This is a genomic window from Streptomyces sp. V3I7 (genome assembly GCF_030817495.1).
In the GTDB taxonomy this organism is placed as follows: domain Bacteria; phylum Actinomycetota; class Actinomycetes; order Streptomycetales; family Streptomycetaceae; genus Streptomyces.
In genome coordinates, this window is record NZ_JAUSZK010000001.1 from 5,790,001 (window position 1) to 5,847,131 (window position 57,131).

Sequence of the window (57,131 nt, forward strand, 5' to 3'; positions counted from 1 at the left end):
GGTGCTGGAACGTTAAGGGGACCGGTTAGTGCGCTTTCGGGCGTGCGAAGCTGAGAACTTAAGCGCCAGTAAACGGCGGTGGTAACTATAACCATCCTAAGGTAGCGAAATTCCTTGTCGGGTAAGTTCCGACCTGCACGAATGGCGTAACGACTTCTCGACTGTCTCAACCATAGGCCCGGTGAAATTGCACTACGAGTAAAGATGCTCGTTTCGCGCAGCAGGACGGAAAGACCCCGGGACCTTTACTACAGTTTGATATTGGTGTTCGGTTCGGCTTGTGTAGGATAGCTGGGAGACTTTGAGCACGGCACGCCAGTGTCGTGGGAGTCGTCGTTGAAATACCAGTCTGGTCGTGCTGGATGTCTAACCTGGGTCCGTGATCCGGATCAGGGACAGTGTCTGATGGGTAGTTTAACTGGGGCGGTTGCCTCCTAAAGAGTAACGGAGGCGCCCAAAGGTTCCCTCAGCCTGGTTGGTAATCAGGTGTTGAGTGTAAGTGCACAAGGGAGCTTGACTGTGAGACCGACGGGTCGAGCAGGGACGAAAGTCGGGACTAGTGATCCGGCGGTGGCTTGTGGAAGCGCCGTCGCTCAACGGATAAAAGGTACCCCGGGGATAACAGGCTGATCTTCCCCAAGAGTCCATATCGACGGGATGGTTTGGCACCTCGATGTCGGCTCGTCGCATCCTGGGGCTGGAGTCGGTCCCAAGGGTTGGGCTGTTCGCCCATTAAAGCGGTACGCGAGCTGGGTTTAGAACGTCGTGAGACAGTTCGGTCCCTATCCGCTGTGCGCGTAGGAATATTGAGAAGGGCTGTCCCTAGTACGAGAGGACCGGGACGGACGAACCTCTGGTGTGCCAGTTGTCCTGCCAAGGGCATGGCTGGTTGGCTACGTTCGGGAGGGATAACCGCTGAAAGCATCTAAGCGGGAAGCCTGCTTCGAGATGAGTATTCCCACCTCCTTGAGAGGGTAAGGCTCCCAGTAGACGACTGGGTTGATAGGCCAGATATGGAAGCCCGGTAACGGGTGGAGTTGACTGGTACTAATAGGCCGAGGGCTTGTCCTCAGTTGCTCGCGTCCACTGTGTTGGTTCTGAAACCACGAACAGCCCCACGTTTCACAGAGCGTGGTCTGGTTGTCAGTTTCATAGTGTTTCGGTGGTCATAGCGTGAGGGAAACGCCCGGTTACATTCCGAACCCGGAAGCTAAGCCTCACAGCGCCGATGGTACTGCAGGGGGGACCCTGTGGGAGAGTAGGACGCCGCCGAACTATTGTTGAGAAAACCCCCGTGCCGGGATATCGGTACGGGGGTTTTCTGCGTTTGCGGGGTCATCTGCTTTTCGGGGTCAGTCGATGAAAGTGTTCACTGCCTTCCCGCCCGGGCCAGGGCCTCGTCGGCCTGGGCGGCCAGCGTTGCGACGAGGTCGGCCGCGGCCGGTCGGTCGGTGACGAGGTCGACCGCCTCGCCGGCCCAGACGGGCATGGAGGGGATGGCGCCCCGTGCCACGTCGTCCTGGTAGGCCTGTTGTGTCGCCTCCGGCGCCGCGGCCAACTCCTGTTCCCGGCCCCGCCATTGGTCGAGGTAGGCGTGGCCGAGGCTGCGGGCCGTGTATCGCGACGGCCACCGGGAGGACCGGGCGATGTCGAGGACGCGGTTGCGCTCGGTGTCCTCTCCGCGGCCCTGGACGATCGCCTCGGTGATGAAGGGGGCGACGACGGCCTCAGCCGTGGCCTGGAAGCGGGTGCCGATGAGGGCCCCGGCCGCACCGAGCGCCAGCACGGCGCCCACGCCGCGTCCGTCGGCGATCCCGCCGGCCGCCAACACCGGGACCGGGTCCGCCAGATCCACGACGACCGGCACGAACGGCAGCGTGGACCGCCCCTGCCGGGCGCCGTGGCCGCCGCTCTCGGTGCCCTGCGCCACGATGACTTCGGCGCCCAAGTCCACGGCCTGCCTGGCCTCTTCGAGGTCGGTGACCTGAACGATCACCGCCGCACCGGCCGCGCGGACACGCTCCACGAACCGGCTCGGATCTCCGAAGGAGAACATCACGGCCGCGGGCTCGTACTCCAGCACCTGCTCGACCGCGCCGACGTCGATCGCCCAGCTCAGGAACCCGACCCCCCACGGCTTGTCGCACGTCGCCATGATCGCCAACTCGCGGGCCAGCCAGTCAGGATCGTCCCCGTAGCCACCGCCGAGCAGGCCGAGGCCGCCGCCGCGGGAGACCGCCGTCGCCAGCGCGCTGCCGGCCGAACCGCCCATGGGAGCCAGTGCGATCGGATGCCGCACTCCGAACAACTTGGTGAACGCCGTCGTCAACGCCATGGCGGACATCATTCCCCGTACCGGCGCCCGGAGACATTCCCCCGAGCACCCCTGGCGGCAGCGGTCAGCCTGCCGACGGTGCGAAGACCACCCATACCTGGCCCGGTGCGAAGTTCAGCTGGGCACCGTCAGGGGTGGTGAACTTCGTACCGTCGTCGGCCTTCTGGCGGGACCAGGTGGCGTCGTAGGAGCGGCCGTCCCGCAGGACCTCCGCCTTGCCGGTGCCCACCGTCTCGGTGTACGGCGTGTTGTTGCCGTTGACGTCGTGGAACTCGGACTCGCGCACCTTCACGTGCTGGACGACGACGGTGGCGGGAGCCACCCGCTTGCCGTCGGTCGTCGTCGTGGCCGAGCCGTCCATGGAGACCAGCCAGCGGTGCTGGGCGGCGGACCAGGTGAAGGTGAAGCTGGCCATCGGGTAGCGCACGGTGCGGGACGTCATGGGGCTGCCGCCCTGCGGAGCGGCTCCGTACTCGTAACCGGTCGTGAGCGCCGCCGCGCCCGGTGCCGAGGACATCAGGCGGTCGGGGCGCAGGTAGAGGTTGTGCGGGGAGGGCCGGTCGGGGGCGCGGAAGTAGGCGTCGGCGGCGACGTCCGGGGTCTTCGGGTGCAGAGGGGCCTTGTCGATCAGCGGCAGCAGCTTGTGCTGGGCACCGGAGAAGGCGAGCGTCGGCTCGTCGAACTGGCGCAGCAGCTCCAGGTCCGACTCACGGGCGCTGCGGACCGGCCCGACGACCGAGGGCAGCTGGGAGGCGTACACCGCCATGAGGCGGCTCAGGCCGCCCTCGACCTGCTCGGTGTAGATGACGTCCGCCGAGTTGAGCCCCGTCTGGGGACGGGCCGCGCCGACGTTGTCGATCTTTACCGCGAGCACCGAGCCGGTGGCGGACTTCTCGGTCGGTACCGGGGTGTGGTACGGCAGTTGCTGCGGTACGTGCTTCGGGGCCGGGCCGTCGGCCTCGGCGCGGCTGCGGCCGCGGTTGTCCTCGGACGGGGTGGCGCTGTGCGTCGTACAGCCCGCCGCGAGCGAGGTCGTGATCGTGGCGGCGAGTACGGCCGCTGCCGTCGTCGCGCGCCGCCTGAGGTCCCGTCTCGCCTCGGCGCCCGTACCCATGCCCATGTCCCTGGCCCTGTCCGTACCGTTGCCCACCGTTGCCACCCAGTCTGCTTCGTCGATGGTGTGCTTTTCAGGTCATCGATGGCCATACCCGATTGATTCTGATCGTGCGCGGTGAATACACCGATCGGCTCAGGTCACAGGGTCCAGACGGGTGGCGCAGGCCCGCAGCGTCTCAGTCCCGCGGGCCCAGGATCTCCGCCAGGTCGTAGCTCACCGGCTCCTCCAGCTGGGTGTACGTGCAGCTCTCCGGGGTGCGGTCGGGGCGCCAGCGGCGGAAGCGGGCCGTGTGCCGGAAGCGGGCGCCGTTCTCCATGTGGTCGTACGCCACCTCGGCGACCCGCTCCGGCCGCAGCGGCACCCACGACAGGTCCTTCTTGCCGGACCAGCGGCTGGGCGCGCCGGGCAGCCGGGCCGTCTCGTGCGCGGCCTCGTCCGACCAGGCCGCCCACGGATGGCCGGACGTGTCGTCCAGGCGCAGGGGCTCGAGTTCCTCGATGAGCTCGGCGCGGCGCTTCATGCTGAAGGCGGCGGCCACGCCGACGTGCTGGAGGACGCCCCGGTCGTCGTACAGACCGAGGAGCAGGGAGCCGACCACCGGGCCGCTCTTGTGGAAGCGGTAGCCCGCGACGACGACGTCCGCCGTGCGCTCGTGCTTGATCTTGAACATGGCGCGTTCGTCCGGCAGATAGGGCAGGCCCGGTGGTTTGGCGATGACGCCGTCCAGGCCGGCCCCCTCGTACTGCTCGAACCACTGCCGGGCCACCTCGATGTCGGTGGTCGCCGGGGCCAGGTGCACGGGGGCCGTCACGCCGTCCAGCATCCTGGTGAGCAGGGCGCGCCGGTCCGTCAGCGGGGTGTGCATGAGGGACTCGTCGTCCAGGGCGAGCAGGTCGAAGGCGACGAAGGAGGCGGGGGTCCGATCGGCCAGCATCCGCACCCGCGAGTCCGCCGGGTGGATGCGCTCGGTCAGCGCGTCGAAGTCGAGCCGCCCCTCCCGGGCGATCACGATCTCGCCGTCCAGCACACAGCGCTCGGGCAGCCGCTCCTTCAGCGCTGCCACCAGCTCGGGGAAATACCTGGACAGCGACTTTCCGGTACGGCTGCCGAGCTCCACCTCGTCGCCGTCGCGGAACACGATCGCCCGGAAGCCGTCCCACTTCGCCTCGTAGTGCATGTCCGGCGGGATCCTCGCCACCGACTTGGCGAGCATCGGCTTCACGGGCGGCATCACCGGGAGATCCATGCTCCGATTCTGTACGCCCTCGCCGCCTCGCGCCCGGGGTGCGTGCCAGGGCGGTACGCCTAGCGTGGCCGCATGGGTGACGCGGTGGAACTGGAGGCGGGCGGCCGGACCGTACGGCTGTCCAGCCCCGACAAGGTCTTCTTCCCGGAGCGCGGTTTCACCAAGCTGGACCTCGCCCGGTACTACGTCGCGGTCGGCACGCCCTCGCCGCCTCGCGCCCGGGGTGCGTGCCAGGGGCGGTACGCCTAGCGTGGCCGCATGGGTGACGCGGTGGAACTGGAGGCGGGCGGCCGGACCGTACGGCTGTCCAGCCCCGACAAGGTCTTCTTCCCGGAGCGCGGTTTCACCAAGCTGGACCTCGCCCGGTACTACGTCGCGGTCGGCCCCGGCATCCTGCGCGCCCTGCGCGACCGGCCCACCACCCTGGAGCGCTACCCGGACGGGGTCACCGGCGAGTCCTTCTTCCAGAAGCGGGCGCCGAAGAACATGCCCGGCTGGATCCCCACCGCCCACATCACCTTCCCCAGCGGGCGCAGCGCGGACGAGATGTGCCCCACCGAGGAGGCCGCCGTGCTGTGGGCCGCTCAGTTCGGCACGCTCACCTTCCACCCCTGGCCGGTGCGCCGCGACGACGTCGACCACCCCGACGAACTGCGCATCGACCTCGATCCGCAGCCCGGCACCGACTACGACGACGCCGTGCGCGCCGCCCATGAACTGCGGGCTGTTCTGGATGAGTTCGGCGGTTTGCGCGGCTGGCCCAAGACCTCCGGCGGGCGGGGGCTGCACGTCTTCGTGCCCATCGAGGCGCGCTGGACCTTCACCCAGGTACGGCGCGCCGCCATCGCCGCCGGCCGGGAGCTGGAGCGGCGGATGCCGGACCAGGTGACGACCAAGTGGTGGAAGGAGGAGCGCGGGGAGCGGATCTTCGTCGACTACAACCAGACGGCGCGGGATCGCACCATCGCGTCCGCCTATTCCGTACGGCCCCGGCCCTGGGCGCCCGTCTCCGCGCCGCTGCGCTGGGACGAGGTCGGCACCGCGCACCCCCGCGACTTCGACATCGCGACGATGCCCGCGCGCTTCGCCGAACTCGGCGACGTGCACGCGGACATGGACGATCACGCCTACTCCCTCGATAGCCTGCTGGAGCTCGCCCGTCAGGACGAGCACGAGCACGGGCTCGGCGACCTGCCGTACCCGCCCGAGTATCCGAAGATGCCGGGGGAACCCAAGCGGGTACAGCCGAGCCGGGCCAAGGGGGAGAAGCCGCCTACAGCTCCTTGATCCTGATGTCACGGTACGAGATCACGTCCGTCGTGCTGTGCACCTGGAGCCCGACGTAACCGGAGGCGAACCGCCGCCCGTCCGTGCCCGGGTCGTCCGAGCGGGGCGGGTAGAACTCCTGGCCGCCGGTGTTGTCGAACTCGTTGAGCAGCACTCCGTTGCGGTAGACCGAGTAGTGCTGGTCGACCACGCGGATCTCGTAGTCGTTCCACGTGCCCTTCTGCGTGACCCCGGCGCCGGCGAGGCCGACCCGGTCGAACCCGTAGATCGAGCCCGTCTTGTACATGTCGCCGTCGGGCCGGTCGAGCACCTGCACCTCGTGGCCGTACTTGATGGCGACCCACTCGGGCCGCGGCTCCTCCGGATGGTCGTGGACCCACGGGAAGCGGACGAACACGCCAGAGTTGGCGTTGCCGGTCCCTGGGGCGTCGTCACGCCACTGGAGCTTGAGCGAGAAGTCGCCGTACTTGCGCTGCGGGAACCACAGCATGCCGAGGCCGTCGCGGGTGGTGCCGCTGGTGATCGAGCCGTCGGAGTTCAGCCCGAACGAACCGCCGCCCACGTGCTCCCACTTGGCGAGGGACGCCGAGGTGCCGTCGAAGATCTTCTGGTAGCCGGTGGTCTGGCCGGGCTTGCCGATCCCCGACTGCCGGGCGGCCTTCTGGATCGCCGAGTACTCGCGCTTGTCGACGACCCCCTGCTTCAGCAGGCCGTCCAGGACCGTCTTGACGTGCTTCAGGAACAGGGCCTGGGAGGTCCACTCCTTCTCGTCCTCGATCAACTCGTTGATACGGCACCGGTTGTCGGTGACCCGGTTCGGCACGCCCGAGTCGACCGTGCCGACGATGACCGTCAACCGCTCGTCGAACTCCGGGCAGTTGGGTGCGGGGACGCCGCCGCCGGAGACGACCGTGAAGCTCACCGTCCGCGGCTCGGAGGTGTTCCCGGCCTTGTCGGTGGCCCGGTAGGCGAGAGTGTGCGCGCCCACGCGGTCCACGACCACCGGCGCGGAGTACGCCAGGTAGGGGCCGCCGTCGAGCGAGTACTCGACGGTCGCGACGCCCGAACCGCCCTCGTCGGCCGCGCTCACGCTCACCTTGGCGCTGCCGACGTACGCCCCGTCGGAGTTCCGCGTGCCGTCGACGCTCACGCCCGTCACCGGGGGAGTGGTGTCCTGCGCCGGCGGTGCGACCACCGTGAACGTGACGCTCTTCTCGGCGGCGGTGTTGCCCGCCTTGTCCGTCGCCCGGTAGCGCACGGTGTGCGCACCGGCCTGGTGCACCATCACGGGGGCGGTGTACGGCTGCCAGCCGCCCGAGTCCACCGCGTACTCGATGGAGTTGACGCCGGAGCCGGTGTCGGACGCGGAGACCGTCACCGTCGCCATGTCGAGGTACGCGCCGTCGGCGTCGCGCTCGCCGCTGACCGTCGCCGAGGTGTCCGGCGCCGTCGTGTCGTTTGACGGGAGAGCGACGACGGTGAACGTGACGCTCTTCTCGGCCGCGGTGTTGCCCGCCTTGTCGGTGGCGCGGTAGCGGATCGTGTGGTCGCCCACCTGGTCGATCACCACGGGCGTGGTATACGGCTGCCAGGTCCCGGTCTCGCCGATCGCGTACTCGATCCGGTCCACGCCCGAGCCGCCGTCGTCGCTCGCGGCGACCGAGACGCTCGCCGAACCGACGTACTGGCCCTGCCCGTTGCGCGAGCCCTCGACGGTCGCCGACGTCTCGGGCGCCGTCGTGTCCGTACCGCCGCCCTCGGACACCACCAGGATGCCCTGCATCTGGCCGTGGCCGGGGATCGTGCAGTGGTAGAAGTAGCGGCCCGGGGTGAGGGTGACCTCGGCGGTGTGCCGCCCGCCCATGTCGTCGTTCGGGTTGGCGAGGATGTTGAGCTGGACGTCGTTGTTGTACTCGGGGTCGGACGTCTCGAAGGTCAGCGTGTGCGGCATGCCCATGGTGTTGCCGGTCGCCGCGCTGTTCTCGAAGACGATGGTCGCCGCGCCCGCCACCGCGGTCGTCGGCGCCGAGGCGTACTTGGTGATGTCGTCGCCCGCGGTCCAGGTCAGGACCTGGGCGGCGGCCGCTCCCGGGGGATCCTCGGGACGCGCCGCGGCGGGCGTGACGTGCAGCCCGAGCAGCATCAGCAGGGCCGCCAACAGGGCGGTGCGGACTCTTCGTCGACGTGCACGGTGGATCACTGTGCCCCCCTCGCCAGCTGGTCGGCGGCCGGCGTCGGGCCGCCTCCGGTGTAGGTGACGCGCCACAGCGCCGACTTGGAGTCCGAGGTGAAGAAGCCCCGGCCGTAGTCGAGGACGTACAGCGCGCCGTCCGGACCGAACTTCCAGTCCATGAGGTTCTTGATGCCGTCGTTGCCGACCGGAACGATCTTCTTCAGCGACTCCGAGTGCACGGGCAGACCACCGTCGCCCTGCGTCTTCGGGTCCATCAGCACGGCGTTGCGCGGCTGGCCGGCGTCGTAGAAGTCGCCGACGAACCACTTGCCGTCCCAGTACGCGGGCCACTTCACGTCGCTCGCGCTCGCCGCGTCGTACCGGTAGACCGGCCCGTTCATCGCGGCCTGCCCGCCGCCGGTGAGCCAGGGCAGCCGGTAGGTGGCCTCCTCCTTCTTGTACGAGGGGATGCCGCTCGCGTCGCGCGGGTAGTCCGGTGCGCCGCCCTGGGGCGAGTACCAGATGTTGTTGCCGGTGACCGGCGGGAGGCTGACGAGACCGTCGTTGTTCGGCGACTCGTTCTTCGGGTGGTCGCAGTCGTACCAGCCCAGCGGCTGCGACGGATCGGGCAGGTTGCGGTCCCGGTAGGGCTGCTTGTTGCCCATGCAGTAGGGCCAACCCCGGTTGCCCGCCCTGGTGATGGCGGCGAACGTGTCGTACTTGGCCGGGCCCCAGACCGTCGACGGCTCGCCCGCGTCCGGGCCGACCCAGCCCGCGTACAGGATGTCGGTGGTCCTGTCGACGAAGATGCGCGCCGGGTTGCGGACGCCCATCACATAGATCTCGCCGCGTGTCCTGCCGCCGCCCTCGTCGGTCTCCCTGCCGGTGAAGAGGTTGCCCTCCGGGAGGGTGTACGTCCCGTCCGGCTCGGGGTGGATGCGCAGGATCTTGCCGTTGAGGTTGTTGGTGTTGCCGGCGGTGCGGCGCGCGTCGGCGAAGGACACGCCCTTGTAGGCGGGCTGCGGGTTGTTGCCCGAGTAACCGCCGCTGAAGCCGCTGGAGTTGTTGTCACCCGTGGCGATGTACAGGTTGCCCCGGGAGTCCCAGGTCATCCCGCCGCCCGCGTGGCAGCAACTGTGCACCTGCACCGGCCACTTGAGCAGCACCTTCTCGCTGCCCAGGTCCAGCTTGTTCGTGGCGAGGTCGAGCGTGAAGCGGGAGACGCGGCGCTCGGCCGTCTGCGTCTCCCGGTTGAGCCGCGAGTGCGGGGTGTAGTGCAGGTACACCCAGCCGTTCTGCTCGAAGCGCGGGTCGAGCTCGATGCCGAGCAGGCCCTCCTCGACCTTGACCAGCTCGTCGCCACCGCCCTTGTTGCCGAAGACAGTCAACTCGCCCGCGAGGGTCACCTGCTTGGTCTTCGGGTCGTAGACGTGGATCTGGCCCTTGCCCTTGCCGACGTCCGGGTCGTTCCAGTCGGTGACCACCGGTTGGGAGGAGTCGGCGCCGCCGCGGCCGATGTAGAGCACGCGGCTGTCTGGTGCGGTGACCAGGCCGTGCGGCTCGCCGATCTGGTCGTTCTGGCCCGGCTGGTTGGGCCGGGTGAGGCGCTCGGCCTTGTAGTTGGCGGTGATCGTCGCCTTGCAGTCGGCGCGCACCAGACGGTTCGTCCACAGCAGGGCGCCGCGCAGATGATCGCGGAAGTCCGTCTCGTCGTACGACGACACCGTGCCGCCCATGCCGGTGTAGAAGGAGCGGCCGCCGTCGTAGTCGCGGCACCAACTCACCGGATGGTCCCAGCCGTTGGCGCTCGCGCCCGGCTGGTACGTCGACTCGCGCACCCGGGCCACCGTGTGCACGTCGCCGGAGGGGTTCTTCGTCCAGTTGAACCACTGGTCGGGACGCTTCCACTGGAGAGGAAGGTCCTGGGTGGCCGGATTCCGGCGGTCGCCGACCTCGACGGTGGCCCGCTGCACGGAGCCCGGGCTGCTCGCGGCCGGGCGGGCGCCGATCAGACCGGTGAACCAGTCCGAGTACGGCTCGGCGCGGGCCGCGTCATGGATGCCGACGAAGCCGCCGCCCGCCTCCATGTAGGCCTCCAGGCCCGCCTCCTGGTCCGGATCGAGGACGTCGCCGCCGCCGGTCAGGAAGACCACCGAGTTGTAGCGGCCGAGCTTCGTCGCGTCGGTGAAGACCGAGGCGTCGTCGGTGGCCTCGACCTTGAAGCGCTCCCTCGCCGGGGCGGACAGCCCGATCTTCTCCAGCGCCTCGATCCCGGCGTTCACCACGGGCGACTCGTCACCGGCCGCGGCGGAACCGTGGAAGACCAGCACCCGGACGTTCGCGCCGCCCGGCGGCGACTTGATCGACATCGTTGTCAGAGGCGGCTCCGGCGCCGGGCGCGCCTGCGCGGCCGGGCCCGAGAGCAGCCCTGCCACGATGATCCCGGCGGTCACGCCGGCCACCCGGACGCGTCTCCTCGTGCTTCTCGCGCTCAACCCTCGTAAGTGCATGGGCACCTCCTCGGTCATGGCAGCAGCGCCAAGAAAAATAGGCCCCTTTGCGTGAGTCGCCAATACCTATGACCGCAGTGGCACGAACTTTGTCCTGACTGTGGAGAAACGGGCGGCGGGCCGGTACCGTCGCACGGGTTCATCACAGGTACGTCTCCGCAAGTTCCGTGATCCGGTGGGGAGTTCCGCATGGACCGACGCGCGTTCAACCGCAGGGTGCTGCTCGGAGGCGCCGCCGTCGCCACCTCGATGTCCGTGACCTCGATGGCTCCCGAGGCCGCCGGCGCCGAGGATCCGGCGCGGACCGCCCCGGCAGGCGGCGAGATCAGACACATCAGGCTCTACGCCGAGAAGCTCGCCGACGGGCGGATGGCATACGGCCTGGAGAAGGGCAAGGCCTCCGTCCCCGGCCCGCTCATCGAGCTCGACGAGGGTGACACGCTGCACATCGAGTTCGAGAACACCATGGACGTGGCCGCGAGCCTGCACGTCCACGGACTCGACTACGAAGTCTCCAGCGACGGCACGAAGATGAACCACGGCGATGTCGAGCCCGGCGGCGCCCGCACCTACACCTGGCGCACCCACGCCCCCGGCCGCCGCAAGGACGGCACCTGGCGGGCCGGCAGCGCGGGCTACTGGCACTACCACGACCATGTCGTCGGCACCGAGCACGGCACCGGCGGCATCCGCAAGGGCCTGTACGGACCGGTGATCGTGCGGCGCAAGGGAGACATCCTGCCCGACCGCACGCACACGATCGTCTTCAACGACATGACCATCAACAACCGCCCGCCGCACACCGGTCCGGACTTCGAGGCCACGGTCGGCGACCGCGTCGAGTTCGTGATGATCACGCACGGCGAGTACTACCACACGTTCCATCTGCACGGTCACCGCTGGGCCGACAACCGCACCGGCCTGCTCACCGGCCCCGACGACCCCAGCCAGGTGATCGACAACAAGATCGTGGGCCCGGCGGACTCCTTCGGCTTCCAGGTGATCGCGGGGGAGGGCGTCGGCGCGGGCGCCTGGATGTACCACTGCCACGTCCAGAGCCACTCCGACATGGGGATGGTGGGCCTGTTCCTGGTGAAGAAACCGGACGGCACGATCCCGGGATACGAGCACCATGAGCACCACGAGTCCCACGCCCCATAGCGGTTGGGACCCCGGCGCTATCCTGATCCGCAACTGCGGTGAGGAGTCCCGAAGTGACCGAGGCAGTGTCCCGTCCGACCCTGGAGGCCGTGGCCGCGCGGGCGGGGGTGTCGCGGGCCACCGTGTCCCGGGTCGTGAACGGCGCGGGCGGGGTCAGAGAGAGTGTCGTCGAGCGGGTGCGGCAGGCCGTGGACGAACTCGGCTACGTGCCCAACCAGGCGGCCCGCAGCCTCGTCACCAAGCGGCACGACGCCGTCGCCGTCGTCATCGCCGAGCCAGAGACCCGGGTCTTCGCCGACCCCTTCTTCGCACTCCAACTGCGCGGCATCAGCAAGGAGCTGACGGCCCACGACAACCAGCTCGTCCTGCTGCTGACCGAGGGGCGCGACGACCACGCGCGCGTGGCCCGCTATCTCGCCGGCGGCCATGTCGACGGCGCGCTCGTCTTCTCACTGCACCTCCATGACCCGCTGCCCGGACTGATCCAGGGCGCCGGGGTGCCCACCGTGTTCGGCGGGCGGCCCGGGTGGAGCGACGGCGGACCGACCGACGAGGGGCGCGGCACGGGACGTACCGGCGGCGAGCCGGGTGTCGTGTTCGTCGACAGCGACAACCGGGGCGGCGCCCGTACGGCCGTACGCCATCTCGTGGACCTCGGCCGCAGCCGCATCGCGCACATCACCGGCGCCCTCGACCAGACGTCGGCGGTGGACCGGCTCGACGGGTACCGGGACGTGATGCGGGACGGCGACCCGCGGCTGATCGTCGAGAGCGACTTCACGCCGGCCGGCGGTGAGCGGGCCATGCGGGAACTCCTCGGCCGGCGCCCCGATCTGGACGCCGTGTTCGCCGCCAACGACCTCACCGCCTCCGGCGCCCTGCGCGTGCTGCGCGAGAGCGGACGCCGGGTGCCCGAGGACGTCGCCGTGGTCGGCTTCGACGACATGCTGCCCATCGCCGAACAGACTGACCCGCCCCTGACGACGGTCCGTCAGGACATCGAGGAGATGGGCCGGCTGATGGCCCGCCTGCTGCTGAGCGGGCTGGACCGGCGCGGCCCGCGGGAGGGCGCGCCGGGTGAGCCGTCGGCCAGTGTCGTCCTGCCGACGACGCTGATACGGCGCGCCTCCGCGTGAGCCGGGACCACTCGCGCCCTACTCCTGCGGCGGTTCGCTCCTGATCACGGCGAAGCGGGCCCCGTACGGGTCGGCCAGTTCGGCCATGCGGCCCACGCCCTCCACGGTCGTGGCCGGCGTGGTCACCGTGCCGCCCAGTTCCCGGGCCCGCGTCACCACGGCGTCCGTGTCCTCGACATCGAAGTAGGGCAGCCAGTAGGCGCCGCGCCCGGTCCCCACCACCTCGTCGGACGGCCGGACGATCCCGCCGAACATGGCCTCCTCGCCGCCCTCGGCGGGGTTGACGCACGTGTACGTGCCGCCGGGGAAGGGCACGGCCGAGGTCTCCAGGCCCAGGGTGCGGTGGTAGAAGGCGGCGGACGCCGCGACGTCCGGCGTGTACAGCTCGACCCAGGTCAGCGAACCGGGACGGCCGGCCAGGTCCACGCCCTTGCGCCGGCCGGGCTGCCAGATTCCGAACACCGCGCCCGCCGGGTCGGCGAGGACCGCCATCCGGCCCTTGTCCATCACGTCCGTCGGCTGGACCAGGACGCTGCCGTGCGTCTGCTCGGCGGCCTCCGCCGTGGCCTGGGCGTCCTCGCTCTGGAAGTACACGGTCCAGGCCGGCGGGGCCTGTTCGGCCGCCGTCTCCACGCCCCCGGCGACCACGCGGCCGTCCCGCTGGAAGAAGCCGTACCCGCCGGCGTCCGGCCCCGCGGACCGGAACTCCCAGCCGAACAGCCCGCCGTAGAAGGCGACGGCGCCCTCCAGGTCGGGTGCGCCGACGTCGATCCAGTTCGGAGCACCGGTGACGAAATGGGTGGTGAGCATCATCGCCCTCCTCGGAAGAGCCCGTCCATGGCACTGCCGAGTCTTGCACCGCCCACTGACAATCACGGTGCGGGCGTCGCCCGCAGGCCCCGAAGATGATGTTGACCCGGCGTTGATCGAACGTTTTGCTCCGGTCGGCAGGCTCGTTGCCATGCACATCCTGGCGACCCGTCCCGACCCGATCACCGCGCCCGACCTGTCCTGGCAGGAGGACGCGTTGTGCGCGCAGACCGGGGCGGACTTCTTCTTCCCCGAGCCCGGCAGCTCCGTACGCGAGGCGAAGCGGATCTGCGCGCTGTGCCCGATCCGCACCGCCTGTCTGGAGTACGCGCTGGACTCCGACGAGCGCTTCGGTGTCTGGGGCGGCCTGTCGGAGAAGGAACGGCTGGCCCTCAGGCGCGCGCCGCGCTGACCATCGCGCAGTTACGCCGTAGCCTGCGCCGCTCCCGCTCCCGCTCCCGCTCCCGCTCCCGCTCCCGTTCCCTCTCCCGCTCCCGTTCCCTCTCCCGCTCCGGGTTCCGCGTCACGCCCCCGCGCGTGCCGCCATCCGCGCCTTGCGCGCGGCCAGCTTCTCGTCGAACTTGAGTGCCTCGGCGTCCAGACCGCCCATGTACAGGCCGAGTTCCTCCTGCGCCTGCCGGCCCTCCGGGCCGAGCCCGTCGATCTCCATGACCTTGAGGAAGCGCAGCACGGGCTGCAGCACGTCGTCGTGGTGGATGCGAAGGTTGTAGACCTCACCGATCGCCATCTGGGCGGCGGCGCGCTCGAAGCCGGGGATGCTGTGGCCGGGCATGCGGAAGTTCACGACGACGTCCCGGACCGCCTGCATCGTCAGGTCGGGCGCGAGCTCGAAGGCCGACTGCAGCAGGTTCCGGTAGAAGACCATGTGCAGGTTCTCGTCGGTGGCGATGCGGGCCAGCATGCGGTCGCAGACCGGGTCGCCGGACTGGTGACCGGCGTTGCGGTGCGAGATGCGGGTGGCGAGCTCCTGGAAGGCGACGTACGCGATCGAGTGCAGCATCGAGTGCCGGTTGTCGGACTCGAAGCCCTCGCTCATGTGCGCCATGCGGAACTGCTCCAGCTTGTCCGGGTCCACCGCTCGCGAGGCGAGCAGGTAGTCGCGCATCACGATGCCGTGCCGGCCCTCCTCGGCGGTCCAGCGGTGCACCCAGGTACCCCAGGCGCCGTCCCGGCCGAAGAGCGAGGCGATCTCGTGGTGGTAGCTGGGCAGGTTGTCCTCGGTCAGCAGGTTCACCACGAGCGCGGTGCGGCCTATGTCGGTGACCTTGGACTGCTCCTTGTCCCAGGCCTCGCCGTCCTCGAAGAAGCCGGGGAAGTTACGGCCCTCGCTCCACGGCACGTACTCGTGCGGCATCCAGTCCTTGGCGACCTTCAGGTGCCGGTTCAGCTCCTTCTCGACAACTTCCTCCAGCGCGTACAGCAGCCGTGCGTCGGTCCATGCGGTCGGGCTGCCGAGATGGGGGGAAGTGATCGTCACGGGGGACTCCAAAAGGACGGCGAACACAAGGGGAATGAGATCGAAGGGGTCCGGCGAGCGGTGCCGGAAGCTACGTGATCGTAGGCTACGAGGCCGTAGGTTACGAATCCGTAGGTTAGTAGGCTACGAAGCCGTAGGTTAAGTGCGGCGTAAAGATCATCAAAGGGGTCGCCGGGCCCCGGGCGTACCCGGACATGCCGGACAGCCCCCGGACTCGCAGGTCCGGGGGCTGGTCGAAAAGGGGATCAGAACGTCAGGAGTACAGCTCCCGCATACGCACCGAGAGGCATGTCACAGAGCCCTCGAGCTTCTCGAACTCGCTGATGTCCACGGTGATCACCTCGTAGCCGAGGTCGGTCAGCACGTCCTTGGTCTTCGGGGCGCTCTCCGACATCAGCAGCTTGTTGCCGCCGAGGACGACCACCGAGGCCCCGGCCGGCTCGGTCACCGACAGGAAGGCCGGGAACAGCGACGGCCGGTCGACGCTCGGGATGTGCGCGAGCACCGTGCCGTCGGGCAGCGCGGTGACCGCCGACTTCAGGTGCAGCACCTTGCTGACCGGCGCGGCGACGACCCGTGCGCCGAGCGGCTCGAAGGCCTCCCGCAGCTGCTGGACGCCGTCCGCGTCGGTCCGCGAGCTGCGGCCGACGTAGATCGTGTCGCCGATCTTCAGGACGTCGCCGCCGTCCAGCGTCCCCGGCTCCCACACCCAGTTCACCGAGCAGCCGGCGCTGGCCACGGCCTCCTCGACCGCGATGGTCTCGGTGCGCCGGGACTTGGCGCCGGGCCGGGTGATCAGGGCGACGTTCTTGTACATGACGACGGTGTCCTCGACGAACACCGAGTCCGGGCAGCCGTCGGCCGGATCCACCTCGATCGTCTCCCAGCCGTGCGAGCGCAGCGCCTCGACATACGCCTCCCATTGCTTGACGGCAATGGCGACGTCGACCTTCTCCCGCTCGATGTGCGTCACCAGGCCTTCGGCGAGGCGCGGGCTGGGGCGGCGGACGAGGGCCTTCTTGCTGGGCACGACGGGTCTCCGAATCGGCGGTGGCGGACGGCGCCCATGATGCGACGCCGATCCGCCATCATGCAGCGCGGATTCGCTTGGGCAAAACCCTAGTTGCTGGCCTGTGGCCCTCCTGAGACTTGTCCGCTCTCTGCCGCGGGGCCGGTTGCCGTCAGACGCTGTCCACGAGGGCCTCCCGAGTGGTCTCCGTCAGCCGTCCGTCGGCGAGCAGCAGCCAGCGTGTGATCCCGATCGAGTCGAGGAACGGCAGGTCGTGGCAGGCCACGATCAGCGCGCCCTCGTACGACTCCAGAGCCGTCGTCAGCTGCCGGACGCTCGCCATGTCGAGGTTGTTCGTGGGCTCGTCGAGCAGCAGGAGCTGCGGCGCGGGCTCGGCCAGCATCAGCGCGGCCAGCGTGGCCCGGAAACGCTCGCCGCCGGACAGGGTCGCCGCCTTCTGGTCGGCCCGGGCGCCCCGGAACAGGAAGTGGGCCAGACGCGCCCGAATCCGGTTGTCGGTGGCGCCCGGCGTGAACCGGGCGACGTTCTCGGCGACCGTCAGCTCGCCGTCGAGGACGTCCAGACGCTGCGGCAGGAACCGCAGCGGGACGTGCGCGGTCGCCTCGCCGCTCACCGGGGCCAGCTCCCCGGCGACGGTGCGCAACAGCGTGGTCTTGCCCGCCCCGTTGCGGCCGATCAGCGCGATCCTCTCCGGGCCGTGCAGGTCGAGGCCGCCGTCGACGAGTGCCCCGTACGCCAGTTGGAGATCCCGCAGGGACAGGACGCTCCGGCCCGGCGGCACCGCCGTGTACGGCAGGTCGACGCGGATCTCGTCGTCGTCCCGTACGGCCTCCGCCGCCTGGCCGAGCCGCTCCCGGGCCTCCGCGAGCCGTTCCTCGTGCAGGATGCGGTGCTTGCCCGCGGACTCCTGCGCCGCGCGCTTGCGCGCCCCCATGACGATCTTCGGCTCGCGCTTCTGCTCGTACATCCGCTGGCCGTACCGCTTGCGGCGGGCCAGCTTGACCTGGGCGTCGGCCAGGTCGCGGCGCTGCTTGCGCACGTCCGCCTCGGCGGTGCGCATCAGACGCTCGGCGGCCTCCTGCTCGGCGGCGAGGGCCTGCTCGTACGCCGTGAAGTTGCCGCCGTACCAGAGGAGTTCGCCGGAGCGCAGATCGGCGATCTGGTCGGCCAGATCGAGGAGTTCGCGGTCGTGGCTGACCACGATCAGCACGCCGGGCCAGGACGCGACGGCCGCGTACAGCCGCCGGCGCGCGTACAGGTCCAGGTTGTTGGTGGGCTCGTCGAGCAGCAGGACGTCCGGGCGGCGCAGCAGCAGCGCGGCCAGCCGCAGCAGCACCGACTCGCCGCCCGACAGTTCGCCGACGGTACGGTCCAGGCCGATGGCGCCGAGGCCGAGTTCGCCGAGGGTGGCGAGCGCGCGCTCCTCGACGTCCCAGTCGTCGCCGACGGTCTCGAAGTGTTCCTCGGCCACGTCGCCCGCCTCGATGGCGTGCAGCGCGACGCGCCGGGCGGCGATGCCGAGCGCCTCGTCGACCCGCAGCGCGGTGTCCAGGGTGACGTGCTGCGGGAGGTAGCCGACCTCGCCGGTCACTCGGACGGTGCCGTCGGACGGGATGAGCTCACCGGCGATGAGCTTCAACAGGGTCGACTTACCCGCCCCGTTGACGCCGACGAGCCCGGTCCGGCCGGGAGCGAAGGCGGCGTCGAGGCCGTCGAGGACGGGGGTGCCGTCGGGCCAGGCGAAGGACAGGGACGTACAGGTGAGAGAAGGGATGGATGATGACATGGGGCCTCACGGTTGCGTGGGTGCGGTCAGGGCGACGCGTGTCGAGACACCGCGCGGCGGCAACCGAGAGGCAGGGTCCTGCACAGCCCGGACAGAAGGAAGGGCTCTGTACCGGAGGACGGCTCGGACGCCGAGGTCGCACGCCACGCACACACCTCACGTGTGTGACGCGGTGACTCAGGACCTCAGACGAGCAACGTCCTTCTCCGATCGACGGCAACAGAACCGTTTCGAACGGTACGAGGGGGCTCGGAGGGTGTCAACGCGATTGATGCGCGGCGCTCCTTCGCGGCCGGGGCCGGGCCGCTCACCAACGTGTCGGATTTCTGCCAGCCGACGCCCCCGTCCGGCTGGTTGAGTAGCCCGCATGACGCACTCAAGCACCCTCCGCGACCGCGCCCTGGCCTTCCGCTCCCTGCACGTCCCGGGACGTCCGCTCGTCCTGCCGAACGCCTGGGACGCGATGAGCGCACGGCTCGCCGAGGACGCCGGCGCCGCCGCCGTCGCGACCACCAGCGCCGGGCTCGCCTGGGCCGTCGGGGTGGCGGACGGCGACCACCTGGACCGGGGGCGCGCGCTGGACGCCCTCGCGCGGATCACCGCGGCGGTCCGCGTCCCGGTCAGCGCCGACATCGAGAGCGGCTACGCCGAGGACCCGGCGGGGGTCGCCGACACCGTCCGCGCGGTGCTCGCGGCGGGAGCGGTGGGCGTCAACATCGAGGACGCGCTCCAGGAGGCGGGCGCCGGTCCGCTGCGGCCGGTCGCGGAGCAGGCCGAGCGCATCGCCGCAGCCCGCGAGGCCGCCGACAAGGAGGGCGTGCCGCTGTACGTGAACGCCCGCGTCGACACTTTCCTGCGGGGCGCCGGGGGAGTGGACCTCACCCTGGAGCGGGCCGCCGCCTACCGGGCCGCGGGCGCCGACGGGATCTTCGTCCCCGGAGTCGTCGACCCCGGAACGGTCAAGGCGCTGGCGGACGGCACCGACGCGCCGCTCAACGTGATGGCGGGTCCCGGCGCGCCCGCGGTCCCCGTCCTCGCCGGGCTCGGTGTGGCCCGGGTGAGCGCGGGCCCCGCCCTCGCCCAGGCCGCCTACGCGGTGGCCCGCCGCGCCGCGCGCGAACTGCTGGACACGGGAACGTACGGCGCCCTCGCCGGCGGCCTCGACTACGGCGAGCTCAACACCCTCCTGACGCAGGGGCGTTGAGTCAGCCCGCCTCCCGCAGCAGGTCGGCCAGGTCCTGGTCGAGGTCGCGCTGGCGGTGCTCCGCGCCGACCGGGACCAGGTCGGTCGTCGCCCGGAGGAAGCGGCGTATCTCCCCCGAGCGCACATGCACGACGGCCGTGCCCTCGGGGGAGTGGAACTCCAGGACGGTGCGGTCGTACCCGTACGGCCGCACCCGTACGTCGCCGTGTCCCTCGGGGGCGTCCAGTCCGGCCATGAGCAGTTCGCGCGCGAAGGTCCAGCGGACCTCGACCCCCTCCAGCGTCGACGGCGCCGGGAAGGACATCCGCACGGCGAACGGGTCGAGCCGGTCGTAGAACAGCGTGGCGGGGATGGTCGGCATACGCGGCGCGGCGGCGACGAGACGGGCCTCCACGGTCTGCTCGATGGCGGTGGACAACACCTTGCTCCCTTGTGACGGCTGCACGAACTTCCGGGCGTATCAGGCCTGGTACCCGAAGAGACGAGGGAACCGTCCGCTCCGTGCACAGGAACGCCCACGAATACAGGTGACCTCTGTCACCGGACCCATGCCTGGCGAAGAGTGGCGATTCCGCGCCCGTGTCCGGCGGTCGGAGCCGGCCCGCACCCTGGACGGCGACGGGGGAGTGGGCTAGCTTCCCCCGCCATGAGGCGCTTGGGGAGCACGCGACGCTGGGGACGTACGAGTCGGGTGGTGGCCGCCGGGGTGGCCTGCGCGGCGGCACTCGCCGGGCTGACGGCCACTCCGGCCGAGGCACGGACGCTGGAGCCGGGGGCGCGGAGCGGCCAACTCGGCACGGTGCATTGGCAGCTCAAGGACACCGGCACCCCCGAGGTCCGCTTCCGCGGGCTGGCCGCCGTCGACCGCGACACCGCGTGGCTGGCCGGCACCGCGGGCACCGTCCTGCGGACCACGGACGGCGGGGCGAGCTGGCGAAACGTCTCGCCGCCCGGCGCCGCCGGCCTGCAGTTCCGGGACGTGGAGACCTTCGACGCGCGGCGCGCCGTGGTGCTGGCCATCGGCGAGGGCGAACAGTCCCGCGTCTACCGCACCGAGGACGGCGGCACGACCTGGACCGAGTCCTTCCGCAACACCGACCCGCGCGCCTTCTACGACTGCCTCGCCTTCTTCGACCACCGCCACGGCCTCGCCATGAGCGACCCGGTGGACGGCAGGTTCCGCATCCTGTCCACCCGGGACGGCGGCCGCTCCTGGCGGGTGCTGCCCGCCGACGGCATGCCGCCCGCCCTGGAGGGCGAGGCCGGGTTCGCCGCGAGCGGCCAGTGCCTGGTCGCCTCCGGCCCGAAGGACGTCTGGCTCGCCACCGGCGGCGCGGCCCGCGCGCGGGTGCTGCACTCCGGCGACCGCGGACGGACCTGGACCGCCGCCGACACCCCGGTCCCGGCCGGAGACCCGGCCCGCGGCGTCTTCGCGCTCGCCTTCCGTGACCGCACCCACGGCCTCGCGGTCGGCGGCGACTTCCGCGCCGACCAGCCCTCACCCCTCGCGGCGGCGCTCACCCCGGACGGCGGCCGCACCTGGCGCCCCGCCGCCGCGGCGCCGCCGGCCTACCGCTCCGGCGCCGCATGGCTCCCGCACAGCCGGACCGCCGCCCTCGCCGTCGGTCCGACCGGCACCGATCTGACGACCGACGCGGGCCGCACCTGGCGCACGGTCGACACCGGCTCGTACGACACCGTGTCCTGCACCCACGACCTGAGCTGCTGGGCGGCCGGCGAGAAGGGGCGCGCGGCCCGGCTGGAGCCCTGACGTAGCGCTGGGCGTCGCGGGTACCCGGTCACCGCGGACGAAAGGAAGTGAGCGGTGATACGACGTGGTTCCAGCCCCAAGCGGGAACGGCAGTACGAACACATCAAGGAGAGCGAGCGGGACCGGGGCGAGGGCGAGGCCCGCGCCGAGGAGATCGCCGCCCGGACGGCGAACAAGGAACGCGCCCGCTCCGGCGAGTCCAAGACCGCGAGCCGCACCTCCACCCAGGACATGTCCTCGGGCGAGCGCGGCGGCAAGCGGTCGCACCGGGGCGCCCAGGGGCCGACGTACGACCCGCTCTACGAGGAGGCCAAGCAGCGCAACATCCACGGCCGCTCGGACATGAACAAGGAGCAGTTGAAGCGCGCGCTGGGCGGCAGGAGGAGCTGACCGCGAGCCGCGACGGTCGCGGCCTCGGGCTCAGCCCAGCGCTTCCCGGTGGCGGGCCAGCTCCGGAGCCGTCTTCGTGGCGGTGAACTCCGTGATGCGGTACGCGCACACCCCGGCGGCGACGAACGGGTCGCCCGCGACGATCTCCTCGATGCGGGCGCGGTCCTCGGCGACGGCCAGGATCACCCCGCCGTCACGGGGGTTCTTGCGCCCGGACGCGAGGAACGCCCCTTTCTCGTACTGCTCGTCGAGCCAGGCCACATGCGCCGGCAGCGCGGCGTCCACGGCGTCGAGCGGTGCGGTGTACGTCAACTCCAGTACGAACATGATCGCGACCCTATCCTGGGGCACGCGCGCGTGGCCGGGGTCGTACAGTCGTGCGCATCATGGCGACCGTGAGCGTTCCCCCGGACTGGCCCACGACCGAGGCACAGGCCCGTGCCGTCCAGGACGAGCTGCGCGGGCGCGTGGTGCTCGACGAGCCGGGCCCGCCGCCCGGGACCGGCCACGTCACGGGCGTGGACGTGGCCTACGACGACGAGCGGGACGTGGTCGCCGCGGCGGCCGTCGTGCTGGACGCGGCGACGCTGGAGGTCGTCGCCGAGGCCACGGCCATCGGGCACGTTCCGTTCCCGTACGTCCCGGGGCTGCTCGCCTTCCGCGAGATCCCGACCGTGCTGGCCGCCCTCGACGCCCTGCCGTGCGCGCCCGGCCTGGTCGTGTGCGACGGCTACGGCCTCGCCCACCCGCGCCGCTTCGGCCTCGCCTGCCACCTGGGCGTGCTCACCGGACTGCCCACGATCGGCGTCGCCAAGAGCCCGTTCACCTTCACGTACAAGGAACCGGCCCCCGCGCGCGGGAGCGCCACCCCGCTCTTCGCCGGCAGCGAGGAGGTCGGCCGCGCCCTGCGCACCCAGGACGCGGTCAAACCGGTCTTCGTCTCCGTCGGCCATCGGGTGAGCCTGGCCGGCGCATGCGCCCACACGCTGGCCCTCACGCCGGAGTTCCGGCTCCCGGAGACGACACGCAGGGCGGACACGCTGTGCCGCAGGGCGCTGCGTGAGGCCGTGCGGTCCGGCGTCTCCGGGAACGGGGGCTAGAAGGCCGCCGCCACCCGGAAGGTGATCCCGGCCTCGCGCAGTCGCTCGGTCAGCGCGTTGCCCATGGCCGCCGCCGTGGTGACCTGGCCGGCCGTCGGGGGCAGCTGTGCCGCAGGGCGCTGCGTGAGGCCGTGCGGTCCGGCGTCTCCGGGAGCGGGGGCTAGAAGGCCGCCGCCACCCGGAAGGTGATCCCGGCCTCGCGCAGTCGCTCGGTCAGCGCGTTGCCCATGGCCGCCGCCGTGGTGACCTGGCCGGCCGTCGGGGGCAGGTCGTCGAAGGCCAGGGAGAGGGCCGCCTCGGCGAACATCTTCGCCGTCTCGCCGTAGCCCGGGTCGCCGCCCGCGACCTCGGTGAAGACGCGCCGCCCGCCGCCCTCGCCGACGAAGCGCACCTTGAACCAGCTCTTCGCGCGCTTCTCGGCACTCGGCCCCTCGCCCGGCTGGAGCCGGCCGGACAGCCAGCGCCGGGCGGGCGGGATCTGGGCCGCCGCGGCGACCGCGCCCACCGCGGCCACGCCGCCGAGGGCGACGGGCAGACGGCGCACCGCCGCGTAGTGCCGGTAGCGGAAGTCGGGGCCATAGCGGTCCAGGGCCTTCGCCGAGCGCCGCACGATCTGCGCGTCGATGGTCGGCAGCGGCAGCGCCCAGGCACCGACCTCCTTGGCGAACCGGGGCGCTCCGGTCGGCGCGGACGCCCGGCGGCCCATCAGCCGCGGCTCATGGCGGCCGCGGTCCCGCGCGGCGGCCAGCATCTGCCGCCCGCGCGCGAGCTGGTTGAGCGCGGACGAGAGGGTCCCGCCGGAGAAGGCCGCGTCGGCGGTCACATAGCCGTCCACGGTCAGCGGCACGCCCTCGGGCAGCTGCTGGACGGTGAAGTACGCGCCCAGGTCGTGCGGCACCGAGTCGAAACCGCAGGCGTGCACCAGCCGGGCGCCGGTCTCGCGCGCGCGGGCGTCGTGGCGGACGTACATGAGGTCCACGAACTCGGGCTCGCCGGTGAGGTCGAGATAGTCCGTCCCCAAATCCGCGCAGGCGGCGACGAGTTCCTCGCCGTAGCGGACGTACGGGCCCACGGTCGACGCCACCACGCGCGCGTGCCCGGCGAGACGGCGCAGCGAGGCGGGGTCGGAGACGTCGGCCGTCAGGACGCCGATCTCCGCCCCGCGCGGCAGCCGCCCGGTCAGCGCGCGCAGCTTCGCCTCGTCGCGGCCGGCGACCGCCCAGCGCAGTTCCCCGGGCGCGTGCGCGGCCAGGTACTCCGCGGTGAGCGTTCCGACGAAGCCCGTGGCTCCGAAGAGCACGATGTCGTACGGACGGTCCGTCGTGTTCAGCCTGCTCATGACACCCCTCGCTCGTACGGCGCTCGTCACCTGCCCCGCGCCGCTGTCGGTGGCCGAGGCTAGCGTGGACGGTGCTGGGCGTGCTGCCCGGCCCGTCGGACTGCCCCGCCCGACGGGCCGGGCAGTCCGACTCGGGGTAATTTGCTAAGCGCTTGCTCTCTCAGGGGCTTGTGCCCAGTGGAACACGTTCTTAGCATCATCGGTGTTACATCAGTTGTGTCACATGACTGGGGGCGGCATGACAGCGGCATCGACGCCGACGCAGGGACCGGGGCCGCTCAGCGGCGTGCGCGTGGTCGAGCTGGCCGGCATCGGGCCCGGCCCGTTCGCCGCCATGCTCCTGGCCGACCTGGGCGCCGACGTCGTCCGGGTGGACCGGCCGGGCGGCGGCGGGCTCGCGATCGACCCTCGGTCCGACATCACCAACCGCAACAAGCGCTCGGTGGTCGTCGACCTGAAGGCTCCGGACGGCCCGGCCCGCGTCCTCGACCTGGCCGAACGCGCCGACATCCTCATCGAGGGCTACCGCCCCGGCGTCGCCGAACGCCTCGGCGTCGGCCCCGACGCCTGCCACGCCCGCAACCCCCGCCTGGTCTACGGCCGGATGACCGGCTGGGGCCAGGAGGGTCCCCTCGCCGACCGGGCCGGTCACGACATCGGGTACATCGCCGTCACCGGCACCCTCGGCCTGATCGGCAGGCCGGACGAGCCCCCGGCCATCCCCGCCAACCTGGTCGGCGACTACGCGGGCGGCTCGCTCTACCTGGTCGTCGGCGTCCTCGCCGCCCTCCACCACGCCCACGCGACCGGCACCGGACAGGTCGTCGATGCCGCCATCGTCGACGGCGCCGCCCACCTCGCCTCGATGATCCACGGCATGCTGGCCGCCGGCGCCTGGCAGGACCGCCGCGGCGTCAACCTCCTCGACGGCGGCTGCCCGTACTACGGCACCTACGAGACCGCCGACGGCCGGTACATGGCGGTCGGTGCCCTGGAGCCCCAGTTCTACGCCGAGTTCCTGCGCCTGCTCGGCCTCGGCGACCTCGCCTCCGCCCACACCGACTGGGCCCGCTGGGGCGACCTGCGCGAGCGGGTCGCCGCCCGCTTCAAATCCCGGACCCGGGACGAGTGGACGGCCGTCTTCGAGGACTCCGACGCCTGTGTGGCGCCCGTACTGTCGCTGCGCGAGGCCCCCGGCCACCCGCACCTCGACGCCCGCGGCACGTTCACCGAGCACGGCGGCATCGTCCAGCCCGCGCCCGCCCCGCGCTTCTCCGCGACCCCCACCGCCGTGCGCACCGGCCCCGCCCTGCCCGGCGCCGGCACGGCGGACGTCGCCCGCGACTGGGACGTACCCGGGCTGCTGCCGCACCCCGACGAGGAGGGCGACCGATGACCCCCTTCCTCGACGGCCCGAAGGGTTACGTCCGTGCGCGCGTCGCCGCCTTCCGGCGAGCGGCCGGGGCGAGCATGCTGGACGTCACCCCCCTCCTCCCCGTCGGCAACCCCCTCGGTCACCTCGTCGACTCTCCCGCTGAAAACCCTCGTTGAAAGGCTTGTCAGTGAGCACCGAAGCGTACGTGTACGACGCGATCCGCACCCCGCGCGGCCGCGGCAAGGCGAATGGCGCCCTGCACGGCACCAAGCCCATCGACCTGGTCGTCGGCCTCATCCACGAGCTCCGCGACCGGTTCCCGACCCTGGACCCGGCCGCCATCGACGACATCGTGCTCGGCGTCGTCGGTCCCGTCGGCGACCAGGGCTCCGACATCGCCCGGATCGCGGCGGTCGCCGCCGGACTGCCGGACACGGTCGCCGGCGTCCAGGAGAACCGCTTCTGCGCCTCCGGTCTGGAGGCCGTCAACATGGCCGCCGCCAAGGTCCGTTCGGGCTGGGAGGACCTCGTCCTCGCCGGCGGTGTCGAGTCGATGTCCCGGGTGCCGATGGCCTCGGACGGCGGTGCCTGGTTCAACGACCCCATGACGAACCTGGACACCAACTTCGCCCCGCAGGGCATCGGCGCCGACCTCATCGCCACCATCGGCGGCTTCACGCGCCGGGACGTCGACGAGTACGCGGCGCTCTCGCAGGAGCGCGCGGCCACCGCCTGGAAGGAGGGCCGCTTCGAGCGCTCCGTCGTCCCGGTGAAGGACCGCAACGGCCTCGTCGTCCTCGACCACGACGAGCACATGCGCCCCGGCACCACCGCCGACTCGCTCGCCAAGCTGAAGGCCTCGTTCGCCGACATCGGCGAGCTCGGTGGCTTCGACGCCGTGGCCCTGCAGGAGTACCACTGGGTGGAGAAGATCGACCACGTCCACCACGCGGGCAACTCCTCCGGCATCGTCGACGGCGCCTCCCTCGTCGCGATCGGCTCCAAGGAGGTCGGCGAGCGCTACGGCCTCACCCCGCGCGCGCGGATCGTCTCCGCGGCCGTCTCCGGCTCCGAGCCCACGATCATGCTCACCGGTCCCGCCCCCGCCACCCGCAAGGCGCTCGCCAAGGCAGGGCTGACCATCGACGACATCGACCTCGTCGAGATCAACGAGGCGTTCGCGGCGGTCGTGCTGCGGTTCGTCGAGGAGATGGGCCTGTCCCTGGACAAGGTCAACGTCAACGGCGGCGCCATCGCGCTCGGCCACCCGCTCGGCGCCACCGGCGCGATGATCCTCGGCACGCTGGTCGACGAACTGGAGCGCCAGGACAAGCGCTACGGCCTCGTCACGCTGTGCGTGGGCGGCGGCATGGGCGTCGCCACCATCATCGAGCGCATCTGAACTCCCCGCGGAACCAAGAGACTCCAGACCGCAGACTTCGACGGAGACGACTGTCATGACCGAGAGCACCACCATCCGCTGGGAACAGGACGACACCGGCGTCGTCACCCTCGTCCTCGACGACCCGGGCCAGTCCGCGAACACCATGAACAAGGCGTTCCGCGACTCCCTCGCCGCGATCACCGACCGCCTGGAGGCCGAGATCCAGGCCGACCCGGACTCCGTCCGCGGCATCATCTTCACGTCCGCGAAGAAGACCTTCTTCGCGGGCGGCGACCTGCGCGACCTGATCCGGGTCACCCCCGAGACCGCCCAGGAGCTCTTCGACGGCGGCCTCGCCATCAAGCGCAACCTGCGCCGCATCGAGACCCTCGGCAAGCCCGTCGTCGCCGCGATCAACGGCGCCGCCCTGGGCGGCGGCTTCGAGCTCGCCCTCGCCTGCCACCACCGCGTCGCCCTCGACACCTCCGGCACCAAGATCGGCTGCCCCGAGGTCACCCTCGGCCTGCTCCCCGGAGGCGGCGGCGTCGTCCGTACCGTCCGCCTGCTCGGCATCGCCGACGCGCTGCTGAAGGTGCTCATCCAGGGCACGCAGTACAACGCGCGGCGCGCCCAGGAGAACGGCCTCGTCCACGAGGTCGCCGCCACGCCCGAGGAACTGATCGAGAAGGCGCGCGCCTTCATCGACGCCAACCCCGAGTCGCAGCAGCCCTGGGACAAGCCGGGCTACAAGATCCCCGGCGGTACGCCCGCCAACCCCAAGTTCGCGGCCAACCTGCCCGCCTTCCCGGCCAACCTGCGCAAGCAGACGAACGGCGCCCCCTACCCGGCCCCGCGCAACATCCTCGCGGCCGCCGTCGAGGGCGCGCAGGTCGACTTCGAGACCGCCCAGGTCATCGAGGCCCGCTACTTCGTGGAGCTGGCCGCCGGCCAGACCTCGAAGAACATGATCCAGGCCTTCTTCTTCGACCTCCAGGCCGTCAACTCCGGCGCCAACCGCCCCCAGGGCATCGAGCCGCGCAAGGTCACCAAGGTCGCCGTCCTCGGCGCCGGCATGATGGGCGCCGGCATCGCCTACTCGTGCGCCCGCGCGGGCATCGACGTCGTCCTGAAGGACGTCTCGCTGGAGTCGGCCGTCAAGGGCAAGGGCTACTCCGAGAAGCTGTGCGCCAAGGCCGTCTCCCGGGGCCGTACGACCCAGGAGAAGGCGGACGCGCTGCTCGCGCGCATCACGCCCACCGCGGACGTGCAGGACCTCGCGGGCTGCGACGCGGTCATCGAGGCCGTCTTCGAGGACACGTCGCTCAAGCACAAGGTGTTCCAGGAGATCGAGGCCGTCGTCGCCCCGGACGCGCTGCTGTGCTCCAACACCTCCACGCTGCCCATCACCGTCCTCGCCGAGGGCGTGGAGCGCCAGGCCGACTTCATCGGGCTGCACTTCTTCTCGCCCGTCGACAAGATGCCGCTCGTCGAAATCATCAAGGGCGAGCGCACCGGCGACGAGGCCCTCGCCCGCGCCTTCGACCTGGTCCGGCAGATCAACAAGACGCCGATCGTCGTCAACGACTCGCGCGGCTTCTTCACCTCGCGGGTCATCGGCCAGTTCATCAACGAGGGCGTCGCCATGGTCGGCGAGGGCATCGAGCCCGCCTCGGTCGAGCAGGCGGCCGCCCAGGCCGGCTACCCGGCCAAGGTGCTCTCCCTCATGGACGAGCTGACGCTCACCCTCCCGCGCAAGATCCGCAACGAGTCGAAGCGCGCCGTCGAGGAGGCGGGCGGCACCTGGGCCACGCACCCGGCCGAGGCCGTCATCGACCGCATGGTCGACGAGTTCGAGCGCCCCGGCCGCAGCGGCGGCGCCGGCTTCTACGAGTACGACGAGTCCGGCAAGCGCGCCGGACTGTGGCCGGGGCTGCGGGAGCACTTCACCAAGCCCGGCTACGAGATCCCGTTCCGGGACATGCAGGAGCGGATGCTCTTCTCCGAGTCGATCGACACCGTCCGGCTCCTCGAAGAGGGCGTGCTGACGTCCGTCGCCGACGCGAACATCGGCTCCATCTTCGGCATCGGATTCCCGGGCTGGACCGGCGGCATCCTGCAGTACATCAACGGCTACGAGGGCGGCCTGCCCGGATTCGTGGCCCGCGCGCGTGAGCTCGCCGAGCGCTACGGCGAGCGCTTCGAGCCGCCCGCGCTGCTCGTCGAGAAGGCGGAGAAGGGCGAGACCTTCACGGACGCGCGCTGAGCACGGTGCGCTGACAGGTCCCGCGCGCGGTGAGCGCAACGGTGCCCCGTACAGGAACCGATCCTGTACGGGGCACCGTCACGCGCGCGGGCCTGCGCGCGCGGGGTCAGGCGGAGCCGCCCGCCTCCTCATCCTTGAGCCACTCCCGCAGCTCCTCGCGCAGGGACCGCTGGAACGCGGTCAGAAGGGCCTGCACCACCAGGGGCTGCATATGGACGGACAGCGACTTCACGTCCTGCGTGTCCCGCTCGGCCACCTCGCCGCGCAGGAGCTGCGTCAGCTCCTGCGCCGCCGCGCGCGAGTGCTCCAGCAGCGCGGTGCGGGCCGCCAGGATCGCCTCCTGGGACAGGGGTACGTCGAGCAGCTGAACGCCGAGCCGCAGCAGAGCGGTGTCGACGCGGTAGGCGCCGTCCTCCTCGCCGATCACGTCCATCGCCACGAGGCGGGCCAGATCCTCCTCACTCAGCCGGCGTCCGGCCCGCCGCGCCAGCTCCTGCCCGCTCACGGTCTCGACCGCCTCCGGCGCCCACGAGGACACCACGGCCCGGTGCACGGCCAGGTCGTGCTCGGTCAGGTCCGGCGGCAGCTGCCGCAGATACCGCTCGATCGCCGCGAGCGTCATGCCCTGGTGCTGGAGCTCCTCGATCAGCGCGAGGCGCGCGACATGCTCACGGCCGTAGTGGCCCACCCGGCGCGGACCGATCACCGGCGGCGGCAGCAGGCCCTTGGTGCTGTAGAAGCGGACCGTGCGCACCGTCACGCCCGTGCGGGCGGCCAGCTCGTCGATCGTGAGGGTCGGCTCCTCGGTGTCGGTCGTCATGTGCAGCAGTATCGCTGTCTCACCGGTGCTGTGAAACCTCGCGTGAACCGCCCGTTACGAGTGTGAGAAGCGCCGCTCTGTGATGTATGCCACCGCAAATTTCGTGATCTCTCTGAGAGACTGCCGCTTCGGTCTGCGCCGTGACACGAACACGATGCGGACCTGGTCAGGAACGGACACCTTGGGCCCACGAGGCCCGGGGGCACCAAGAGAGTGGAACCACCCGTGAGCAAGGACGTCGTGGAGGCGGCAGCGGTTGCCGCCCATCCCCAGACGACCGGATCGCCCGCGGACGCGGGCGACGCCGGTTACAGCAAGGACCTCAAGGCCCGGCACGTCAACATGATCGCCATCGGCGGTGCCATCGGTACCGGCCTCCTCCTGGGAGCCGGCGGCCGACTGCACGATGCCGGCCCGGCGCTCGCTCTGGCCTACCTGGTCTGCGGCGTCTTCGCCTTCTTCGTCGTGCGCGCACTCGGCGAGCTGGTTCTCTACCGCCCCTCGTCGGGGTCCTTCGTGTCGTACGCGCGCGAGTTCCTCGGTGAGAAGGGCGCCTACGTCGCCGGCTGGATGTACTTCCTGAACTGGTCGACGACCGGTATCGCCGACATCACCGCGATCGCGCTGTACACGCACTACTGGAGCATGTTCACCAGCATCCCGCAGTGGGTGCTCGCGCTGATCGCCCTCGCGGTGGTCCTCGCCGTGAACCTGATCTCGGTGAAGATCTTCGGCGAGATGGAATTCTGGTTCGCGATCGTCAAGGTCGCCACCATCGTCGGCTTCATGGCGATCGGCATCTTCCTGCTGGCCACCCAGCACAAGGTCGGCGGGAGCACCCCAGGGCTCGACGTGATCAGTCAGCATGGCGGCCTGTTCCCGCACGGTGTGCTGCCGGTGGTCCTGGTCATGCAGGGCGTCATCTTCGCCTACGCCGCGCTGGAACTGGTCGGCGTCGCGGCCGGCGAGACCGCCGAGCCGCAGAAGGTCGTCCCGCGCGCGGTGAACTCGATCATGTGGCGCGTGGGCCTCTTCTACGTCGGCTCGGTCGTGCTGCTCGCCCTGCTGCTGCCCAGCTCGATCTACAAGTCCGGCGAGAGCCCGTTCGTGACGGTCCTCTCCCAGATCGGCATCCCGGCCGCCGGTGACGTGATGAACCTGGTCGTGCTGACCGCCGCCATGTCGTCGCTGAACTCCGGCCTGTACTCCACCGGCCGCATCCTGCGCTCCATGGCGATGGCGGGCTCGGCGCCCAAGTTCACCGCTCGGATGAACCGCAGCCAGGTGCCCTACGGCGGCATCCTGCTGACCTGCGGGGTGTGTGTGCTCGGCGTCGGCCTGAACTACCTGATGCCCGCCCAGGCCTTCGAGATCGTGCTGGAGATCGCCTCCCTCGGCATCATCAGCACCTGGGTGATCATCATGCTCTGCCACATGATCTTCGTCCGGCGAGCCAAGCAGGGCCTGGTCACCCGGCCGAAGTTCCAGCTGAAGGGCAGCCCCGTCACGGAGATCGTGACGATCGTCTTCCTGCTGTTCTGCCTCGGCATGATGTGGAACGACCCCGAGGTCGGCCGCAAGACCCTCCTGCTCATCCCACTGATCGCCGTCGCACTGATCGTCGGCTGGTTCGGGGTGCGCCGCCGGGTGGCCCAGAAGGCCGACCAGGAGCTGGGCGAGCTCACGAAGTAGCAGGTCAACAGCCACTGTCAGTGGCAGCGCCTACGGTGGCGTCATGTCGGATATCGCGTATGTCCGGGGTGACGCCACCGCGCCGTTGGGGCCCGGCGCCAAGGTGATCGCCCATGTCTGCAACGACGCGGGGGGCTGGGGGAAGGGCTTCGTCCTGGCGCTGTCGCGGCGCTGGCCCGGGCCCGAGGCGGCGTACCGCGCATGGCACCGCGACCGCGCCACGAGTGACTTCGGGCTGGGGGCCGTCCGGATGGTGCCCGTCGAGCCGGCCCTGTGGGTGGCCAACATGATCGGCCAGCGGGGGATACGGGGGGCGGGCAGGAGCGCGCCGGTCCGCTACGAGGCCATCGACACGGCGCTCGGGCGGCTGGCCGACCAAGTGATCGAACTCGGTGCGGCCGTGCACATGCCCCGCATAGGCTGTGGGCTCGCGGGCGGAACGTGGTCCCGGATCGAGCCGCTGATCACGGAGCGGCTGGTGAGCCGGGGCATAGCCGTGACCGTGTACGACCATGGCAAGGCCGGGGACGCGCGGCGCGCTTGATCCGCCGGCCGGGGAGGGCGGGGAGTGAGCGGCGAGTTCGACGTCCGGACCGGGCGCGGGAGCGCGAGAAGGCCCGAGGAGTTCGACGTCCTGGTGCTGGGCGGTGCCGGGGTGGACACCATCGTGTACGTCCCCGAGCTGCCGCTCCCGTACGCGGACAGCTATCACATCGACTCCGGGATCCGTACCAGGGCCGGTCAGACCGGTGACTTCGTCGCCCTGGGCCTGAGCGCCCTCGGCCTGCGCACCCACCACCTCGACCTGCTCGGCGACGACCCCGAGGGCGACCTGGTCCGCGCCCTGCACCGGGAGCGGGGCATCCCGCTCACCGCCGTTCCGCAGCCCGCGGGCACCAAGCGCGCGGTGAACCTGGTCGGCCCGGACGGACGCCGGCTGTCCCTGTACGACACCAGCCGCGGCCACGCCGACGACCGGCTCCCGGAGCCGGTCCTGCGTGAGCTGGCCGGGGCGAGCCGGCACGTCCACGTCTCCATCAGCCACCCCTGCGCCCACGCCCTGCCCGCCCTGCGCGCGACCGGCGTGACCCTCTCGACCGACCTGCACGACTGGGACGGCGAGAACCCGTACCACGAGCCGTTCGCCCACGCCGCGGATCTCGTCTTCCTGTCGGCCACGGCCCTGGCGGACCCCGAGCGGACCATGCGCCGCATCGCCGAGCGGGGTCGCGCGCGGGCGGTCGTCGTCACCGTCGGCGCCGAAGGCGCGCTCCTCCTGGCCGACGGCACCCTGACCCGCGTCCCGCCGGTCATGCCTCCGGCCCCGGTCATCGACTCCAACGGCGCGGGCGACGCCTTCGCCGCCGCCTTCCTCTACGGCCACCTCACCGGCGAGCCGCTCCACCGCTGCGCCCTGTACGGCACGGTGGCCGGGGCGCACGCCTGCACGATCCCGTCGACGGAGACGGACGCCATCGACCGCGAGCAGCTCCTGGCCCGAGCGGAGGAGCTGGAGGCGTCCCAGCTCCCACTGTGAGCGCCGGGGCGCCAGGGGTTGTGAGCTGCTGCGATGTAACCGTGCACAAGTGCGTTCTGGTGTGGGGGAGCGAGTGCCTGGGCCCGGTGCGTGTCTCTCCTGGCCTGTGGAACGGGGGTTTGTCTGTCGAATGGGTGACCTTTGCGGGTGGTGGTCGTTGGGTGGGGTGGCGGGTTGTTTGGGGGCGGGTGGGGAGGGTGGTTGTCGGTGGGCGGGCTGCGGGAGCTGGCGGCGCCGTTCGTGGTGCCCGGCCCTTCCGGTGTTGCGGTCCGTGACCGGCTCAAGCACCTGAGCGCGGGGGACGAGGAGGTGCTGCGGCTGGTCGGTGACCATCTCGGTGGGCTTGCCTCCCGCGATCTGAAGGCCCGGTGTGCGGCCGGGCCGGACCACGACAGCGATGCGTGGGCGGAGCGCAAGCGTGTGCTTACCGGGGAGTCGTCGTCGCGGTGGGCGGGTTCGATCACGAAGGCCACGCACGATCAGTGGGCTCTGGCCCGGCGTGCCCAGCTCGCGCACATGCAGGGGCTGGAGGCGGGGGTGCGCACGATCGAGCACCGGCTGTCCCTGCCGCTCGGACAGAAGGGCGGCAAGCGGACGCCGGGCGGCTACCGTTCCCGGCGGGAGTGGTTCGCCAAGTCCCGCCGCCTGCACGCCCTCCAGGACCGGCTGCGGGCGGCGCGCGCCGACTGGCGGGCCGGTGTCGTGCACGTGGTGCGCGGCGGGAAACGGCTGCTGCACACCCGCCACCACCTCGATGCGGCAGACCTCACGGAGCCGCGGTGGCGAGAGCGGTGGGAGGCCGCGCGCCGGTTCCTGGCCGCGGACGGCGAGTCGGGGAAGCGGTACGGCAACGAGACCATCCGCGTCACCCCGGACGGTGAGGTGAGCCTGAAACTCCCCGCACCGCTCGCCCACCTGGCGAACGCCCCGCACGGCCGGTACGTGCTGGCCGCGCGGGTGGCGTTCGCGCACCGGGGCGAGCAGTGGCGCGACCGCGTGAGCGCGAACCGGGCCGTGGCCTACCGCATCCACGAGGACGTCGACCGCTCCCGCTGGTACCTCACCGCCTCCTGGACGATCCCGCCCGTTCAGACGGTTCCCCTCGGGGCCGCCCGTGCCAGGGGGCTGATCGGCGTGGACACCAACGCCGATCACCTCGCCGCCTGGCGCCTGGACACCCACGGCAACCCGGTCGGCCGGCCGCTCCGGTTCGACTATGACCTGACGGGCACCGCCGCCCACCGCGACGCCCAGGTCCGCCACGCCCTGATCCGGCTGCTGCACTGGGCCAAACGCCACCATCTCGCGATCGCGGTCGAGGACCTGGACTTCACCGCGGACAAGACCCGCGAGAAGCACGGCAGGCGCAAGAAGTTCCGCCACCTCATCTCCGGCCTGCCCGTGGCAAGGCTGCGCGCCCGGCTCGTCAGCATGGCGGCCGAACTCGGCATCCCCCTGATCGCCGTCGACCCCGCCTACACCTCCCGGTGGGGCGCCCAGCACTGGCAGAAACCCCTCACCGGCAAGAACAGGAAACCCAGCCGTCACGATGCCGCGAGCATCGCGATCGGCAGGCGCGCCCTGGGGCACCCGATCCGGCGACGGACGGCACCGCCCCGTACCCACCAGAGCGATGGGTACGGGCATCGGACCGTCCAGGCCGGTCCGGGCACCCCGGGGCGTGAGGGACCCCGCCCCCGCATTCCCGGACCACGCACACGATGCGTGCAGCCGGACGCGGCGAGAACGCGGGCGACCAGGACACCCAAAACCGTTCGGGATATCCGCAGTGACCAGGCATGGGTCCAAGACCCACTCCTGCTCACTGAATAGGAACGGTACCCCGGGCGTCAGGGGCCGGGGCGAGCCGCCCCGGCCCCGCGGGATCAGCCCCCGTGCACGTCGTTCGTGGCCTCGATCCTCTTCCACGACTTCGGCTGCGCTGGAGCGTCAGCCTGCCGTGCGATCGTGGCGCCCCGGGCCGCGGGCGCGGCCGGCTTCGCCGGCTGGAACAGCCAGGTGTCGAACAGGGTCGACAGGGACTTCCCCGAGACCTGCTCGGCGTACTTCCGGAAGTCCGCCACCGACGCGTTGCCGTAGGCGTGGTCCTGCGGCCAGCCCTTGAGGACGGCGAAGAACGCGTCGTCGCCGATCTCGTCGCGCAGGGCCTGGATCGCCAGGGCACCGCGGTCGTACACGGCGGCGTCGAACTGGTTCTCCGGGCCGGGGTCACCGGGCGCGACCTTCCAGAAGGGGTCGTCGGCGGGGTGGGAGGCGTAGACGTAGTCCGCGAGTTCTTGCGTCGTGCCCTCGCCCTCGTGCTCGGACCACAGCCACTGCGCGTACCGTGCGAAGCCCTCGTTGATCCAGATGTCCTTCCAGCCCTTCAGGGACACGGAGTCGCCGTACCACTGGTGGGCGAGCTCGTGCACGACGACCGACGTGTTGGAGCCGTTCGCGAACTGCTTCGGGCTGTAGAACACCCGGGTCTGTGTCTCCAGCGCGTATCCGGTGGTGGTGTTGGGGACGTAACCACCGGCCGAGCCGAAGGGATACGGCCCGAAGTAGCGCGTCAGCCAGTCGACCAGCTCCCCGGTCCGCTCCACGCTCGCCCGCGCAGCCCCGTCGTTGTCGCCGAGGTCCTTGCTGTAGGCGTTGACGACCGGGATGCCGCCGTCGGACGTGCCGGTCGTGATGTCGAACTTCCCGAGCGCGAGCGTGGCCAGATATGTCGCCTGCGGCTTGTTCTGCCGCCAGTTGTAGCGGGTCCAGCCGAGCCGGGACGTGGTCGACTGGAGCGTGCCGTTGGAGATCGCCTGGGTGCCGTCCGGCACGGCCACCGACACGTCGTACGTGGCCTTGTCGAGCGGGTGGTCGTTACTGGGGAACCACCACCAGGCCGCCTCGGGCTCGTCCGCCGCGACGGCTCCGTCCGGCGTGCGGTGCCAGGTCGAGAATCCGTACGCCTTCTTCGTCGACGGCACCCCGCTGTAGCGGACCACGACCGTGATCGGGGTGCCCTTCGCCAGCGGCGTCTTCGGCGTGATCTGCAGTTCGTGCTCGCCGGAGGTGGCGAACGCGGCCTTGGCGCCGTTGACCCGCACCTCGCTCACGTCCAGCAGGAAGTCCAGGTCGAAGCGGGACAGGTCCTGCGTGGTGCGCGCCTGGATCGTCGCCGTGCCCGCCAGCTCGTCCGTCGCTGGCCGGTACTGCAGCCGCAGGTCGTAGTGGGAGACGTCGTAACCGCCGTTGCCGTAGTACGGGTAGTAGGGGTCGCCGATACCCGGTGCGCCGGGGGTGTGGCTCGCGGCCGACGCCGGGATCGCCAGCAGGAGGGTGGCCGCGGCCAGCGCGCCCGGCGCGATGATTCTGCGGTGCACGAGAACTCCAAGTCGTAGGGGCACGAGGTCAGTTCGGACCCTATTCAGTCCCGGCGCCCCCTGACCTGTCCACGGCACCCGCTGTCACACGATCGCCATTCGGCCGACATGAACCCATCCGGCCCACGGGCCCCTCCCGGTGGGGTCGCGATCCGCGACACCCTCAGATGCCCTCTTCTGCACGGAAGTTGACAGGAGTACCTTCCGCGCATGCCGATTCGTACGCGCAGCACGTTCTGGAGAACGCTCGCGATCGCCGCCGTCGCCGCCCTCGTTGCGGCCTTCCTCGTCCCGGCCGCCGCCCAGGCCGCCCCGCCCCAGGGCCGGAGCGGCCAGGAGAGCAAACCGGTCTTCTCGTACGCGCACGCGATCCGCGAGGCGGTCTGGGTGGACACCGGTCTCGACGGGGACGGCGACGGGCGGACCGACCGGGTCGCCGCGGACATCGTCCGGCCCAGCGAACCCGCCCAGCAGGGCCGCAAGGTCCCCGTCATCATGGACGCCAGCCCGTACTACTCCTGCTGCGGCCGGGGCAACGAGTCGCAGCTGAAGACGTACGACGCGGACGGGAACGTCGTCCAGATGCCGCTGTTCTACGACAACTTCTTCGTTCCCCGCGGCTACGCGTTCGTCGGCGTCGACCTCGCCGGCACCAACCGCTCCAACGGGTGCGTCGACATCGGCGGCCGCTCCGACATCGCCTCCGCGAAGGCCGTCGTCGACTGGCTGAACGGCCGCGCCCGCGCCTACACCAGCCGCACCGGCACCACCACGGTCAAGGCGGGCTGGACCAACGGCAGTACCGGCATGATCGGCAAGAGCTGGGACGGCACCATCGCCAACGGCGTCGCCGCGACCGGCGTCAAGGGCCTGAAGACCATCGTCCCGATCAGCGCGATCTCCTCCTGGTACGACTACTACTTCGCCAAGGGCGCCCCACTGTACGACTCGGGCCCCGACTGGCTGTCCGACTACGTGGAGAGCGACGGCGCCCGCGCGCACTGCGCCGCGATGCAGCGGAAGCTGGTGGACGGCGCCCCGCGCACCGGTGACTGGACCGACCTGTGGACCGAGCGCGACTACGTGAAGGACGCGGACAAGGTCCGTGCCAGCGTGTTCCTCGTGCACGGCATGCAGGACCTCAACGTCCGCACCAAGCACTTCGGCCAGTGGTGGGACGCCCTCGCCGCGCACGGCGTCGAGCGCAAGATCTGGCTCTCCCAGACGGGCCACGTCGACCCCTTCGACTACCGCCGCGCCGCGTGGGTCGACACCCTGCACCGCTGGTTCGACCACGAACTCCTCGGCTACGACAACGGCATCGACCGCGAGCCGATGGCCGACATCGAGCGGCACCCCGACCAGTGGGACACCTCGGCGCTCTGGCCCCCGCGCGGCACCCGGACCACCACGCTCCACCCGGCCCCGGGCACCCAGCCGGGCGTGGGCACCCTCGGCCTGCGCAAAGGCGACGGCACCGAGACGTTCACCGACGACCCGAGCCGCAGCGAGACCGACTGGGCCGCGCACCTCGGCACGTCCACCCCGGAGAAGGCCGGCTTCGTCACCGGTCCCCTCACCCACGACCTGCGGCTGTCCGGCTCCTCCCGGGTCACCGTCACCGCGACGCCGACCACCTCCACGGCCCATCTGACCGCCGTCATCGTCGACGTCGGCCCCGACACCATCCGCGACTACGCCGACGCCGCCGAGGGCATCACCACCCTCACCGACCGCACCTGCTGGGGCGAGAGCACTCCGGGCGACAGCGCCTGCTTCAAGGCGACGAAGGCGAGGACGACGGCGGTCGACGCCACCGTCTTCAGCCGCGGCTGGGCCGACCTCGGCAACCACGCCTCCGACCTCAAGGGCGTCCCGCTCACCCCGGGCAAGCCCTACACCATCACCCTGGACCTCGCGGCCACGGACCACATCGTCCCCAAGGGCCACCGCCTGGCGCTGATCATCGCGGGCACGGACAAGGACCTGATCGATCCGCCGTCCAGCACACCGACGCTCACCCTGGACCTGTCCCGCACGAGCGCCGCGCTCCCGATGACGGGCGGCGCACCCGCCTTCACCCGCGCCACGACGGACACCGGCCGCACCGCCCCCAGGACGACGCCCCTGAACACCATCGACGCCCCGCACACCGCCCACCGCGTGCCGACGACCTGACCGTCCCGCTTCAGGCGGCCGGGTACGCGAGCCCGGCCGCCGCGCGGGCGCAGCCCCAGGCCGTGGTGACTCCGGCGCCGCCGTGGCCGTAGTTGTGGATCAGTACCCGGCCGCCGGGCAGCGGCCGGCGCTCCAGACGTACCGTGTGCCGGGCCGGGCGCAGGCCCACTCGGTGGTCCAGTAACCGTGCCCCGGCGATCTCCGGCCGCACGGCCGCGCACCGCGTGATGATCCCGGCGGCGATCTCGGGATCGGGCTCCGGCGACCACGGCTGGTGCCCGACGCCGCGGTGCGGCCGGGCAGCGCCGGCTCACCCGGCTCACCGCCGCCGACGGCGAGGCGGCCATCGAGATCACCTCTCCGTGCCGGGTGCGCGTCACGGCGTACCGACTCGACCGGTTCTCCCGCACCCGCGCCCAGGAGGTCTTCGACGGCGTACTGGAACCGGGCCACCACCGCGTCCCCCTCGACGCCCGGGCCGTCAAGGGCAAGGCGTACGTCGTGGCCCGCGCCCCGGGGAGCGTGCTGGTCGCGGCGGTGGCCCGCTGAGCGGACCGGCTCGCAGCGCTTAGGATCGGTGGCCTGATGACTGCCACCCTCGTCGCCAAGAACCTCGCCGCCGGCCACGGCGACCGCTCGCTCTTCTCCGGGCTCGACCTCGTCGTCGCCCCCGGGGACGTGATCGGGCTGGTCGGCGCCAACGGCGCGGGCAAGTCCACGCTGCTCAGGCTGCTCGCCGGACTCACCGCACCCGAGCAGGGCGAGCTGCGCCTGTCCCCGCCCACCGCCACCGTCGGCCACCTCCCGCAGGAGCCGGAGCGGCGCCCCGGCGAGAGCGTGCGGGAGTTCCTCGCCCGCCGCACCGGCGTCGCCGAGGCGCAGCGGGTGATGGACGAGGCCACCCAGGCCCTGGTCGACGGGGCACCCGGCGCCGACGACGCGTACGCGACGAGCCTGGAGCGCTGGCTGGACCTCGGCGGCGCCGATCTGGACGAGCGTGCCGAGGAGGTGGCGGACTCCCTCGGCCTGGCCGTGGACCTGGACCAGCCGATGACCTCCCTGTCCGGCGGCCAGGCCGCCCGCGCCGGCCTCGCCTCCCTCCTGCTCTCCCGCTACGACGTCTTCCTGCTCGACGAGCCCACCAACGACCTCGACCTGGACGGCCTGGAGCGCCTCGAACGCTTCGTCACCGGCCTGCGCGCGGGCACCGTCGTCGTCAGCCACGACCGCGAGTTCCTCACCCGCACGGTCACCAAGGTCCTCGAACTCGACCTCGTCCAAGGGCAGATCAACCTCTACGGCGGCGGCTACGAGGCCTACCTGGAGGAGCGCGAGGTGGCCCGCCGGCACGCACGGGACGACTTCGAGGAGTACGCCGACAAGAAGGCCGCCCTCCAGGACCGTGCCCAGACGCAGCGCTCCTGGATGGACAAGGGCGTGAAGAACGCCCGGCGCAAGGCGGGCAACGACAACGACAAGATCGGCCGCAAGTTCCGCAGCGAGGCCAGCGAGAAGCAGGCCGCCAAGGCCCGCCAGACCCAGCGCATGATCGAGCGCCTGGACGTCGTCGAGGAGCCGCGCAAGGAGTGGGAGCTGCGCATGGAGATCGCGTCGGCGCCGCGCTCCGGCGCGGTCGTCGCGACCCTGCGGGACGCCGAGGTGCGGCGCGGCGACTTCACCTTCGGCCCCGTCTCCCTCCAGATCGACTGGGCCGACCGGGTCGCGGTGACCGGCGCCAACGGCGCGGGCAAGTCGACCCTGCTCGGCGCGCTGCTCGGCCGCCTCCCGCTGGACGCGGGGCACGCCGCGCTCGGCTCGGGCGTCCTCGTCGGCGAGGTCGACCAGGCCCGCAAGCTGTTCCACGGCACGGAGGCGCTGCTGGACGCCTTCTGCGCCGCCGTCCCCGAGACCGAGCCGGTCGAGGTACGTACCCTGCTCGCCAAGTTCGGACTCAAGCAGGCCCACGTCCTGCGCCCCGCGGCGACCCTCTCCCCGGGCGAACGCACCCGCGCCGCCCTCGCACTGCTCCAGGGCCGCGGCGTCAACCTGCTCGTCCTCGACGAGCCCACGAACCACCTCGACCTGCCCGCCATCGAACAGCTGGAGTCGGCCCTGGACGCGTACGAGGGCACGCTGCTCCTCGTCACCCACGACCGCCGGATGCTGGACGCGGTCCACGTCACGCGCCGCCTGGAGGTCGCGGACGGCAAGCTCACCGAGCGCTGAGGGCCCGGGCCCGGCGTCTCACAGGGTTCGGCGGCTCACAGCCAGTCGTCGGGCCCCGGATCGTGGCCGCCCGCGGCGAGCGCGAGCCGGTCGACGTAGTGGTCCCAGCCCTCCTGGTGCGCGTCCCGCGCCTCCGGGGTGTCGAGGTCCCGGTGGACCAGACGGAGGAAGGTGCCCTGGACGACCGGCTCCAGGGTGATCTCGACGGTGGTCGAGCCGGACGCGACGGCCGGGCCGCCCTCGGCCCAGCCCCAGGTGAAGACCAGCCGGGTGATCGGCTCGATCTCGACGAAGGTGCCCTCCGCGACGTTCTCCCCGGTGATCCGGGTGCGGAAGGCGCCGCCGGGCTCGAAGTCGAACTCGCCCTCCGTGCCCATCCAGGACAGCCACTTGTCCCGGTCGGTGAAGAAGGCGAACACCGTCTCGGGGCGGGCGGCGATCAGCCGCTCCACGATGACCGTGTCCGTAGTCAATGGTCCGTCCCTTCGGCAGGGGTGTCGCGCCGTCCTGGCGCAGCGTAACCATTCCGGGGTTCCCGGGCATGTCGGGCGCGCGCCGGACGGTTCGGCGCCGGCTCACCACAGCCGTGAGGCCAGCCCCGGGTAGTGGACCACGCAGCCGTCCGCGTCCAGGACCAGGTCGCTGCGGAAGTCGCCCGAGGCGTAGCGCACGACTCCGCTCCCGCCGGGGCGGCGGAGGTGGGTGTAGGTCTGCCGCGACGGCCCTACGGCGAGATCCGGCACGGACACCCACGCCATCAGGAACGCGCGCTCGCCGGGCTCCCGATGGAGCGCGTGCCGGAGCACGGGCATCGTGTTGGTGAGCGGGCTCAGTCCCAGGTCACAGTCGAGCGCGCCGTCGACCTCGGGCAGGGGCTCCCCGTCCCCGGTCCACCGGCCCTCCCCGTCGTGCCGCAGGTCCAGCGACCGGGTCCCCTCCGCGGACTCGGCCGTGACGCGCAGCTCCCGGGTGACGTAACCGTCGGAGGTGACGAGGGCGTACGTGATCCAGTACGGCTCCGGACGCGTCCCGACCGCCCGCCCGTGCGCGCGCAGCGCCGTCCCGTCGAACTCGACCCAGGAGGTCTCGTACCCCCGGCTCGCCGGCACGTCCCAGGTGATGACTCGTGAAGCCGTCATGTCCTCACCGTACGGCCGGGGCCGGCCCGGCTCCTGCCCACCGCTCGCTGCGAGCGGTGGGCAGGGAACCGGGGCCGGGTACCTCAGCGGCGGCCGTTCTTCGAGTCGAGCAGGCCCGCTCGGCGCAGGGCGTCCGCCATGGCGCTGTTGGCCGGCGGGGGGGACTGCCGCGAGCCGCGGTCGCCGCCGCGGTTCTGGCGCGGCTGGCCCTGCCTCTGCTGGCGCTGCTGGGGCGGACGGCCGCCGGCGCCGCGCTGCGGCCGCTCCTGTGGCGCGGCCTCGTCGTCGAGGCGCAGCGTGAGCGAGATCCGCTTGCGGGGGATGTCCACGTCGAGGACCTTCACCTTGACGATGTCGCCGGGCTTCACGACGTCGCGCGGGTCCTTGACGAACGTCTTCGACATCGCGGAGACATGGACCAGCCCGTCCTGATGGACGCCGACGTCCACGAACGCCCCGAAGGCGGCCACGTTCGTGACGACGCCCTCCAGGACCATCCCGGACGACAGGTCGGCGATCTTCTCGACGCCCTCCTTGAAGGTGGCCGTCTTGAAGGCGGGGCGCGGGTCACGACCCGGCTTCTCCAGCTCCTTGAGGATGTCGGTGACGGTCGGCAGACCGCACGTCTCGTCCACGAAGTCCGACGCCTTCAGCGACCGCAGCACGCCCGTGTTGCCGACGAGCGCGGCCACTTCCTGCCCGGTGGTCTTCACCATGCGGCGCACGACGGGGTACGACTCGGGGTGGACGCTGGAGGAGTCCAGCGGGTCGTCGCCGCCGCGGATGCGGAGGAAGCCCGCGCACTGCTCGAACGCCTTCGGGCCCAGCCGGGACACCTTCTTCAGCTCCGCGCGGGAGCGGAACGGCCCGTTCGAGTCGCGGTGCGCCACGATGTTCTCCGCGAGCCCGGAGGAAATGCCGGACACGCGCGAAAGCAGCGGCACGGACGCCGTGTTGACGTCCACGCCGACGCCGTTCACACAGTCCTCGACCACCGCGTCCAGCGAGCGCGACAGCTTCATCTCGGACAGGTCGTGCTGGTACTGGCCGACGCCGATCGACTTCGGGTCGATCTTCACCAGCTCGGCCAGCGGGTCCTGCAGCCGGCGGGCGATGGAGACCGCGCCGCGCAGCGACACGTCCATGTCGGGCAGCTCCCGCGACGCGTACGCCGACGCCGAGTACACCGAGGCGCCCGCCTCGGACACCATCACCTTGGTGAGGTTCAACTCGGGGTGCCTGTCGATGAGTTCACCGGCGAGCTTGTCCGTCTCGCGGGACGCCGTGCCGTTGCCGATCGCCACCAGCTCGACCGCGTGCTCCTTCGCCAGCCGCGCCAGCTTCGCGAGCGCCTCGTCCCACTTGTTGGCCGGGACGTGCGGGTGGATCACATCGGTGGCGACGACCTTGCCGGTCGCGTCGACCACGGCGACCTTCACTCCCGTACGGAAGCCGGGGTCCAGGCCGAGCGTCGAGCGCGTGCCGGCCGGCGCGGCGAGCAGCAGGTCGCGGAGGTTGGCGGCGAAGACGCCGACCGCGTCGTCCTCGGCGGCCGTACGCAGCCGCAGGCGCAGGTCGATGCCGAGGTGGACGAGGATGCGGGTGCGCCAGGCCCAACGGACCGTGTCCGCCAGCCACTTGTCGGCCGAGCGGCCACGGTCGGCGATGCCGAACCTGTGGGCCACGATCCCCTCGTACGAGGAAGGCCCCTCGGTCGGCTCCTCCGGCTCCAGGACGAGGTCGAGGACCTCCTCCTTCTCGCCGCGCAGCATGGCGAGGACCCGGTGCGAGGGCAGCTCGGTGAACGGCTCGGCGAAGTCGAAGTAGTCGGCGAACTTGGCGCCCGCCTCCTCCTTGCCCTCCCGCACCTTCGCGGCCAGCCGCCCGCGCACCCACATGCGCTCGCGCAGCTCGCCGATCAGGTCGGCGTCCTCGGAGAACCGCTCGGTCAGGATCGCCCGCGCGCCGTCCAGCGCCGCCTGCGGATCCGCGACGCCCTTGTCGGCGTCGACGAAGGCGGCGGCAGCGGCGAGCGGTTCGACCGCCGGGTCGCCGAGCAGCCCGTCCGCCAGCGGCTCAAGACCCGCCTCGCGCGCGATCTGCGCCTTCGTACGCCGCTTCGGCTTGTACGGCAGGTAGATGTCCTCGAGCCGCGCCTTGGTCTCGGCGCCCCGGATCCGCGCCTGAAGCTCCTCGGTGAGTTTGCCCTGCTCGCGCACCGACTCCAGGATCGCCGTCCGGCGCTCCTCCAGCTCGCGCAGATAGCGCAGCCGCTCCTCGAGCGTGCGCAGCTGCGCGTCGTCGAGCATCTCGGTCGCTTCCTTGCGGTAGCGGGCGATGAAGGGCACCGTCGAACCGCCGTCGAGCAGCTCCACCGCGGCCTTCACCTGCCGCTCCCGTACGCCCAGCTCCGCGGCGATCCTGCCTTCGATGGACCCTACTTCGAGGGACTCGGGTGTCGTCACGATCCCGTACCGCCTTCTCCACTCAGGTTGCGCGGCAATTGTGGCAGGTGGCACGGACAATCGGGTTCAGGGCACCGCCATGGCACCGAACTGTCGTGGCGGAAAAGGTGGGGAACCCGTCATTGCGGCCATCCGCGGGCCCGCGAAGAATCGAACCCATGGCGCAACGAACCGTTCTCGTCGTCCTCTTCGACGGCGTCCAGACCCTGGACGTCACGGGCCCGTCGGAGGTCTTCGCGGGCGCCGAGCACCACACGCCGGGCAGCTACCGCATCCGTACGGCCTCCCTCGACGGCGGCCCCGTCCGCAGCTCCAGCGGGCTCACCCTCGTACCGGACCAGGTCCTCACGGACGCGTCCGACCCGCACACGCTGATCGTGCCCGGCGGGCAGGGCACGCGCCGGTTCGACCCGCGGCTGACCGACTGGCTGCGCGAGCACGGACCCCGCGCCGAGCGGCTGGTCTCCGTGTGCACCGGGGCGATCCTGCTCGCGGCGGCCGGTCTGCTCGACGGGCGGCGCGTCACGACGCACTGGGCGTACTGCGACAAACTCGCGCGGGACCACCCCGCCGTCGAGGTCGACCCCGACCCCATCTACGTGCGCGACGGACATGTGGCCACGTCGGCCGGTGTCACCTCGGGCATCGACCTCGCGCTCGCCCTGGTCGAGGAGGACCTGGGACGGGACACCGCCCTCACCATCGCCCGTCACCTGGTGGTCTTTCTCCGCCGGCCCGGCAACCAGGCCCAGTTCAGCGCCCAGCTCGCCGCGCAGACCGCACGGCGCGAGCCGCTGCGCGAGGTCCAGCAGTGGATCACCGAGCACCCGCACGGCGATCTGAGCGTCGAGTCGCTCGCCGCCCGCGCCCTGCTCTCACCCCGCCACTTCGCCCGGTCCTTCCAGGCCGAGACCGGCATGACGCCCGGCCGCTACGTCGACCGGGTCCGCCTCGAACACGCCCGGCGGCTCCTGGAGGACACCGCCGACGGCATCGAACAGATCTCCCGGGCCAGCGGCTACGGCACACCCGAGGCCATGCGGCGCGCGTTCGTCCGGACGCTCGGCGCAGCCCCGGCCGAGTACCGGCGCCGCTTCCGCCCCGCCGCCGCCCACTGAACTTCCGTCCCGATACCGCCCGTTGAAAGGCCAGCCATGCAGATCGCCATCCTCGTCTACGACGGTTTCACCGCCCTCGATGTCGTCGGCCCGTACGAGATGCTGTCCCGTCTCCCGGACGCGGAGCCCGTGTTCGTCGCCGAGAAGGCCGGACCCGTCCGCACGGAAACCGGGTTCCTCGCCGTCACCGCCGACAAGTCCCTGGCCGAGGTGCCCAGCCCCGACATCGTGGTGGTGTCCGGCGGCCCGGGGCAGAGTGAACTGATGGACCACGCGCCCCTGCTGGACTGGCTGCGCGCCGCCGACGCCACCAGCACCTGGACGACGTCCGTCTGCTCCGGCTCCCTGCTGCTCGCCGCCGCCGGTCTCCTGGAGGGGCGCCGCGCGACCTCGCACTGGCTGGCCCTCGACCAGCTGTCGCGGTTCGGCGCGCGCCCGACCGGCGAACGCGTCGTGTTCGACGGCAAGTACGTCACCGCGGCCGGGGTCTCCTCCGGCATCGATGGCGCTCGCGCTCGTCGGCCGGATCGCGGGCGACGACCACGCCCGGGCCGTCCAGCTGGGCACCGAGTACGACCCGCAGCCGCCCTACGACTCGGGCTCGCCGCTCAAGGCGCCCGCGCACCTCGTCGAAGTGCTGCGCGCGCGGAGCCGCTTCATCCTGACGCGGTCCAGCTGAACCGTGGCTGCCGGCGCTCCAGGAACGCGGTGACGCCCTCCTCGGTGTCCCCGGCGTCGCGGGCCTGGTCCGTCCAGTGGGCGTCGCGGTCCGTGCGGCCGTTCGCGAACTCCTTGGCGGCGGCCTGCGTCAGCTGGGACCGGGAGACCAGGACCCGGGTGAACTCCGCGACGCGCTTGCCCAGTTCGCCCTCCGGCAGCACCTCGTCGACCAGGCCCGTGCGCAGCGCCCGCTCGGTGTCGATCAACTCGCCCGAGAACAGCAGGAACTTAGCGGTGGCCGGACCCACGAGCGAGACCAGCCGACGGGTGGAGGACGCCGGGTAGACGATGCCGAGCTTCGCGGGCGTCACCCCGAACAACGCCCCCGCCTCGGCGAACCGCAGATCGCAGGCCGCCGCGAGCTGCGAGCCACCGCCCACGCAGTGACCGCGCACGGCCGCCAGCGTCGGCTTCGGGAACGCGGCGAGCGCCTCCTCGGCGCGCACGGCGAGCCCCTGCGCCTCCTCCGGTGAGCCCTGGAGCGTGGAGATGTCCGCGCCGGCGCAGAAGGTCGCGCCCTCACCGGTGAGCACCAGCGCCCGTACGTCCGGATCGGCGGCCAGCGTGTCCAGCAGCGGCGGCAGCGACCGCCACATCGCGGCCGTCATGGCGTTGCGCTTGGCCGGGTGGTGGACGACCACGGTGGCGACCGAGTCGGTGACGTCGTGCAGCAGCTGGGGCTCCATGCGCGGGATGCTATCCGCCCGGCGGTGCGGCCCCGCCGGGCGGCCGGCCGCCGGTGAAATGGACGGGACCGTCAAACCCGTACAACCCGAATAGTTCGCGAAGTCGGCGCGGCGGGGACAGGAGCAGTCCCACAACTGACCTTGTCATACGCCAACGGTCAGAAGCGCTCGATAACAGCTGACTTCTGTTCAGTCGTCCGGAGCGGACGGCGTCGTTACCAACACTCGACGTGTGGGGACAATCGAGCGCAAGGGTGGCGACCGGACGATGGACAACCACGGGCGCGGGGACGGCTCGCGCCCAGAGGAAGGCGGCCGGCGGCCGCCGGATCCGCTGCCGTACGAGGGAGTCTGGCGGTTCACCGCCCCGGCCGTGGAGGCCTCGGTCCCGCAGGCGCGGCACGCGGTACGGGACCTGCTGATGCGCCAGGGCGTCCCGGTCTCGGACGACACCGTCCACGGTCTTCTGCTGATCATCTCCGAACTGGTCACCAACGCGGTCCGGCACGCGGCCCTGCTGTCGCCGATGCTCGCCGTGGAGGTCGCCGTCGGCGCCGAGTGGGTGCGGGTCTCGGTGGAGGACAACCACCCCTACCGCCCCACCGCCCTGGAGGCCGACCACGGCCAGACCGGCGGGCGCGGACTGCTCCTGGTGCGCGAGGTGGCGCGGGAGGCGGGCGGCGTCATCGACGTGGAGCACACGGCGAGCGGCGGCAAGGTGATCTGGGCCGCCCTGCCGCTCAAGCCGGTCCGGCTGGTGTGACGGTTCTGCCGAGCGGCTGTGAGCGTCCTGTCCGGAAGGCTCCGGCCGCCGAGACGCGAAACAGCCGGGCGGCAGCACGCTCGCCCGGCTGTCCCTACGTCTCTCACCAGCCCGCGGACTGTCCCGTCAGTTCCCTGATGGCCGGGCGGGCGGAGTCCAGCACGGTCATGAACCACGCGGAGAAGGTGTCGCGCGCGTGGCGCTCGGCCAGCTCGGCCGGCGTGGCGAAGACGGTCGCCCCGACCTCCTCCGGGTCCGGCGCGAGCGGGGACTGCACCAGGCCGACGAACAGGTGGTTGTACTCCTGCTCGACCAGGCCCGACGCCGGGTCCGGGTGGTTGTAGCGGACCGTCCCGGCCTCGGCGAGCAGCGATGGGGAGACCCCGAGCTCCTCGTACGTCCGCCGGGCCGCGGCCGCGAAGGGGGCCTCACCGGGGTAGGGGTGGCCGCAGCAGGTGTTGGACCACACGCCGGGGGAGTGGTACTTGCCCAGGGCGCGCTGCTGGAGCAGCAGCCGCCCCTGCTCGTCGAAGAGGAACACGGAGAACGCGCGGTGCAGCCTGCCTGGTGGCTGGTGGGCGGAGAGCTTCTCCGCAGTGCCGATCGTCACACCGTTCTCGTCGACCAGTTCCAGCAAAATCGCGTCTGCGGCGCCGTTCGACGAGCTGTGCGTCGCGGTGGCAGGTGTGATCGGCATACCCATCCTTCGCTTCGGTCTTCGCACCCCAAGTCTGCCGCACGAATCCGGCACGCCCGGTACTTCGCCATGCCGTCCGCATGTCCCGCGCGCGGCGCGGTCCGGGCAGGCCCGGGCGGCCCACCGGAAGAGGGGACCTGGAAGGTGATCATGCCCCGTACCTGGGACGGGGAACCGCTCAGGTGCAGGAGGAGGGGGCGCGGGCGCGCGACAGGTCGCATTCGATCGGCGGACGGCGCACGCGCTCGCGTCAGCGCCCCCTGGCTCGTCCGCAACGAAGCCCCGCAGGCGCGCCCGCCCCGCAGGCGCGCCCGCTCAGTGGCACAACCGCGCCTCGTGCTCCGCGTGCCCGCCCGGCTCCAGCTGGAAGGTGCAGTGCTCCACGTCGAAGTGGTCGCCCAGGCAGCCCTGGAGTTCGTGCAGCATCTTCTCGTGGCCCGTGGCGTTCAGGACGTCCGAGCGCACGACCACATGAACGGACAGCACCGGCAGACCCGAGGTGATCGTCCAGGCGTGCAGATCGTGGACGTCCTCCACCCCGTCGAGCGCCAGGAGGTGTGCTCGTACCTCGGCCATGTCGACATGCTTGGGGGCCGCCTCCAGCAGGACGTCGAGCGTCTCGCGCAGCAGCTTCACCGTGCGCGGCACGATCATGAGGCCGATCACCAGCGAGGCGATCGGGTCGGCGGCCTGCCAGCCCGTGGCCAGGATCACCGCTGCCGAGATCAGTACCGCCACCGAGCCCAGCGCGTCCGCGGCCACCTCCAGGAACGCACCGCGCACGTTCAGGCTGTCCTTCTGGCCGCGCATCAGCAGCGTGAGCGAGATCATGTTCGCGACCAGGCCGAACGCACCGAACGCGATCATCAGCCCGCCCCGGGTGTCGGCCGGCGCGAAGAACCGCTCGACCGCCTCGAACAGGACGTAGCCACCGACGCCGAGCAGCAGCAGGCAGTTGGCGAGCGCGGCGAGGATCTCCGCCCGCGCGAACCCGAACGTGCGGTGGGTGCTCGGCGGCAGGTTGGCGAAGTGGATGGCGAGCAGGGCCATGCCCAGGCCCAGCGCGTCCGTCGCCATGTGCGCGGCGTCCGCGATCAGGGCCAGCGAGTCGGCGGCCACCCCGCCGATGACCTCGGCCACCATGACGGCGACCGTGATCGCCAGCGCGGCCCGCAGCCTGCCCCGGTACGCGGCGGCCGCCGTACCCGAGGCGGGTACGTGCGTGTGCGTGTGACCGTGGTCGTGCCCGGCCCCCATGGACACCGCCCTCCTGTGATTCGGCCGATACTCCCGGGAGCACCGTTGCAGGTAACTCTTCTCCCGGATCACAGTGAACTACGCGCGCGGGGCACCCGGCAACGCGGCACTGAACACCGTTGTCATATGGCCTGACCTGCGGAAACAATCCCAGGTCAGCGCGGTGCGGAGGACGCCGTGTCCACCTGGGGGAGGAGGCGGCCACGACCGCCCGTCCTGTGCCGATGCCGCGGGACGTATGCCCCATGTCCACGATGCCCGGGATGGCGGCACGGTTTGTGGGGCGGGCCCCGCATCACCCATGATGATCGCGGCAGAGGTCGCGGGACAGACCCCGTCGACGGGGCCGTGAACGGGTGGTGAACGCAACCTTCCGGGCATCCGATAGCCTCTGCCGGATGCCGCCCGGGTGCCACGGGCCAGCGGCGTACCCCATTCATGCAGACGACCGGCGCAGGTGCGTCGGCACCCAGGGAGTGAGTTTCGGTTGTCGACCGCCATCCTCACCGGTCAGCCGGTCCCCGGATCGTCGCTAGAGAGCGATCTGCGGTCCCTCGGCTTCGAGGTGCGGGTGGCCTCCGGGACATCCGACGCGGAGACGCTCCTCGCCACGGTCCCGAGCGATGAGCGGGTCGCCGTCGTCGACGCGCGTTTCGTCGGCCACGTGCACGCGCTGCGCCTCGGCCTGACCGACCCCCGCTTCCCGCTCGCCGCCGTCCCGGGCGCCGTGACCGCCCAGCCGGCCGGCCGCCAGGCCCTGACCCGGGCGATGGCCCGTGAGACGTCGGCGGCCGGCGACACCCTCGCGACGGCGGGTCCCACGGCGCCCCCGGCCGCGTCCGAGCAGGCGGGCGCCGGAGCCGTCACCGCCGTCGACGCGCTCGCCGACCGCATCGGTGCCGCCCTGGACGCCGACGGCGTCGATGTGCACCGCCCCGACCTCGGCAGCCTGGTCGCCGCCGTCCCGGCCGACCCGCAGGCCCGCAACGAGGCCCGGCAGGCCGTGGCCGGCGTCGACGACGAGGCCGTACGCCTGAAGACCGCGGTGAAGGCCCGCGACGGCTTCTTCACCACGTTCTGCATCAGCCCGTACTCGCGCTACATAGCCCGCTGGTGCGCGCGCCGCGGCCTGACCCCCAACCAGGTCACCACCGCCTCGCTGCTCACCGCCCTGATCGCGGCGGCCTGCGCGGCCACCGGCACCCGCACCGGCTTCGTCGCGGCCGGCGTCCTGCTGCTCTGCTCGTTCGTCCTGGACTGCACGGACGGCCAGCTGGCCCGCTACTCGCTCCAGTACTCCACGCTCGGCGCCTGGCTCGACGCCACCTTCGACCGGGCCAAGGAGTACGCCTACTACGCCGGCCTCGCCCTCGGCGCGGCCCGCGGCGGCCATGACGATGTATGGGCCCTCGCGCTCGGCGCCATGATCCTGCAGACCTGCCGGCACGTCGTGGACTTCTCCTTCAACGAGGCCAACCACGACGCCACCGCCAACACCAGCCCCACCGCCGCCCTCTCCGGAAAGCTCGACAGCGTCGGCTGGACGGTCTGGGTGCGCCGGATGATAGTGCTGCCCATCGGTGAGCGCTGGGCCATGATCGCCGTCCTCACCGCGTTCACCACGCCCCGCATCACCTTCTACGTCCTGCTCGTCGGCTGTGCCATCGCCGCGACGTACACCACGGCCGGGCGCGTGCTTCGCTCGCTGACCCGCAAGGCCGTGGGGGTCCCCCCAGGCGTTGAGCACGGGGGGAGCACCGACCGGGCCGCGCAGGCGCTGGCAGACCTGGCCGACAACGGCCCCCTCGCCACGGGCACCGCCCGCGTGACGCGCGCGATCGGCTCCCCGCTGCTCATCGCGCTGGCCGGCACGGCCGTCCTCGCCGTCTCCCTCTTCTCCGGTGTGACCTGGGCGCCCGTCGCGGGCGCCGTCGTCTACACCATCACCTCCGGCCTGGCGCTGCGCCGCCCCCTCAAGGGCGCCCTCGACTGGCTGGTGCCGCCCGTCCTGCGCGCCGCCGAGTACGGGACCGTCCTGGTCCTGGCGGCCAAGGCGGACGTGAACGGAGCCCTTCCGGCAGCTTTCGGGCTGGTTGCGGCCGTCGCCTACCATCACTACGACACGGTGTACCGCATCCGCGGCGACGCCGGAGCGCCGCCGGCCTGGCTGGTGCGCGCCATCGGGGGGCAGGAGGGGCGGACGCTGCTCGTCACCGTCCTCGCCGCGCTGCTCACCGCCCCGCAGTTCACGCTCGCGCTCACGGTCCTCGCCGTGGCCGTGGCTCTGCTGGTGCTCGTCGAGAGCATCCGCTTCTGGGTGTCCGCCCACCAGGGTGGCGCGCCCGCCGTACACGACGAAGGAGAAACCGCATGATCGGCCTTGTGCTGGCGGCCGGCGCCGGACGGCGTCTGCGTCCCTACACCGACACCCTGCCCAAGGCTCTGGTGCCGGTGGGTCCGGAGGGCGACGAGGAGTCGCTGACGGTGCTGGACCTGACTCTGGGGAACTTCGCCGAGGTGGGTCTGTCGGAGGTCGCGGTCATCGTCGGCTACCGCAAGGAGGCCGTGTACGAGCGGAAGGCGGCGCTGGAGGCGAAGTACGGCCTGAAGCTGACGCTGATCGACAACGACAAGGCCGAGGAGTGGAACAACGCCTACTCCCTGTGGTGCGGGCGGGACGCGCTGAAGGACGGTGTGATCCTCGCCAACGGTGACACGGTGCACCCGGTCTCGGTCGAGAAGACGCTGCTGGCCGCCCGTGGTGAGGGCAGGAGGATCATCCTCGCGCTGGACACGGTGAAGTCGCTGGCGGACGAGGAGATGAAGGTCGTCGTCGACCCGGCCAAGGGTGTCCAGAGGATCACGAAGCTGATGGACCCGGCGGAGGCGACGGGCGAGTACATCGGCGTGACGCTGATCGAGGGTGACGCGGCGGCGGAGCTGGCGGACGCGCTGAGGACGACGTTCGAGCGGGACCCGGACCTGTACTACGAGGACGGTTACCAGGAGCTCGTCAACCGCGGTTTCAAGGTGGACGTGGCGCCGATCGGCGACGTGAGGTGGGTCGAGATCGACAACCACGACGACCTCGCCAAGGGGCGTGAGATCGCGTGCCAGTACTGACGAGGCTGATTCCCTCGCCGGTCGTCGTGGACATCCGTCCGGGTGCCCTGGACGACCTGGCGGCTGTCCTCGCCGACGAGCGCATCTCGCACTCGGGCCGGCTCGCGGTCGCGGTCAGCGGTGGTTCCGGTGCGAAGCTGCGGGAGCGGCTCGCGCCGTCCCTGCCGGGCGCGACCTGGTTCGAGGTCGGCGGCGGCACTCTGGACGACGCGATCCGGCTCGCCGGTGAGATGAAGTCCGGGCGGTACGACGCGGTCGTCGGACTCGGCGGCGGCAAGATCATCGACTGTGCCAAGTTCGCGGCCGCCCGCGTGGGCCTGCCGCTGGTCGCCGTGCCGACGAACCTCGCGCACGACGGTCTGTGCTCCCCGGTCGCCACGCTCGACAACGACGCGGGCCGCGGCTCCTACGGTGTGCCCAACCCGGTCGCGGTCGTCATCGACCTGGACGTGATCCGCGACGCACCGGTGCGCTTCGTGCGCTCCGGCATCGGCGACGCGATCTCCAACATCTCCTCGGTCGCCGACTGGGAGCTGTCCAACCGGGTCAACGGCGAGAAGATCGACGGTCTCGCCGCGGCCATGGCCCGCCAGGCCGGCGAGGCCGTGCTGCGCCACCCTGGCGGGGTCGGCGACAACGGCTTCCTCCAGGTGCTCGCGGAGGCGCTGGTCCTCAGCGGTATCGCGATGTCGGTGTCGGGCGACTCCCGCCCGTGCTCCGGCGCCTGCCACGAGATCAACCACGCCTTCGACCTCCTCTTCCCGCAGCGCGCCGCGAGCCACGGCGAGCAGGCGGGACTCGGAGCGGCCTTCGCGACGTACCTGCGCGGGTCCCACGAGGAAGCGGGCCGGATGGCCGAGGTGCTGCGCCGGCACGGGCTGCCGGTGCTGCCGGAGGACATCGGCTTCACCGTGGACGAGTTCGTCCGGGTCGTGGAGTTCGCCCCGGAGACCCGTCCCGGCCGCTACACGATCCTCGAGCACCTCGACCTCAAGACCCACCAGATCAAGGACATCTACGCCGACTATGTCAAGGCCATCGGTAGCTGAACTCCGGCCGGTCGTCCATCCCGCGGGGGTGAAGGACCGGCGCAGCGGTGAGCACTGGGCGGGACGCCTCTACATGCGCGAGGTCTCGCTGCGGGTGGACCGCTACCTGGTGAACACCAGGATCACGCCCAACCAGCTCACGTACCTGATGACCGTCTGCGGCGTCCTCGCGGCCCCGGCCCTTGTGGTGCCGGGGATCGCGGGGGCCGTGCTCGGCGTGGTCGCGGTCCAGCTGTACCTGCTGCTGGACTGCGTCGACGGTGAGATCGCGCGCTGGAAGAAGCAGTACTCGCTCGGCGGGGTCTACCTCGACCGGGTCGGCGCCTATCTCACCGACGCCGCCGTGCTGGTCGGCCTCGGCCTGCGCGCCGCCGACCTGTGGGGCAGCGGCCGTATCGACTGGCTGTGGGCCTTCCTCGGCACCCTCGCCGCGCTCGGCGCGATCCTGATCAAGGCCGAGACCGACCTGGTCGGCGTCGCCCGCCACCAGGGCGGCCTGCCGCCGGTCAAGGAGGCCGCGGCCGAGCCGCGCTCCTCCGGCGTGGCGCTCGCCCGCAGGGCCGCGGCGGCGCTCAGGTTCCACCGGCTGATCCTCGGTATCGAGGCCTCCCTGCTGATCCTGGCCCTCGCGGTCGTGGACCAGATCAGGGGCGACCTCTTCTTCACCCGGCTCGGCACCGCCGTGCTCGCCGGGATCGCGATGCTGCAGACCCTGCTGCACCTCGTGTCCGTTCTCGCGTCGAGCAGGCTGCGGTGAGTGCCATGGAGTCCACGATGAAGGTCGGCGCGGTGATCATCACCATGGGCAACCGCCCCGACGAACTGCGGGCCCTGATCGACTCGGTCGCGGGGCAGGACGGCGCCCCTGTCGAGGTGGTCGTCGTCGGCAACGGCTCGCCCGTCCCCGACGTCCCCGAGGGCGTACGGACCGTCGAGCTGCCCGAGAACCTCGGCATCCCCGGTGGCCGCAACGTCGGCATCGAGGCCTTCGGCCCCGGCGGCAGCGACGTCGACGTCCTGCTCTTCCTCGACGACGACGGCCTCCTCGCCCGGCACGACACCGCCGAGCTGTGCCGCCAGGCCTTCGCCGCCGACCCCGAGCTCGGCATCATCAGCTTCCGCATCGCCGACCCGGACACCGGCGAGACCCAGCGCCGGCACGTGCCGCGCCTGCGCGCCGCCGACCCGATGCGCTCCTCGCGGGTGACCACCTTCCTCGGCGGCGCCAACGCCGTCCGTACGAAGGTCTTCACCGAGGTCGGCGGCCTGCCGGACGAGTTCTTCTACGCGCACGAGGAGACCGACCTCGCCTGGCGCGCCCTCAACGCGGGCTGGATGATCGACTACCGGTCCGACATGGTGCTGTTCCACCCGACGACCGCGCCCTCGCGGCATGCCGTCTACCACCGCATGGTCGCCCGCAACCGCGTCTGGCTGGCGCGCCGCAACCTCCCCGCCCTGCTCGTCCCGGTCTACCTCGGGGTGTGGCTGCTGCTGACGCTGCTGCGTCGCCCCTCGCGCCCGGCCCTCAAGGCCTGGCTCGGTGGTTTCAAGGAGGGCTGGGCCACCGGCTGCGGTCCCCGCCGGCCCATGAAGTGGCGTACGGTGTGGCGGCTGACCCGACTGGGCCGCCCTCCGGTCATCTGACAAGCTCGATGCGGAGAGCACCCGGGCCCGGCGCCGAAGGCCGGGCCCCGGTTCAGCGGCACCGGACCGTGCGCGGCCTGCACCGGCCGCGCATCCCGAAGACGAAAGTATCCACTGGTGAGTGAGACAACGCATGACGGCGCAGTCGCGGTGAGTACCGCACCTCCGCCCGACGAGGGGCTCACGGCGACGCAGCTCGCCGACAAGTACGGGCTCACCGTCAGCGGCGCCCGCCCCTCCCTCGGGGAGTACGTCCGCCGGCTGTGGGGCCGGCGCCACTTCATCCTCGCCTTCTCCCAGGCGAAGCTGACCGCCCAGTACAGCCAGGCCAAGCTCGGCCAGCTCTGGCAGGTGGCCACCCCGCTGCTGAACGCCGGCGTGTACTACGTCATCTTCGGTGTGATCCTCAACGCCAGCCGGGGCATGCCACACAGCGTGTACGTCCCGTTCCTGGTCACGGGCGTGTTCGTCTTCACCTTCACGCAGAGCTCGGTCATGGCGGGCGTCCGCGCGATCTCCGGCAACCTCGGCCTGGTCCGTGCGCTGCACTTCCCGCGCGCATCCCTGCCGATCTCCTTCGCGCTGCAGCAGCTCCAGCAGCTGCTCTTCTCGATGCTGGTGCTGTTCGCCGTGGCCGTGGCCTTCGGCAACTACCCGGACCTGTCCTGGCTGCTGATCGTCCCGGCCCTGGCCCTGCAGTTCCTCTTCAACACCGGCCTCGCGCTGATCATGGCCCGGGCCGGCGCCAAGACCCCGGACCTCGCGCAGCTGATGCCGTTCGTGATGCGTACGTGGATGTACGCGTCAGGCGTGATGTTCTCCATCCCGATCATGCTCGCCGACCGGCCCCAGTGGGCGGCGAACGTGCTCCAGTGGAACCCGGCGGCGGTCTACATGGACCTGATCCGCTTCGCGCTGATCGACGGCTACGGCTCCGAGAACCTCCCCGCCCACGTCTGGGCGCTGGCGGCGGGCTGGGCCGTGGTCGTCGCGCTCGGCGGGTTCGTGTACTTCTGGAAGGCGGAGGAGAGGTACGGCCGTGGCTGAGCCCACCCCTGAGCAGCAGACGGGCGCGCACGTCCCGACCGTCATCGCCGACGAACTGCACATCGTCTACCGCGTCAACGGCGCGAAGGCCGGCAAGGGCAGCGCCACCGCCGCCCTCAGCCGGATACTCAAGCGGGGCGAGGAGCGCGGCGTGCGCAAGGTGCACGCCGTACGCGGCGTCTCCTTCACCGCCTACCGCGGCGAGGCGATCGGCCTGATCGGCTCCAACGGCTCCGGCAAGTCCACACTGCTGCGGGCCATCGCCGGCCTGCTGCCCGCCGAGAGCGGCAAGGTCTACACCGACGGCCAGCCCTCCCTGCTGGGCGTCAACGCGGCCCTGATGAACGACCTGACGGGCGAGCGCAACATCATCCTGGGCGGTCTGGCCATGGGCATGTCCCGCGAGCAGATCAAGGAGCGCTACCAGGAGATCGTCGACTTCTCCGGCATCAACGAGAAGGGCGACTTCATCACCCTGCCGATGCGCACCTACTCCTCCGGCATGGCCGCCCGGCTGCGCTTCTCGATCGCGGCCGCCAAGGACCACGACGTCCTCATGATCGACGAGGCGCTGGCCACCGGTGACCGCAAGTTCCAGAAGCGCTCCGAGGCCCGGATCCGGGAGCTGCGCAAGGAGGCGGGCACCGTCTTCCTGGTCAGCCACAACAACAA

The 57,131-nt window shown here is 71.4% G+C and carries 47 protein-coding genes, 2 rRNA genes and 4 pseudogenes (2 of these 53 only partly in view); 32 read left to right on the top strand and 21 right to left on the bottom strand.

The genetic code is table 11. From position 1 onward, the window contains the following. Positions 1-1,071: ribosomal RNA gene (locus tag QFZ74_RS26780) — 23S ribosomal RNA — on the top strand (it extends 2,050 nt beyond the left edge of the window). Between the two features lie 87 nt (positions 1,072-1,158). Further along, positions 1,159-1,275 (top strand): 5S ribosomal RNA (gene rrf / locus QFZ74_RS26785). Between the two features lie 94 nt (positions 1,276-1,369). On the opposite strand, the gene QFZ74_RS26790 is transcribed toward rrf, so the two are convergent. The 3 genes from QFZ74_RS26790 to QFZ74_RS26800 all read right to left on the bottom strand — a co-directional run bounded on the left by QFZ74_RS26790 (position 1,370) and on the right by QFZ74_RS26800 (position 4,698). Next, positions 1,370-2,335, bottom strand: coding sequence for a nitronate monooxygenase family protein (locus tag QFZ74_RS26790; protein ID WP_307623399.1), 966 nt, complete (start codon positions 2,333-2,335; stop codon positions 1,370-1,372). Positions 2,336-2,399: 64 nt separating this feature from the next. Then, a complete protein-coding gene (locus QFZ74_RS26795; protein WP_373462502.1) occupies positions 2,400-3,455 on the bottom strand; it encodes a DUF3048 domain-containing protein in 1,056 nt (351 codons plus the stop codon). Positions 3,456-3,627: 172 nt separating this feature from the next. Further along, entirely contained in the window at positions 3,628-4,698 is a 1,071-nt protein-coding gene (locus tag QFZ74_RS26800; RefSeq protein WP_307623401.1) for an ATP-dependent DNA ligase, read from the bottom strand. Positions 4,699-4,770: 72 nt separating this feature from the next. Here QFZ74_RS26800 and QFZ74_RS26805 point away from each other — a divergent pair. Continuing rightward, a pseudogene (locus QFZ74_RS26805) lies at positions 4,771-4,872 on the top strand (ATP-dependent DNA ligase); the annotation flags it as partial. A gap of 84 nt (positions 4,873-4,956) precedes the next feature. Further along, positions 4,957-5,985, top strand: coding sequence for a non-homologous end-joining DNA ligase (gene ligD, locus QFZ74_RS26810; protein ID WP_307623402.1), 1,029 nt, complete (start codon positions 4,957-4,959; stop codon positions 5,983-5,985). Here ligD and QFZ74_RS26815 read toward each other — a convergent pair. Beyond that, positions 5,972-8,128 (bottom strand): OmpL47-type beta-barrel domain-containing protein, encoded by a 2,157-nt coding sequence (locus QFZ74_RS26815; protein ID WP_307624287.1) that lies wholly within the window; start codon positions 8,126-8,128, stop codon positions 5,972-5,974. The genes ligD and QFZ74_RS26815 overlap by 14 nt on opposite strands. A 53-nt stretch (positions 8,129-8,181) precedes the next feature. Next, positions 8,182-10,668, bottom strand: coding sequence for a ThuA domain-containing protein (locus QFZ74_RS26820; protein ID WP_307623403.1), 2,487 nt, complete (start codon positions 10,666-10,668; stop codon positions 8,182-8,184). A 189-nt stretch (positions 10,669-10,857) separates the two neighbouring features. On the opposite strand from QFZ74_RS26820, the gene QFZ74_RS26825 reads away from it, so the two are divergent. Both QFZ74_RS26825 and QFZ74_RS26830 read left to right on the top strand, forming a co-directional pair. Beyond that, positions 10,858-11,829: a multicopper oxidase domain-containing protein gene (locus tag QFZ74_RS26825; protein ID WP_307623404.1), complete on the top strand. Its 972-nt coding sequence runs from the start codon at positions 10,858-10,860 to the stop codon at positions 11,827-11,829. A gap of 53 nt (positions 11,830-11,882) precedes the next feature. Further along, positions 11,883-12,965: a LacI family DNA-binding transcriptional regulator gene (locus QFZ74_RS26830; RefSeq protein ID WP_307623405.1), complete on the top strand. Its 1,083-nt coding sequence runs from the start codon at positions 11,883-11,885 to the stop codon at positions 12,963-12,965. Positions 12,966-12,983: 18 nt separating this feature from the next. Here QFZ74_RS26830 and QFZ74_RS26835 read toward each other — a convergent pair whose 3' ends face one another. After that, positions 12,984-13,775, bottom strand: a complete 792-nt coding sequence (locus tag QFZ74_RS26835; RefSeq protein ID WP_307623406.1) for a VOC family protein — start codon at positions 13,773-13,775, stop codon at positions 12,984-12,986. A gap of 112 nt (positions 13,776-13,887) precedes the next feature. Between QFZ74_RS26835 and QFZ74_RS26840 the strand changes: the two genes are divergently transcribed. Further along, the gene (locus QFZ74_RS26840; protein WP_307623407.1) at positions 13,888-14,187 is read left to right on the top strand and encodes a WhiB family transcriptional regulator; all 300 of its coding nucleotides are present in this window, start codon (positions 13,888-13,890) and stop codon (positions 14,185-14,187) included. Between the two features lie 111 nt (positions 14,188-14,298). Here QFZ74_RS26840 and QFZ74_RS26845 read toward each other — a convergent pair whose 3' ends face one another. The 3 genes from QFZ74_RS26845 to QFZ74_RS26855 form a co-directional block, all read right to left on the bottom strand. Then, positions 14,299-15,273: an acyl-ACP desaturase gene (locus tag QFZ74_RS26845; RefSeq protein WP_307623408.1), complete on the bottom strand. Its 975-nt coding sequence runs from the start codon at positions 15,271-15,273 to the stop codon at positions 14,299-14,301. 253 nt (positions 15,274-15,526) lie between these two features. Then, positions 15,527-16,303 carry a dimethylargininase gene (gene ddaH, locus QFZ74_RS26850; RefSeq protein ID WP_307623409.1) on the bottom strand — a complete coding sequence of 259 codons (777 nt, stop codon included), beginning with the start codon at positions 16,301-16,303 and terminating at the stop codon, positions 15,527-15,529. Positions 16,304-16,454: 151 nt separating this feature from the next. Further along, complete coding sequence (locus tag QFZ74_RS26855; RefSeq protein ID WP_307623410.1) at positions 16,455-18,089, bottom strand: ABC-F family ATP-binding cassette domain-containing protein; 1,635 nt, start codon at positions 18,087-18,089, stop codon at positions 16,455-16,457. A gap of 367 nt (positions 18,090-18,456) precedes the next feature. Between QFZ74_RS26855 and QFZ74_RS26860 the strand changes: the two genes are divergently transcribed. Then, a complete protein-coding gene (locus QFZ74_RS26860) occupies positions 18,457-19,293 on the top strand; it encodes an isocitrate lyase/phosphoenolpyruvate mutase family protein (RefSeq protein ID WP_307623411.1) in 837 nt (278 codons plus the stop codon). Position 19,294: 1 nt separating this feature from the next. Here QFZ74_RS26860 and QFZ74_RS26865 read toward each other — a convergent pair whose 3' ends face one another. Then, entirely contained in the window at positions 19,295-19,711 is a 417-nt protein-coding gene (locus QFZ74_RS26865) for an SsgA family sporulation/cell division regulator (protein ID WP_307623412.1), read from the bottom strand. 228 nt (positions 19,712-19,939) lie between these two features. Here QFZ74_RS26865 and QFZ74_RS26870 point away from each other — a divergent pair, with 228 nt between their 5' ends. After that, complete coding sequence (locus tag QFZ74_RS26870; protein WP_373462441.1) at positions 19,940-21,064, top strand: WD40/YVTN/BNR-like repeat-containing protein; 1,125 nt, start codon at positions 19,940-19,942, stop codon at positions 21,062-21,064. 57 nt (positions 21,065-21,121) lie between these two features. Next, complete coding sequence (locus QFZ74_RS26875; RefSeq protein WP_307624288.1) at positions 21,122-21,454, top strand: plasmid stabilization protein; 333 nt, start codon at positions 21,122-21,124, stop codon at positions 21,452-21,454. 30 nt (positions 21,455-21,484) lie between these two features. Here the strand turns inward: QFZ74_RS26875 and QFZ74_RS26880 are convergent, their stop codons facing one another. Next, positions 21,485-21,781 carry a YciI family protein gene (locus QFZ74_RS26880; protein ID WP_307623414.1) on the bottom strand — a complete coding sequence of 99 codons (297 nt, stop codon included), beginning with the start codon at positions 21,779-21,781 and terminating at the stop codon, positions 21,485-21,487. A 59-nt stretch (positions 21,782-21,840) separates the two neighbouring features. Here QFZ74_RS26880 and QFZ74_RS26885 point away from each other — a divergent pair, with 59 nt between their 5' ends. Further along, positions 21,841-22,554, top strand: coding sequence for an endonuclease V (locus QFZ74_RS26885; protein WP_307623415.1), 714 nt, complete (start codon positions 21,841-21,843; stop codon positions 22,552-22,554). Between the two features lie 160 nt (positions 22,555-22,714). Here the strand turns inward: QFZ74_RS26885 and QFZ74_RS26890 are convergent, their stop codons facing one another. Next, the gene (locus QFZ74_RS26890) at positions 22,715-23,893 is read right to left on the bottom strand and encodes a trans-acting enoyl reductase family protein (protein WP_307623416.1); all 1,179 of its coding nucleotides are present in this window, start codon (positions 23,891-23,893) and stop codon (positions 22,715-22,717) included. A gap of 238 nt (positions 23,894-24,131) precedes the next feature. Here QFZ74_RS26890 and QFZ74_RS26895 point away from each other — a divergent pair, with 238 nt between their 5' ends. From QFZ74_RS26895 to QFZ74_RS26910, 4 genes are read left to right on the top strand one after another with little or no spacing between them, the layout of a single operon-like run. Continuing rightward, the gene (locus QFZ74_RS26895) at positions 24,132-25,289 is read left to right on the top strand and encodes a CaiB/BaiF CoA-transferase family protein (RefSeq protein ID WP_307623417.1); all 1,158 of its coding nucleotides are present in this window, start codon (positions 24,132-24,134) and stop codon (positions 25,287-25,289) included. Then, positions 25,286-25,444, top strand: coding sequence for a hypothetical protein (locus QFZ74_RS26900; protein WP_307623418.1), 159 nt, complete (start codon positions 25,286-25,288; stop codon positions 25,442-25,444). Before QFZ74_RS26895 ends, QFZ74_RS26900 begins: the two co-directional genes overlap by 4 nt. Positions 25,445-25,455: 11 nt before the next feature. Beyond that, on the top strand, positions 25,456-26,670 hold the full coding sequence (locus QFZ74_RS26905; RefSeq protein ID WP_307623419.1) for an acetyl-CoA C-acetyltransferase: 1,215 nt from the start codon (positions 25,456-25,458) through the stop codon (positions 26,668-26,670). A 55-nt stretch (positions 26,671-26,725) separates the two neighbouring features. Further along, a complete protein-coding gene (locus QFZ74_RS26910) occupies positions 26,726-28,915 on the top strand; it encodes a 3-hydroxyacyl-CoA dehydrogenase NAD-binding domain-containing protein (RefSeq protein WP_307623420.1) in 2,190 nt (729 codons plus the stop codon). 106 nt (positions 28,916-29,021) lie between these two features. Here QFZ74_RS26910 and QFZ74_RS26915 read toward each other — a convergent pair whose 3' ends face one another. Then, positions 29,022-29,735 carry a MerR family transcriptional regulator gene (locus QFZ74_RS26915; protein WP_307623421.1) on the bottom strand — a complete coding sequence of 238 codons (714 nt, stop codon included), beginning with the start codon at positions 29,733-29,735 and terminating at the stop codon, positions 29,022-29,024. A 225-nt stretch (positions 29,736-29,960) separates the two neighbouring features. Here QFZ74_RS26915 and QFZ74_RS26920 point away from each other — a divergent pair, with 225 nt between their 5' ends. The 4 genes from QFZ74_RS26920 (at position 29,961) to QFZ74_RS26935 (ending at position 34,797) form a co-directional block, all read left to right on the top strand. After that, on the top strand, positions 29,961-31,427 hold the full coding sequence (locus tag QFZ74_RS26920) for an amino acid permease (RefSeq protein ID WP_307623422.1): 1,467 nt from the start codon (positions 29,961-29,963) through the stop codon (positions 31,425-31,427). A gap of 43 nt (positions 31,428-31,470) precedes the next feature. Next, positions 31,471-31,971, top strand: a complete 501-nt coding sequence (locus tag QFZ74_RS26925; RefSeq protein ID WP_307623423.1) for a macro domain-containing protein — start codon at positions 31,471-31,473, stop codon at positions 31,969-31,971. 24 nt (positions 31,972-31,995) lie between these two features. After that, complete coding sequence (locus tag QFZ74_RS26930; RefSeq protein WP_307623424.1) at positions 31,996-32,964, top strand: PfkB family carbohydrate kinase; 969 nt, start codon at positions 31,996-31,998, stop codon at positions 32,962-32,964. Positions 32,965-33,171: 207 nt separating this feature from the next. Then, on the top strand, positions 33,172-34,797 hold the full coding sequence (locus tag QFZ74_RS26935) for a transposase (RefSeq protein WP_307624289.1): 1,626 nt from the start codon (positions 33,172-33,174) through the stop codon (positions 34,795-34,797). Between the two features lie 53 nt (positions 34,798-34,850). Here the strand turns inward: QFZ74_RS26935 and QFZ74_RS26940 are convergent, their stop codons facing one another. Continuing rightward, on the bottom strand, positions 34,851-36,344 hold the full coding sequence (locus QFZ74_RS26940; RefSeq protein WP_307623425.1) for a M1 family metallopeptidase: 1,494 nt from the start codon (positions 36,342-36,344) through the stop codon (positions 34,851-34,853). 210 nt (positions 36,345-36,554) lie between these two features. Here QFZ74_RS26940 and QFZ74_RS26945 point away from each other — a divergent pair, with 210 nt between their 5' ends. Further along, a complete protein-coding gene (locus QFZ74_RS26945) occupies positions 36,555-38,522 on the top strand; it encodes a Xaa-Pro dipeptidyl-peptidase (RefSeq protein ID WP_307623426.1) in 1,968 nt (655 codons plus the stop codon). A 10-nt stretch (positions 38,523-38,532) separates the two neighbouring features. On the opposite strand, the pseudogene QFZ74_RS26950 reads toward QFZ74_RS26945, so the two are convergent. Next, positions 38,533-38,790 (bottom strand): annotated as a pseudogene (locus QFZ74_RS26950) (FAD-dependent oxidoreductase); the annotation flags it as partial. Positions 38,791-38,822: 32 nt separating this feature from the next. Between QFZ74_RS26950 and QFZ74_RS26955 the strand changes: the two are divergent. Together QFZ74_RS26955 and QFZ74_RS26960 are read left to right on the top strand one after the other, a co-directional pair. After that, a pseudogene (locus QFZ74_RS26955) lies at positions 38,823-39,071 on the top strand (oxidoreductase); the annotation flags it as partial. A gap of 36 nt (positions 39,072-39,107) precedes the next feature. Beyond that, entirely contained in the window at positions 39,108-40,748 is a 1,641-nt protein-coding gene (locus QFZ74_RS26960) for an ABC-F family ATP-binding cassette domain-containing protein (protein ID WP_307623427.1), read from the top strand. Between the two features lie 35 nt (positions 40,749-40,783). On the opposite strand, the gene QFZ74_RS26965 is transcribed toward QFZ74_RS26960, so the two are convergent. The 3 genes from QFZ74_RS26965 to QFZ74_RS26975 all read right to left on the bottom strand — a co-directional run bounded on the left by QFZ74_RS26965 (position 40,784) and on the right by QFZ74_RS26975 (position 44,352). After that, positions 40,784-41,221: an SRPBCC domain-containing protein gene (locus QFZ74_RS26965; protein WP_307623428.1), complete on the bottom strand. Its 438-nt coding sequence runs from the start codon at positions 41,219-41,221 to the stop codon at positions 40,784-40,786. A 102-nt stretch (positions 41,222-41,323) separates the two neighbouring features. Beyond that, positions 41,324-41,887 (bottom strand): putative glycolipid-binding domain-containing protein, encoded by a 564-nt coding sequence (locus QFZ74_RS26970; RefSeq protein WP_307623429.1) that lies wholly within the window; start codon positions 41,885-41,887, stop codon positions 41,324-41,326. An 83-nt stretch (positions 41,888-41,970) separates the two neighbouring features. Then, positions 41,971-44,352: a Tex family protein gene (locus QFZ74_RS26975; protein ID WP_307623430.1), complete on the bottom strand. Its 2,382-nt coding sequence runs from the start codon at positions 44,350-44,352 to the stop codon at positions 41,971-41,973. A 158-nt stretch (positions 44,353-44,510) separates the two neighbouring features. Between QFZ74_RS26975 and QFZ74_RS26980 the strand changes: the two genes are divergently transcribed. Beyond that, a complete protein-coding gene (locus QFZ74_RS26980; RefSeq protein WP_307623431.1) occupies positions 44,511-45,470 on the top strand; it encodes a GlxA family transcriptional regulator in 960 nt (319 codons plus the stop codon). 36 nt (positions 45,471-45,506) lie between these two features. After that, positions 45,507-46,149: pseudogene (locus QFZ74_RS26985) on the top strand (DJ-1/PfpI family protein). Here the strand turns inward: QFZ74_RS26985 and QFZ74_RS26990 are convergent. Further along, positions 46,127-46,876: an enoyl-CoA hydratase/isomerase family protein gene (locus QFZ74_RS26990; RefSeq protein WP_307623432.1), complete on the bottom strand. Its 750-nt coding sequence runs from the start codon at positions 46,874-46,876 to the stop codon at positions 46,127-46,129. The pseudogene QFZ74_RS26985 and the gene QFZ74_RS26990 overlap by 23 nt on opposite strands. Positions 46,877-47,144: 268 nt before the next feature. Between QFZ74_RS26990 and QFZ74_RS26995 the strand changes: the two genes are divergently transcribed. Next, positions 47,145-47,639: an ATP-binding protein gene (locus tag QFZ74_RS26995; RefSeq protein ID WP_307624290.1), complete on the top strand. Its 495-nt coding sequence runs from the start codon at positions 47,145-47,147 to the stop codon at positions 47,637-47,639. A gap of 103 nt (positions 47,640-47,742) precedes the next feature. On the opposite strand, the gene idi is transcribed toward QFZ74_RS26995, so the two are convergent. Then, positions 47,743-48,336 carry an isopentenyl-diphosphate Delta-isomerase gene (gene idi, locus QFZ74_RS27000; RefSeq protein ID WP_307623433.1) on the bottom strand — a complete coding sequence of 198 codons (594 nt, stop codon included), beginning with the start codon at positions 48,334-48,336 and terminating at the stop codon, positions 47,743-47,745. A gap of 315 nt (positions 48,337-48,651) precedes the next feature. After that, positions 48,652-49,593, bottom strand: coding sequence for a cation diffusion facilitator family transporter (locus QFZ74_RS27005; RefSeq protein ID WP_307623434.1), 942 nt, complete (start codon positions 49,591-49,593; stop codon positions 48,652-48,654). A gap of 487 nt (positions 49,594-50,080) precedes the next feature. Between QFZ74_RS27005 and QFZ74_RS27010 the strand changes: the two genes are divergently transcribed. From QFZ74_RS27010 to QFZ74_RS27040, 7 genes are all read left to right on the top strand, one after another. Then, positions 50,081-51,967: a DUF5941 domain-containing protein gene (locus tag QFZ74_RS27010; protein WP_307623435.1), complete on the top strand. Its 1,887-nt coding sequence runs from the start codon at positions 50,081-50,083 to the stop codon at positions 51,965-51,967. Next, positions 51,964-52,716: a phosphocholine cytidylyltransferase family protein gene (locus tag QFZ74_RS27015; RefSeq protein WP_307623436.1), complete on the top strand. Its 753-nt coding sequence runs from the start codon at positions 51,964-51,966 to the stop codon at positions 52,714-52,716. Before QFZ74_RS27010 ends, QFZ74_RS27015 begins: the two co-directional genes overlap by 4 nt. After that, the gene (locus tag QFZ74_RS27020) at positions 52,704-53,765 is read left to right on the top strand and encodes an iron-containing alcohol dehydrogenase family protein (RefSeq protein WP_307623437.1); all 1,062 of its coding nucleotides are present in this window, start codon (positions 52,704-52,706) and stop codon (positions 53,763-53,765) included. The genes QFZ74_RS27015 and QFZ74_RS27020 overlap by 13 nt, the downstream gene beginning before the upstream one ends. Continuing rightward, positions 53,743-54,522, top strand: coding sequence for a CDP-alcohol phosphatidyltransferase family protein (locus QFZ74_RS27025; protein WP_307623438.1), 780 nt, complete (start codon positions 53,743-53,745; stop codon positions 54,520-54,522). The genes QFZ74_RS27020 and QFZ74_RS27025 overlap by 23 nt, the downstream gene beginning before the upstream one ends. Positions 54,523-54,539: 17 nt before the next feature. Beyond that, a complete protein-coding gene (locus QFZ74_RS27030) occupies positions 54,540-55,412 on the top strand; it encodes a glycosyltransferase family 2 protein (RefSeq protein ID WP_307624291.1) in 873 nt (290 codons plus the stop codon). Positions 55,413-55,529: 117 nt separating this feature from the next. After that, positions 55,530-56,459: an ABC transporter permease gene (locus tag QFZ74_RS27035; RefSeq protein ID WP_307623439.1), complete on the top strand. Its 930-nt coding sequence runs from the start codon at positions 55,530-55,532 to the stop codon at positions 56,457-56,459. Then, positions 56,452-57,131: the 5' portion of an ABC transporter ATP-binding protein gene (locus QFZ74_RS27040; RefSeq protein ID WP_307623440.1), read on the top strand. 112 nt of this gene lie beyond the right edge of the window; only the first 680 of its 792 coding nucleotides appear in the window; its start codon is at positions 56,452-56,454; the stop codon falls past the right edge of the window. Before QFZ74_RS27035 ends, QFZ74_RS27040 begins: the two co-directional genes overlap by 8 nt.

Coding starts and splice junctions, on each gene's coding strand:
- QFZ74_RS26790 (WP_307623399.1), bottom strand. CDS start 2,335: ATGGCGTTGACGACGGCGTTCACCAAGTTGTTCGGAGTGCGGCATCCG.
- QFZ74_RS26795 (WP_373462502.1), bottom strand. CDS start 3,455: ATGGGCATGGGTACGGGCGCCGAGGCGAGACGGGACCTCAGGCGGCGC.
- QFZ74_RS26800 (WP_307623401.1), bottom strand. CDS start 4,698: ATGGATCTCCCGGTGATGCCGCCCGTGAAGCCGATGCTCGCCAAGTCG.
- ligD (WP_307623402.1), top strand. CDS start 4,957: ATGGGTGACGCGGTGGAACTGGAGGCGGGCGGCCGGACCGTACGGCTG.
- QFZ74_RS26815 (WP_307624287.1), bottom strand. CDS start 8,128: ATGCTGCTCGGGCTGCACGTCACGCCCGCCGCGGCGCGTCCCGAGGAT.
- QFZ74_RS26820 (WP_307623403.1), bottom strand. CDS start 10,668: ATGCACTTACGAGGGTTGAGCGCGAGAAGCACGAGGAGACGCGTCCGG.
- QFZ74_RS26825 (WP_307623404.1), top strand. CDS start 10,858: ATGGACCGACGCGCGTTCAACCGCAGGGTGCTGCTCGGAGGCGCCGCC.
- QFZ74_RS26835 (WP_307623406.1), bottom strand. CDS start 13,775: ATGCTCACCACCCATTTCGTCACCGGTGCTCCGAACTGGATCGACGTC.
- QFZ74_RS26855 (WP_307623410.1), bottom strand. CDS start 18,089: ATGTCATCATCCATCCCTTCTCTCACCTGTACGTCCCTGTCCTTCGCC.
- QFZ74_RS26860 (WP_307623411.1), top strand. CDS start 18,457: ATGACGCACTCAAGCACCCTCCGCGACCGCGCCCTGGCCTTCCGCTCC.
- QFZ74_RS26870 (WP_373462441.1), top strand. CDS start 19,940: ATGAGGCGCTTGGGGAGCACGCGACGCTGGGGACGTACGAGTCGGGTG.
- QFZ74_RS26880 (WP_307623414.1), bottom strand. CDS start 21,781: ATGTTCGTACTGGAGTTGACGTACACCGCACCGCTCGACGCCGTGGAC.
- QFZ74_RS26885 (WP_307623415.1), top strand. CDS start 21,841: ATGGCGACCGTGAGCGTTCCCCCGGACTGGCCCACGACCGAGGCACAG.
- QFZ74_RS26890 (WP_307623416.1), bottom strand. CDS start 23,893: ATGAGCAGGCTGAACACGACGGACCGTCCGTACGACATCGTGCTCTTC.
- QFZ74_RS26895 (WP_307623417.1), top strand. CDS start 24,132: ATGACAGCGGCATCGACGCCGACGCAGGGACCGGGGCCGCTCAGCGGC.
- QFZ74_RS26900 (WP_307623418.1), top strand. CDS start 25,286: ATGACCCCCTTCCTCGACGGCCCGAAGGGTTACGTCCGTGCGCGCGTC.
- QFZ74_RS26910 (WP_307623420.1), top strand. CDS start 26,726: ATGACCGAGAGCACCACCATCCGCTGGGAACAGGACGACACCGGCGTC.
- QFZ74_RS26915 (WP_307623421.1), bottom strand. CDS start 29,735: ATGACGACCGACACCGAGGAGCCGACCCTCACGATCGACGAGCTGGCC.
- QFZ74_RS26925 (WP_307623423.1), top strand. CDS start 31,471: ATGTCGGATATCGCGTATGTCCGGGGTGACGCCACCGCGCCGTTGGGG.
- QFZ74_RS26945 (WP_307623426.1), top strand. CDS start 36,555: ATGCCGATTCGTACGCGCAGCACGTTCTGGAGAACGCTCGCGATCGCC.
- QFZ74_RS26960 (WP_307623427.1), top strand. CDS start 39,108: ATGACTGCCACCCTCGTCGCCAAGAACCTCGCCGCCGGCCACGGCGAC.
- QFZ74_RS26970 (WP_307623429.1), bottom strand. CDS start 41,887: ATGACGGCTTCACGAGTCATCACCTGGGACGTGCCGGCGAGCCGGGGG.
- QFZ74_RS26980 (WP_307623431.1), top strand. CDS start 44,511: ATGGCGCAACGAACCGTTCTCGTCGTCCTCTTCGACGGCGTCCAGACC.
- QFZ74_RS26990 (WP_307623432.1), bottom strand. CDS start 46,876: ATGGAGCCCCAGCTGCTGCACGACGTCACCGACTCGGTCGCCACCGTG.
- QFZ74_RS26995 (WP_307624290.1), top strand. CDS start 47,145: ATGGACAACCACGGGCGCGGGGACGGCTCGCGCCCAGAGGAAGGCGGC.
- idi (WP_307623433.1), bottom strand. CDS start 48,336: ATGCCGATCACACCTGCCACCGCGACGCACAGCTCGTCGAACGGCGCC.
- QFZ74_RS27005 (WP_307623434.1), bottom strand. CDS start 49,593: ATGGGGGCCGGGCACGACCACGGTCACACGCACACGCACGTACCCGCC.
- QFZ74_RS27015 (WP_307623436.1), top strand. CDS start 51,964: ATGATCGGCCTTGTGCTGGCGGCCGGCGCCGGACGGCGTCTGCGTCCC.
- QFZ74_RS27025 (WP_307623438.1), top strand. CDS start 53,743: ATGTCAAGGCCATCGGTAGCTGAACTCCGGCCGGTCGTCCATCCCGCG.
- QFZ74_RS27030 (WP_307624291.1), top strand. CDS start 54,540: ATGAAGGTCGGCGCGGTGATCATCACCATGGGCAACCGCCCCGACGAA.